This window comes from Pantoea sp. B270, assembly GCF_018726825.1.
Lineage (GTDB): Bacteria > Pseudomonadota > Gammaproteobacteria > Enterobacterales > Enterobacteriaceae > Pantoea > Pantoea dispersa.
The window spans coordinates 346,029-402,384 of record NZ_JAHCSX010000003.1; the positions used below are offsets into that span (position 1 = coordinate 346,029).

Sequence of the window (56,356 nt, forward strand, 5' to 3'; positions counted from 1 at the left end):
TTTTTACCGGAGAAAAAAATGAGCCTGGAGTCGGTACGGCACTTCTTTGCCGAACACGCACCGGATATCGACATCATCGAGATGCCGGAAAGCACTGCCACCGTAGAACTGGCCGCACGCGTACATGGCGTGACGCCGGGGCAGATCGCCAAAACCCTGTCGCTGAAAGTGAAAGAGAGCGTGGTGCTGATTGTCACACGCGGCGACGCCCGGCTGGATAACCGCAAGCTGAAGGCAGCGCTCGGGGCAAAAGCGCGCATGCTGAGCGTGGATGAAGTGGTGAACTGGACCGGCCATCCGGTCGGCGGCGTGTGCCCGTTCGGGCTGGAAAATCCACTGACCGTCTATTGCGATGTGTCGCTGCGCAGTTTCGATGAAGTGTTACCTGCGGCCGGTTCGATTCACAGCGCGGTGCGCATTTCGCCGCAGCGCATGGCTGAGCTCACGGCGGCGAAATGGATTGACGTCTGCGAGGCGCGTTAACGCGTCTCTTTCGCCACCGCCCCGGATATTTCGATGCCGCGCGTCTCGCGGCCAAACGCCACGAACACGCAAATCAGCACCGCCACCGTGCCGGCGACAATCGCCATGCCCAGTCCGTAGTTACCGCCGTGGGCTTCGGCGATGCGGGACTGCAGCGTGGCGTTGACCGAAGCAATTAAATTCCCCAGCTGGTAAACGAAGCCCGGCAGTACCGCACGCGCATTGGCCGGCACCAGCTCGGTCAGGTAGGTCGGCACCACGCCCCATGCGCCCTGCACCATAAACTGCATCAGGAACGCGCCGATACCAATCGCCCAGGAACCGCTGGAGAACGCCCACAGCGGCAGCACCGGCAGCGCCAGAAACGACGCCAGCATGATGGCTTTTTTACGCCCGATACGCTCGGACAGCGAGCCGAACGTAATGCCGCCGAGCATCGCCGCGATGTTATAGCCGATGGCGATAATGCTCACCGTGTGGGCGTCAAACTGGTGCTGCACTTTCAGGAACGTCGGGTAGAGATCCTGCGTGCCGTGGCTGAAGAAGTTAAAACAGGCCATCAGCAGCACCATGTAAATACAGATTTTCCAGTGCTGGCGGATGATGGGCAGCAGCGCGTGATTCTCTTTACGCTCGCGCGCCGCCAGCCATACCGGCGATTCCGGCACTTTAAAATAGATAAACGGCAGCAGCAGAATCGGCAACGCGCCAATCAGGAACATGCCACGCCAGCCCACCTGTTCGAAGAACAGGCCAAACACTATCGACGCCAGCAGATAGCCGCACGGATAACCGGCCTGGAAGATGCCGGACATCAGGCCGCGCGAACGGTCGGGAATGGTTTCCATCGCCAGCGAAGACGCCACGCCCCAGATACCGCCCATCGCCACGCCGTAAATCACGCGGAAGGTCAGGAAAGCAGCAAAGTTGGGCGACCATGCCGACAGCAACTCAAACAGCGAAAACAGCACGATGTTGAGCATCAGGATCGGCCGGCGGCCATATTTTTCCGCCAGCCGGCCAAAGATCAATGCGCCCACCGGCCGTACGGCCAGCGTCAGCATAATGGCAATGGAAACATCGGAGACGCTGGTGTTGAAGTAGCGCGCAAGATCGCTGAGCACAAACACCAGAATAAAGAAGTCGAACGCATCCAGCGTCCAGCTGGCGAAACTGGCGAAAGCCACGTTGCGCTGGGTCGCAGTCCAGTTAAACATAAGGGTATCCTGTCTGATTGCTTCCGGCTCGCGGCCAGATTTTTATTGGAACGTTATCCAGCGAATGGTTGCACTGGTTATTATTGTGTTAACCATTTGTATATAGCATGTCAGAAAGGCGCCGCGCGGCGGGGAATTGTCAGCGAGTGATTCGCGATGTAAGGAAGCGTGTCGGCAGGGAAGCGGCGCGCGGTACTCCGGCCGGGAGACCTCACGCCGCAGCAAAATCTTAGCGTTTCAATCCGTTGAACGTCTGCTCAATCACTTCCAGCAGCAGCGGATTGTTTACGTTCTGCATCACATGCACCAGTGCGCCCGCGTCCGCCGGCACGCCGACGTCCAGCCGCAGCGGCGTGCGGTAGCGCCAGGTCTTGCCGCGCGTGGCACCGGGACGCAGCTCAATATCGACGTGATAATCCACGCCGTCCGCCACGCGCTGGTTGAGCAGCCAGGCAATGACCAGCGCATCGTGGATCCAGCAACCCGGCAGATGGCGGGTGCGGATGGAGTAATCAATCCACGGTCGCAGCGTTTCGCGCACAAACTGCGGCAGTGGATGATCGCAGGCGGTCAGGCGCGTGAGATCCTGATGGGTCAGCAGCGTCTGCGTGGTGGCATCCATCGGCACCAGCGTGATGGTGGCGCCGCTGTGCAGCACCTGATGCGCCGCTTCCGGATCGAGGCCAAAATTGGTGTCTTTGATGTAGTCATCCAGCGCGAACACGCCGCCCATGATGACGATCTCCGCTACGCAATCCGCCATCTGCGGATAGCGCTGCAGCGCCTGCGCCACATTGGTCAGCGGGCCGATCGCCACCAGCGTAAACTCGCCGGGATTGTCGCAAATCAGCTGGCCCATTACGCCCGCCGCATCGTTGCCGTCCGCTGCCACCGTCTGCGGCTGGCGCACGCCGCGCCACAGTTCGCCCAGCGCCGGGTCCGCGACGTTATCCAGCCGCGCGCGCCACGGCACCGGATCTTCGCGCAGCGCCTGCAGCGCGCCCTGCACTACCGGAATGTTCAGTCCGAGCCGCTGCAGCAGATCTTTAGCCACCCGCGCTCCCACCGCGCTCGGCGTGTTGCCGCTCACGGTAGTGATCAGCTCGACGGCCAGCGCGCGTGACGCCAGCGCTAAGGCCAGCGCCAGCCCGTCATCGGTGTTAGCGCCAGCAATACCATTCCCCGGATCACAATCAATAATTAGTCTTTTCATGATGTTATATATTTATTTTTTGTTGAGATAGCTGGCAGCCACAGGACTCACCGATCTCCAGATGGTGAGGAAATTCGGCCAGCTGCGCCTCGCCATGACCGTTTTTCAGCATGGCGATGGCGCTGCGTGCCATTTCGCGCAGCGGCTGGCGCACGGTGGTGAGCGTGGGCACATGAAAGGCCGACTGCTCGGTACCGTTGAAACACACCAGCGCGACATCGTGCGGCACGCGCAGACCGTGTTCGGACAGCGCGCGGATACAGCCAATCGCCTGCCCCTCGTTACTGGTAAACAGCGCGCGCGGCACCCGGCCGCTGGCAATCATGCGCTGCCCGGCGTCGTAACCGCCCTGGCGCGAATAGCCGGCCGGAAAAATCAGCGCTTCATCTACCGTCAGCCCGTGCTGCGCCATGGCGTCGCGCCAGCCCTGAATACGATCCTGCGCGTTAAGCATCTCGCGCGGACCGCTGATCATGCCGACCTGCTGATAGCCGTGGCTGAGCAGATGCGCCGTAACCTGACGCGCCGCTTCACGTTCGTTCACGCACAGCATGCTGACGCCGGGGCGCGGTTCGATGCGGTCCAGCATCACCAGCGGCGTTCCGCTCGCCTGGATGACATCAATATAGGGATGGCGATCGACGCTGGTGTAAAACAGGCCATCCACCTGGCGATTCAGCAGGCCCTGAATCAGCTCCAGCTCGCGCTGGCGATCGTCGCCGGCATCGCCCAGCAGCATTACGTGGCCGTGGTTCAGCGACTCCTGCAGCAGCACGTGCGCCATTGAGGCGACAAACGGGTTTGCGATATTTGGCACGATCAGGCCAAAGGTTTTGGTACTGCCGGAGGCCAGTGCGCGCGCCACCGCATTCGGGCGATAGCCGGTTTGCTGGATGGCGGCCAGCACGCGCTGACGCGTGGCTTCGGCCACCGGACGCGGTCCGTTGTTGATCACATAGCTGACCACCGCCACCGAGGTTCCGGCGGCTTTGGCGACGTCACTGCGTGTCACATTTCCGGTTGGGGATTTCGCCAATATTGCCTCTGCGTTAATGCCGCTGGCCGGGAGTACCGGCCAGCGTAATCAAAGAATGTTGCACGATCCTGCGCGTCAGATAGCATCCTCCGGCAGATTCAGATCGCGTCCGCGCGTTTCCGGTGCCACAAAGGTGGTGAGGAAACCGATGGTCGCCATGGCCGAGAAGTACACGGCAATCGGCCACCAGTGGCCGGTAAACGACAGCAGCGCCGCAGCCACCAGCGGTGCGGTGCCTCCTGAAAGAATAGACCCCAGCTCTTTGGCAACCGCCATTTTGGTGTAACGGTGTTTAACGCCAAACATCTCTACGCCCCATGCCGCCTGCACGCCAAAGATGCCCAGCGACGCCAGCGCCATCCCCACCACAATCACCGGAATCACGATGGCCGGCTCGCGGCTGTCCATCAGGCTAAAGGCGGGCCAGGCGTAAACCATCAGTAACAGGCAGAAGCCGCGATAGGTGATGCGTCGGCCAAAGCGGTCCGACAGCCAGCCGGCAAACGGGATGATCAGGAAACCGAGCAGCGAGGCGATGAATACCGCGGTGGTCGGCACCGATTTGTCCAGCATCAGCACTTTGGCGACGTAGCCGACGATAAAGCCCTGTGCCAGATAGGACGGGCCGTTCTCACCGATGCGCAGCCCCACCATGGTCCAGAAGGCGCGGCTGCGCTGCCAGAAGCTGCGGTTGTCGGGTTGCGTCGCGCTTTGCGCCAGCGTTTCATGGCGCTGCGCCTGCAGTTCCGCCTGCTGACGCTCAAACACCGGCGTTTCACGCAGATGACGGCGAATCCACAGCGCGACCGCAGCAATCAACACGCTGCTGAGGAACGGAATACGCCAGCCCCAGTCGAGCAGCGTGGCTTTATCCATCTGAATCACCGCCAGCCACACCAGCGACGCAATCAGCGTGCCGCTGTTGGAACCAAGCGCAATCACCGACGACACCAGGCCACGGCGCTCAACCGGCGCGTATTCACCCAGCATCACCGTGCCGCCCGAGAGCTCAGCGCCGGCGCCCAGCCCCTGTGTGAAACGCAGCAGCACCAGGCCGGCCGGCGCCCACAGACCAATCGTTGCATAGGAAGGAATCAGGCCGATCAGCGTGGTCGAAGCGCCCATCAGAATGATGGTGCTGATCATCACTACCTTGCGGCCCTTGCGATCGCCAATCCAGCCAAACAGCAGCGCCCCGATCGGGCGCGCAATAAAGCCGACCGACCAGGTGGCAAAGCTGGAGAGCAGCGCCATCGCCGGGGTGGCTTCGGGGAAGAACACATCGCCAAAAATGATGCCGGCAGCGAGGCCATACAGGGCGAAATCCGCGTATTCCATCGCGGTGCCCAGCCAGCAGGAGAAGGTGGCGCGCCAGAAATCTTTGCGCCCGGAGGTGGTTTCCAGCCGCGCATCGGCGGCGGAAGCGGGTGAACCTTGTTGCGTAACGGAGTGATGTACCGTCATAACCATTTCCCTGAAAGAGGTGAAAACAGTAAACGCCCATCCGTGGGTCGGTTCCCTGGCAACAAGCGGAACTCCCCGGTGGCGACGTTCAGTAGGCAAACCTGGATGAAAGGTCAGTAAAGAATTCCCTGGTGTTGGAATTCATCTATTTGCCTGATTTCGCCGATGTTTTTTTCATCGATCGCATTAGCACGGCAAATGTAACTGGGTCATCTCAAGGCCAACTTCGTCTCTGGCACCGTGAGTTGTCACTGTGAAGACAGTCTATCTACGCGCGTAGATAAATCAAGTGATCAACAGGAAAATAATTAACTTATCTTCACAATGGTGCAGGAGAAAAAGATAAAAACGGCGTTAATTCATGACATTACATTACAGCCAGCGTCATAAAAAAATCCACGCACGCTGCGTGATTAACGACTATTGCTTATCATTGGCAAAAACGGCGACCAAACTTTCACCGCGCCGTTTTCGCACATTTCAGTTAAGTTTTGATGACACCCGGGCATTATTCTTAAAACCGCCCGGGCCGCGCGAAATCCTGCGTGCCTGCAGTAGACTGGATGACCTTCACTCAGGAGCATTATGACCATTATCCTCATGCGACACGGCAAGCCAGACCATCCGGTAAGCGGGCGCTTTACGGCGCGGGCGCTGGCGGACTGGTGTGAAGGCTACGACCAGGCGGTGATTTGTGATGCGCCGCCGCCGCGCAGTATGGCGATTGCGCGCATGGCCAGCGTGATTGCCTGCAGTCCGTTGCCGCGCGCGCGTTCGTCGCTGGCGCGGCTTGGCCTGCAGGCGCAGGACGTGGATGAGGTGTTCAGTGAAGTGGCGATGCCGCTGCTGCCGTTTGCGCGCCTGCATCTGCCGCTGACGCTGTGGCTGGCGCTGCTGCGCCTGCTGTGGCTGTGCGGTTACGCCGGGCGCGTGGAATCAGTGCAGCATGCCCGGCAGCGCGCGCAGCGGGCGGCAGACAAACTGATTGCCCTGTCGCAACAGGGCACGGTGCTGCTGGTGGGCCACGGTATTATGAACAAACTGATTGCGCGCCAACTGCGCAAGCGCGGCTGGCAGGCAGAAAAACACGCCAGCAGCCGCCACTGGAGCAGCGCGATTTATCACCGGCCGTTTATTTGATGGCGGCCGTCGCACTCAGGACGACAGCTGAAAGTAGCTCAGGACTTCGCAGCCGGTGCCAGCCTGCGGCGTGGCGATGACCTTCATCTGCGTCAGATCGATCAGGCTAAGCGAACCGTCACCCTGATTAGCGATCAGCAGGCTGCGGTTATCGGCGCTAAAACAGCCATCCATCGGCTGATTGCCGACCGCAACGTCACCCAGCGGATTAAGCAAGTCGTCAAACAGCGTCACCACTCCTTCCCCGTCGCCAATCGCCACCAGCCGCTCACCGCTGGCACTGAAGCGCACCACCTGGCACGGCTGCTGATGGCCGGGCAGCGTGATGCGCTGGCGGATACGGTGACTCTGACGATCCACCACGTACAGCAGCGGCGCGTCTGCCGCGCTGGCCACCAGATAGGGGTGCTTTGGCGAGGCGGCAATGCCGGCAATCGGTCCCGGCAGCAGGATGTTGTCAATGATGCGCCCTTCCGCCTCGCACAGATCCACCACCGTGATGCTGGCGTCCTCTTCGTTTTCAGTAAACAGCTTGCGGCCGCTGGGCGACAGCGTCAGCCGGTGCGCGTTGTGCGACGGCAGCCGGATGGTTTTCTCCAGCGTGTCGCTGTGCGGATCGATCACCGCCACCGCGGCACTGTGTTCACAGCACAGATACACTTTGCCATCGCGCCCCAGCTGGCCGCTGTGCGGCGCCTTGAGCGGTGACAGATCGATAAAGCCGCGAATCTGCCGCCGGCGCAAATCGATAATCGCCACCTTGTGCCCCGGATGCGGATTGTCGCCGTGGACGCCATCACCGTAGATCGGCACATACGCCTTCTCCAGCGCGGGCAGCATCAGCAGCTCATGCGGTCGCGGCGGTAAGGCATTCAGCTCCTGCTCAACGGCGAAGCTGTCGGGATTGAGAAACAGCACGCGGTTGCCCTGCTTATCAACCGCCAGTAACCCACGCTTGTGTGGCTGCATAGTGCCTCCTTTTTTCGTTGCCTGCTCTAAGCGTAGCTAACCTGCCTCCGCGTTGGGCAAGCGGCGGCCAGGCCAGGGGAAAATACAGCGCGGTTAACGGACCGCCGATCGCTCATTTTTATGCCGCGCCGCGGCCTGCGCCTGCAGAGGGTTATTTTATTAGGAATAGTCTTAATCGAGCAAAAATAAAAAACGCCGTACCTCATCATTTTATTGATACCTCTTTTTAGCCATCGCGGATCCCGGCGTTTCCGGTAAATCTGAAAGCGAAAAAAATTCGTAGCCTTGCCGCTGCGGATCGATTATTAAGCAAGGGTAGTCTTTTTACACACAGCCGTCAGGACACATAAGCGCGCTCAAGCCGCCAGCATCAGGGAATCCTTGCTCCCCATAATCACAATAATCAGGTGCATCATGACAAAAAAACGTCTCCAGCCAGCCCTTACGCTCTGGCAACACTGGCAGAGAATCGCCTTTACCGGCCAGACATTACTGCAGAAAAAACAGCATACTGCGCTCTGCGCGCCGGAATATGATCCCAGCGAAGAGGACAATATCGTGTTGCTTTCGGGTGAGAAAGCGCTGCCGGAAATACCCAAAAAAATCTGGATGTACTGGGACAATGAATATTTACCGAAATCGATGGCGTTAAATATCCAGCAGCTGCGTCAGGATAATCCTGACCATCAGGTGTATGTATTAAACCGTTTAACGCTTAAAGAAGTCCTGCCGGATTTTATTTTTACCTCGACACAATTAAGTGAGCAGCAAAAAAGTGAAGTCATTCGCCTCGAATTATTATTACGCTACGGCGGTATTGCGATTGACTGCAGCACGCTGTTATTTGAAGACCTGAGCTGGGTGCACCGTGCGCATCAGGAACGCCGCATGGATGTGATTGGCTATTACCGCGAAATTGCCACCGTCAACTATCTGGCACCGGTGATTGAAAACTGGTTTCTTGCCGCTGCGCCCAACAATCCTTTTATTCGCGAGTGGCAAAAACAGTACGCGCCGATCAAGCATCTGGGGGCGCACAACTATTTTAATGAGCTGGCAAAGCGCGATGATTTTGCCCTGCTGACGCAGAAAATCGCCGAGCCGGCACAGCAGCTGGGTTCGCTGGCGCAGCAGGCGGCGATGCGCGAACATCGCCGCGTGAACCTGTATCTGCGTAAATGCGAGGCCAACGCTTATTACTATCAGCGGCTGAGCAACTGGCAAAGTGATGCCTTTGCGCACACGGTACTGTTCCATCAGCGCCCGCATACGCCGCCGCCGGTGATCAAGCTGAGCGGCATTGAGCAGCTGCATCTCGACTTCAATCTGCGTCTCGGTAACTATAACCGTCGCAGCCTGCTGGGAGCGATGATGCAGCCCACCGCACCACTCAGCGCGCCGCTGGCCTCACCCATCAACAAAGCGCGTGCGTAGCCAGTGGATAAAGGTGGTGACGGCACGCGGCACCTGCGCTGCGTAAGGCCGCACCACCCACAGGCGGTCGGCAAAGGCATCGACCGCCTGCCACTCCGGCAGCACCTGCTGCAGCATGCCGCTGGCCAGCGCCGCGCTGGCGCTGAAGTCCGGCAGCATGGCAATGCCCAGCCCCTGCAGCGCAGCGTCACGAATCGACTCGCTGTTATTAGTGGCGAAATTACCCTGAATCTTCACCTGCACCGTTTCGCTGTCATCGCTGTGCAGACGAAAGCGCCACTGCGGCGACTCCAGCCCGCGCGGATAATAGAGGCAGTTATGCTGCTGTAGCGCCTGCGGCGTATCTGGCGTACCGTGACGGGTCAGATAATCCGGCGCGGCCACCAGCAGCGTGCGCGTTTCACACAGCGGCAGCGCGACGTGCGTTTCCGGCAGCTGCTGACTGTGGCGAATGGCGAGATCGAATCCTTCGCTGCCCAGCGACACCAGCCGATCGCTGACGTTGAGCTGCAACCGCACCTGCGGGTAGTCGCGCAGAAAGTCGCCGATAATCGGCACCAGCTGCTGCCGGGCAAACGCCACCGGCGCGCTGATGCGCACCAGGCCGCGCACCGGCCCGGCTTCGTCACGCACGCTAAAGAAGCTCTGCGCAATGCGCGCAAACGGCTCGCGCAGGTCGTCCACCAGCTTTTCACCGGCCGACGTCAGCCGCACGCTGCGCGTGGTGCGCTGCACCAGCGCCACGCCCGCCATCTGCTCCAGTTCTTTGATTTTCTGGCTCATCGCCGCTTTACTGACATCCAGGCGTTCAGCCGCGCGGGTAAAACTGCCCTGTTCCGCCAGCACCGTCAGCCAGTGCAAATGCACCCAGAGTGCATCGGTTTTAATTTCTTTCATCAGGATTGTTCAAAATAATAAATAATCATTTTAATCAGCGCGCTTTTTCTTTCCGGCAGCAAGCGGCAGCATAGCCTTTCATCCTACTCTTTCCGCGTGGGCAAAAACGAGGATTTATTGATGCCGTTACTGACTTTTGATGTTATTCAGGGCCGTTCTGAAGCAGAGATTCGCACCTTACTCGACGCCGCGCATCGCGCAGTACTCACGGCATTTAAGGTTCCGGCGCGCGATCGTTACCAGATTGTTCATGAAAACAAGCGTTATCAGATGGTCTTTCAGGATACCGGGCTGGGCTTTGCGCGCAGCGACAATCTGGTGATGGTACGCGTGTACACCAGCCCAAGAAGTGAAGAACAGAAAACGCACTTCATGGCAGAGTTAGCGCGCGAGTTGCGGGAGAATTGTGGCGTGCAGGGCAACGATCTGATGATCAGTTTTATCACCAACAGCAAAGGTGACTGGAGCTTTGCCGACGGCGAAGCGCAGTATCTCACCGGTAAGTTGTAACGCCCGCGCGCGCCCTGGCTGGCAGCAGCGCGCCGGTTGCTGCCAGACTAAATCAGACTCCGCCTAAACCCGCCTTAAACGATTCGCAATGCATCGCACAAATCTGGTTGGATGTGTTGCAGCCCTGTGACAGCCAATATAGATTGACGCAAAACCCCCGCAGAGGGCCGCAGACGCAGGTAACGCGTTCTTTTTACTTAATGTGAGGATCTGCCGTTGGAGTTGCTTTCAATAGTGCTCTTTTTGGCTGCGATCGCAGTCTATTCGTTTAAAGCCGGGCGAAATAAATTCTGGTTTATCCTGATCTTGCTGCTGCTCACCCTGTTCATCGTGCTCAACGCCACGCTGTATGCCAGTAACTATTTTACCGGCGATGGCATCAACGATGCGGTGCTCTACACCCTGACCAACAGCCTGACCGGCGCGGGCGTGAGCAAATATGTGGTACCGGCGCTTGGCTTGATCATCGGCCTGTTTTTACTGTTTTGTTTTCTCTCCTGGGTGCTGCGCCGGCATAAACGTCCGCATCATCTCGGCTGGAGCCTGCTGGCGATCGCCTGTGCTGCCGGCTCGGTGCAAACCACGCCGGCGTTTCGCCAGGTGAAAGAGCTGATTGCCTCCCACGCGCGTCAGGCCGACTCGGATTTCGAAACCTATTACAAAACGCCGAACAAGCAGATTAACGCGCCGAAGCTCAACCTGGTGTATATCTACGGTGAAAGCCTTGAGCGCACCTACTTCGATCAGCAGGCTTTTCCTGGCCTGGCACCGGAGCTGAGCCGCGAAAAAGATCACAGCATTGACTTCAGCAACACCGAACAACTGCCCGGCACCGATTACACCATCGCTGGCATGGTGGCGTCGCAGTGCGGTATTCCGCTGTTTGCGCCGTTCGACGGCAACGCCTCGGCTTCGCTTTCCAGCTTCTATCCGCAAAATATCTGCCTCGGCGATATCCTCAAACACTCCGGCTATGAGAACTGGTTTATTCAGGGCGCAGACCTGCGCTTTGCCGGTAAAGACACCTTTTTGCTGTCACACGGTTTTGATGCCGCCAACATGTACGGCTCGCAGGAGCTGAAGAGCCGCGTCGCCGACCCCAGCTACCGTAATAACTGGGGCTTTTACGACGATACGGTGATGGATGAAGTGTTTGAAAAGTATGAGGAGCTGTCGCGTCAGCAGAAACGCTTTGCGCTGTTTACGCTCACCGTGGACACCCATCATCCGGACGGCTTTATTTCGCGCAGCTGTCAGCGCAAAAGTTACAGCTATGACGGCAAACCCAATCAGTCGTTTAGCGCGGTGGCCTGTTCCCAGGAGCACGTGGCGCGCCTGATTGCCCGCATCAAAGCCTCGCCGTGGTTTAAAAACACCGTGATTGTGGTGAGTTCCGATCATCTGGCGATGAATAACACGGCGCATCAGTATCTGATCAAGCAGCCGCGCCGCGATCTGTTTATGGTGATCCGTGGCGATCAGCCGCAGGCCGAGGTGCTGGACGGCAAGCGCAGCACGCTGGATAACGGCGCCACGGTGCTGGATATTCTCGGCGGTGATAACGCGATTGGCCTTGGCCGCAGCGGGCTGTCTTCGGCCTCGCTCTCCAGCCAGTTCGATGACATGGCGAAGAAGGTCACGGCGTGGAAAGCCGATATCATTCAGCTGTGGAATTTCCCCAGCCAGATGAAGACGTTCACCATCGACCAGCCCAAAAATACCTTTAGCTTCTCGGGCGCGACGTTCAGGCTGCCGATCCTGTTCCGCGTATCCGATCATCAGGTAGAGCCGCTGCCGGAAGGCGAATACGCCGCGCCGCTGCGCTTCCAGCTGGCCGATTTTGCCGCCAGCGATAAGTTTGTCTGGGTCGATCGCTGCTTCAAAATGGGCCGGCTGTGGCAGCCGGCGCTGGCGCTGTCGACCGATCTCTGTCTGGCGATGGGCCAGACCGGCGGACAACCCACGGTGACGCGCATCGACCAGCCGGTGTGGCAGGGCAAAGCGCAGTTCCCGCAGGTGAAAGTCAGCGCGGTGACCTATCAGCTCAACGAACAGCAAATGCGCATCGAGGATAATGCCATTCGCTACCAGGCGGACAGCTTCCTTCTGACCGTGCCGGGCGCGCCGGCCAGCGTGAAGCGCTTTAGCGGTATTTCACGGCCGGAAAGCTGGGGACGCTGGTCAAACGCCAACCTCGCGCCGGAGGTGAACATTGAATATGTCGATCCGCTGCCGGCGCGTTTTGACGTGGTGATCACCGCACGCGCCTATGGGGCTAACGCCCATCGACCGATTCCGGTGCGCGTCGGCGAGCAAGTGCAGCAGCTCAATCTGGGTGACGCGTTCTCCACGCAGACGCTGCATTTCACCAACCCCGGCGCCAGCCGCAACCTGATCATCACACCGCCAGAACCGCAGCTGTCTAATCTCGGCAACATTACCGGTCAGGATCCACGCAAACTCGGTATCGGCATGGCGGAGATAAAAATAATTCCGCAGCCCGAAAAGTGATAAAAATGCGTGCCAGACCAGGGCCTGCCAGCGTGCAGGCCCTTTTTATTGCCGCTTAGCGTTACTCTTTGTACGAATTGATATTTTTCGAGACGTCGCGCAAAATTCACATCATCACATGGTGCAACTATCACCACCTGGATAACCTTACTGGCAACAGGAAAGGCGACCAGGAGCAACAGGGATGATACCGACGATGATGAACACCCATAAGGCATTCAAAGCGCTGCAGCAGGCGGGCGTGGCCGATCACCAGGCCGAAGTGATGGTCGACATTTTTGCCGAAATGCAGCAGGAAAACAGCCTGACCAAAACGCACCTTTCGCAGGCCATGGAAGGCGTGATGCGGGCAAATCACGCCACCGCGCAACGTGTCGATAAACTGGCACAGAGCCTCAGGAATTTTGAAAATGAGGTCCGCCATACGTTTAAAGCCATTGAGCTGCGGTTTGATAACGTCGATGAGCAATTCCGGAAAATTGATCAACGCTTTGAACAAATCGATCAACGCTTCGAAAAGATGGATGCGCAATTCAAGCAAATCGATAAACGCTTAGAAAAAGTGGATGCGCAATTCAGGACAATCGATCAGCGTTTTGAACAAATCGATGAACAATTCAGGAAAATTGATCAACGCTTTGAAAAGATGGATGAGCAATTCAGGAAAATCGATCAACGCTTTGAAAAGATGGATGAGCAATTCAGGAAAATCGATCAACGTTTTGAACAAATCGATGAACAATTCAGGAAAATCGATCAGCATTTTGAACAAATCGATGAGCGATTCAGGCAAATTGATAAACGCTTTGAAAAAGTGGATGAGCGCCTGCTGGATCTCGACCATCGCATGCAGCTCGGTTTCAATGAGCTCAAACGCGATAATCTCTGGCATCGGCGGCTGATGATGGCGATGGCCAGTGCCTTTGTGTTGTCAGCCGCCAAATATATTTTTGCCGGTTAGCCGGGCAGCCAGCGCGGGGGGCGCGTCAGGCCTGACGTAATGTCTCCAGCCTGGCGCGTTGCTGCCCACGGGCGTCGAAATTGTCTGCCGCCAGCCAGCGCTCAAAGCCCAGCTTCACCTGCGGCCATTCGCTGTCGATGATAGAGAACCAGGCGGTATCCCGGCTGCGATTTTTATACACCACCACCTGACGAAACGTGCCTTCATAACGGAAGCCCAGCCGCAGGGCGGCGTTGTACGACGGCTGGTTACAGCTATCGCATTTCCACTCGTAGCGACGATAGCCGAGTTGTTCGAAGGCGTAACGCATCAGCAGATAATGGGCTTCGGTGGCCATTCGGGTTTGCTTCAGCAGCGGAGAGAACACCACAAAGCCGACCTCCATCACACCGTGCTGCGGTTCAATGCGCATCAGCGCCAGCGAGCCGACCGCCTGCCCGCTTTGCCGGTCAATAACCGCGAAGTGCAGGTAATCCGGACTCTGCTGGCACTGCTGCGCAAACGCCAGATAAGACGCTTCATCGTCAAAGCGCCCGACCGGCAGCCAGGTCCAGTCGCGGTCATCTTCCGCCAGCGCATAAGCCGCATACAGCTCGCGACCGTGACGTGCGGCATCCAGCGGCTCCAGCCGGCAATACTGGCCGGTGAAAATCTGCCCCTGCGGCAACGGGCGCGGCTGCCACGCCTCCAGCGCCGGGCCGATGGGTTGTCCATAACGATTGGTCTGCGGTGACATACGGCGATTCCTTCTGTGTGAGAGTGACAGCGTGCAGCGTGCCACTTTGCTGGTTCAGGAAAAAGCGCCACAATGTGACAAATCGATAGATCCACGGAGGCGCCGATGCGCGCATTAAACCGGCATTCGCTGCTGCTGGCACCGTTAGAGGCCGACGGCAGCCTGACGCTGCAACAGCAGCTGTATCAACGGCTGCGCCAGGCGATACTGAATGGTCAGCTGGCGGCGGGCATGCGCCTGCCGGCGACCCGCCAGCTGGCGGCTGAACTGCAGGTGTCGCGCAATACGGTGATCGCCGTCTGGTCACAGCTGCAGGCGGAAGGATTTATCCTCAGCGACCGCCAGGGAAGCCGCGTCAGCCGGCTGGCGCACACGCCGCTGCCCGCGCAGGCGTCCGACGACAGCACCGACTGGCCGGTTTCCGCGCGCGCTGCCCGGTTGCATTCGCTGCATCGCCTCTCCAGCCAGGAGCTGGCGCTGCGCCCGAGCACGCCGGCGCTGGCGCATTTCCCGCTGGCGCAGTGGCGTCGCGCGCTCAATCAAACCGCGCAGCAGGCACAGCTGCTGGGCTACGGCGATCCGCTGGGTGAGCTGGCGCTGCGTGAGGCATTGGCGCAGCATCTGGCGCTGGCGCGCGGCGTGCGCTGCGCGCCGCAGCAGATTGTGATTACCGAAGGCGCGCAGCAGGCGCTGACGCTGTGCGTCGCGCTGCTCACCAATCGTGGTGACACCGGCTGGGTGGAAGAGCCGGGCTATCGCGGCGCCAAAGCGGCGATGCGCCTGGGCGATCTGCAGATCGAGCCGATTGCGGTGGATGCGCAGGGACTGGCACCGACAGCGCAGGACTGGCAGCAGCGCCCGCCGCGGCTGATTTACACCACGCCGACGCATCAATATCCCACCGGCGCGATCATGAGCGCCGCGCGCCGGCTGGCACTGCTGGCGGCGGCACAGCGGCATCAGGCGTGGATTATCGAAGATGATTACGACAGCGATTTTCGCTACAGCGGCGAGCCCATCGCCGCGATGCAGGGCATGGCGCAGCCGACGCCGGTGATTTACATCGGCTCCTTCAGCAAAACCCTGTTTCCGGCGCTGCGCATCGGCTACATGGTGCTGCCTGCCCCGCTACTGCCGCGACTGCGGCCGGCCTTGCATGAGCTGTTACGCGGCGGTAACCGACCGGAACAGCAGGCGCTGGCGCTGTTTTTACGCAGCGGGGATTTCAATCGCCACCTGAGCAAAATGCGCCGTCTGTATCGTCAGCGGCAGGCCACGCTGCGGGCTGCACTACAGGAGACGTTTGGTGCTCAGGTGCCGCTGCTGGGCGGTGAGTGCGGTATGCATCTGGTGTTGCCGCTGGCGGATACGGTGGATGATGTGGCGCTGACGGCGCAGTTGTTTCGCCATGGCTATGCGCCTGGCGCGCTGTCCGGCTTTTGTCTGGGCGGGCAAAAACAGCAGGGACTGGTGCTGGGATACGGTAATACCAGCACCAGTCAGATAATGGCAGGCGTGGCGCAGTTAGCGCGCCTGCTGCCGGGCATTAACCCTTGAAGAAAATGTCGCCGGATTTGCCCATCACGATCTTGCCGCTGTCGTCGGTGATCAGGATGTAGTTAGCGTTGATGTAAGCCCAGTGCGTGCCTTCCTGCGGTGCAGGCAGGTGGCGCGGCTGCCACTCAACGATGGTGTACTGCTTTTTACGGTACTCATCCGGCACGACGTCACCGACTTTATACTCTTTGTAATCGATGATGATAGTGTGCAGATCGTAATTATTGGCGGCGGATGGCGCTTCACCCGGACCGTTTTGTGACGGACGAATCGGCGCGACATCGCCACTGGATTCTGCCGGTTCACTGCTGGCGGGCGCATCGCTGGTGGCCGCTGGCGCTGAGGCGTCCGGTGCGGTTTGCTGCACCTGCGGCGGCATCGGTACGCTATCGGTTTGCTCACCTTCTGCCAGTGCTGCTGGCGTCAGGCTTAAAGCGCCCAGAAAAATTCCTGCTGAAAGAAGGGTGACGTGTGTCCTGCGCATTGGTGATTTCCACTCTGGTTAATTATTTAACTGTCCCATTTACTGACAAGCGCCACGTGCGGAAGGTTCCCGCGCCGCGCTTAGCGCGTCAAATTTCGCTCCACAGCATACCTCAGGCGGCGCGCTTTGCTGAGCAGCAAAATTGCAAGCAACCGTGTTCATATCCCGGCGATCTTTACGCGCCAAATCACGCAGCAGCGCAATGCCGAGATAGTTGCTCCAGTTGAAGGCATTCTGCAGCACCACGATGGCATTGCCGTGGGCGCGATCGTAGCCAATAAAGCTGGCATAACCGCCAATATACCCCACCTGATAAGTGATCTGCTGCTGACCATAGGTATCGGTTACCCAGGCGATATTCTGCGCCTGATTGCCATGCTGCTCATAAGGATAATTGACCTGCGCCAGCGCCTGACCGAGCGCGCCCTGTGCATCGCTGTGCAGATGCGCATCGAGGTAGCGAATCAGATCGCGCGCGTTGCTGTACAGGCTGGCGGCCGCCACCATATTGCCGCGAAAGGCCCAGTCCGGCGTCAGCTGACCACGCGCGATCAGTTTCGGCTGATCGCCGGCGTGGCCCAGCGCGCGCCACGGATAGTCGCGCAGGGTTTGCGGATGGAAGCTGCTGCTGGTCATGCCGAGCGGACCAAACAGCTGATGCTGCGCCAGCGTTTCAATGTCCTGATGCAGACGATGCTGCAGAATGTAGCCCAGCAGCGCATAGCCGAGATTGGAGTACTGCGCCGCCGGGTGAGCGGGGGCGCTGAAATCGGCCAGATAACTCAGCACGGCATCGCTATCCAGATTGCCGTAAAAATTTTCGCCGCTGCGCAGGTAAGCCATAAATTTCAGGAACATCGGCAGATCCATATCCTGGCGCGGCAGCCCCGAGGTGTGCGTGACCAGCTGCAGCAGCGTGATACGTTTTGCATCCTCACTCAACGGCACGCCGCGCGGCAGCAGCGTGGCCAGCGTGTCGTTCCAGTGCAGCTCGCCGCGATCCACCAGCCCGATAATGACCTCCGCGGTAACGCCTTTGCTCAGCGATCCCAGCGCAAACAGCGTATCCGGCGTGATGGGATAACGCTGACGCGCATCGGTGACGCCATAGCTGTAAAACTGCGGCGCGCCGCGCTGATGAATAATGGCGATGCTGATGCCGGTCACCTGCTTTTGCTGCATGTAGTGGCGCACAATGTCATCGACGTTTTCATGGAAGGAGGCGTGGGAAAGATAGACGCGATCGCCCACCGGTGCGGACGTTTGCGACAGCGTTCCGCAGCCGCTGAGCAGCAGACACAGGGCTGACAGCCGCAGGTGCAACCATGCGCGAGAAAGCGTCAGCCGCTGAAGCCTGACGAAGCGGGAAGTAGCCATCAATTGATAAGTTATTTTTTATGTTATGCAGCAGGTGCCACTGGTGTTGGTGGCGAAATATACCACAGAACAGCGGGTGCGCCACCTGTCAGCCGCAGGTGGCGCCGGGCATTATTGATTAACCGGGATAACCGATCCTTTGTAGTGCTGGTTGATAAATTCAGCAGTTTGCTTTGATTCGAGATCTTTCGCTAACGCGAGAATGCGCGGGTCGCTGGCCAGCTTTGGCGTAGTGACCAGCACGTTGGCATACGGATTATCCTTTGCCTGTTCCAGCGCCAGCGCGTCTTTTGACGGCACCAGCCCGGCCTGCAGGGCATAGTTACCGTTAATAATCGCCAGCTGCGCATCATCCAGCGCGCGCGGCAGCTGCGGCGCTTCAACTTCAATGATCTTCAGATGGTGCGGGTTGTCACTGATGTCCGCCGTGGTCACCAGCGTACTGGCGCTGCGGCTTTTCAGCGTAATCAGGCCGTTGGCCTGCAGCAGATAGAGCGCACGGCTCAGGTTAGTGACGTTGTTGGGCACCGCCACCTGCGCGCCATCCGGCAGATCTTTCAGAGATTTCACTTTGTGCGAATAAATCCCGAGTGGCTCAATATGCACGGTCGCCACCACGGCAAATTTTTCGCCCAGCGCTTTTTCCTGATCGCGCAGATAAGGCACATGCTGGAAATAGTTGGCATCGACATCGCCACGCGCCAGCAGCTCGTTGGCATTTAAATTGCCGTTAAGCTCGATGACCTGCAGGTCGAGCTGTTTGCCGGTTTGTTTGATGTAGTTGAGGATCTCACTGTGCGGCACCGGATCGGCGGCCACGCGCAGTGCCGCGGCGGACGCCACGCTGCTGAACAGGGCCACCAGGGCCAGTGACGCTATCATCGTTTTCTGCATGGGCTTTCCTTACGTTTCTTATGATTTCACTGTGCTTAATGCATCAGCGTAATAGCGCTGCGCCACATCGCGATGGGAACGCAGACGCCCTTTGAGGTAGTTCCAGCCCACTTCGCGCAGCAGCGGATTGTCAGGATCGCTGGTCGGACCGTGGGCTTCTGCCGCCAGCTGCGGCGGCAACTGATACAGCGGTACTTCGGCATCCAGCTGCGCGCCGAGGAAAAAAGCGATCGACAAGCGTTCACGATTAGCCGGCGGCGACACCACGCGGTGTACGGTGGCGCGCAGATACCCATTGCTGGCAATCTCCAGCAGTTCGCCGATGTTGACCACGAACGCGCCCGGCTTGGGCAGCGCATCCACCCAGTGACCGGGTGACACTTCCACCTGTAAACCGGGCTGATCGTCCTGCAGCAAAAAGGTGAGAAAGCCGGAGTCTTTGTGCGCGCCGACGCCCTGCTGGCTGGCTTCTGCCGCCTGACCGGGATAACGAATCAGCTTGATGTGCTCATTGGGCTGGGTGCCATACAGCGCGTCGAACGCATCCGGCGGCAGCGCCAGCGCTTTAGCAAAGGCCCGCAGCAGGCGCAGCGCGATGGCGGTCATCGCCTGCTGCCAGGCGTGCATCACCGGACGCAATTGCGGTAACGCCTCCGGCCATAAGTTAGGCCCCTGCAGCCGTTTCCACGCCGGATCGCCCGGCTGCAGCGTCAGCGCCGCGCGTTCGGCACCGATATCAAACTGTTCACGCTGATCGCGCTGGTCGCGGGTGTATTCCACGCCGGCGTGGTTGTAGCCGCGAAAATGCGGCGAGTGGATCATCGCCACGCGCTGCTTCTCCGCCTGCGGCAGGGCAAAAAACGCCCGCGTGATACTCTGCACGTTGTGCAGCAGTTGCGGGTTGATGCCGTGATTAACCAGATAGAAGAAACCGACGTCACGCGCGGTCTCTCGCAGCTGCGCCAGGTAAGCTGCCTGCTCTGCGTCCGGTAATTCCAGCAGGGCCAGATCCAGTACTGGCAGGGTATCCGCCATGATGTTGTCTCCTCGCTATCGGTAAATCCTGCGTTTACGCTGACATTCGCCGCCGTTTCCCGCCAATACTGTTGCGCGATAAGTTATGGCGATTCCTTTTTAGGCGCACTTCGGCTATCGATATGCAAAAAGCGGTAAATCAGGCGCGCTGCCGCTATAATCGCGCCCAGCAATTTTTGCCCACCAATGCACACCGCAGGAGACGCCGGATGAATCAGGGTCCGTTAACCGAAAAAGAGCTGAACTGGCTTGATGACATGCTGGAAAAATATGGCAACGAACACTCCGTGGTGGACACCGCCGAACTGGACGGCATGCTGACCGCCCTGCTCTCCGGCCCGAACGATATCGAACCGAGCGAATGGCTGGTGGCGATCTGGGGCGGTGAGAAGAAGATTCCTCAGTGGGCGAACGCGCGCGAAATGGACCGCTTCATGGCGCTGACCTTCCAGCACTTTAACGACATCGCCGAGCGACTGGCGGAGTACCCGGAGCAGTTCGATCCGCTGTTCGGCGAGCAGGAGATGGAAGGCCAGCTGTTTACCGTGGTGGAAGACTGGTGCTACGGCTACATGCGCGGCGTGGCGCTGGATGCAGACTGGGCGCAGCTGCCGGCGGCACAGCAACCGGCGCTGCAGGCGATTGCGCTGCACGGCAGTGAAGAGCAGCTGGCGCAGCGTGAAGCCTTCACCCCGGACGCGTTTGAGGCCAGCATCGAGGCAATTCGCCCGGCGGCGCTGGAACTGCACGAATACTGGCAGGAACAGCGCATGGCGCAGCCCGATCCGGCTCCGCAGCTGCCGCATTTTGCCGGTGAAAAAACCGGCCGCAACGATCCCTGCCCGTGCGGCAGCGGCAAAAAGTTTAAGCAGTGCTGCCTGAATAAAACCTGAGACGCTCACCTCAACGCAGGCCAGCGCTAAAACTGGCCTGCGCACCGCGTTATTTCCCGGACGCGAGAAACGCCATCACCGCCGCATTCAGCGGCGCGGGGCACTCTTCAGGTAACCAGTGACCGCAGCCAGGTAACACTTTGCCGGTGACCTGCGAAGCGTAGCGGCTGACCACCTGCTGCTCATAGGCACCCAGTCCGCCGTGACCGCCACCGCCAATCGCCAGCATCGGCACAGCAATTTTCTCGCGGGAGAGCTCTTTATTGTCCGCCACTCCCTGATTCAGCACCCGGTAATATTCAAAGGCGGCGTTCAGGCTGTGCGGTTTTGCATAGGATTTGCTGTAAAGATCGAGCAGCGCCGGGGTGAACACCGCTTTGTTGGCGGCATGTTCTTTGATGAAATGCTCAAAGAACAGGCGCTCTTTACCGGCGATCAGCTGCTCAGCGAGCTGTCCCTGCGCCGCAAAGAAGCTGAAGTGCCACACCAGGGATTCGCCTTCAGGCGTAAAGGCCGGGAACTGATAAATGCTTTCGTCCGGGATCGGTGCTTCCATAAAGATGGCGCGGCGGATGCTGTCCTGATGTTTCACCAGCAGCGGATAGGTATTCCAGATACCAATATCGTGCGCCACCAGGTCGAATTTTTTGCCGCCGGCGAACTGTTGTGCCAGCTGATAAAGCAGCGGTGCGACATCGGTGGCGCGATACGAATGCGGCACGTCAGACTGCCCCAGCCCCGGCAGATCCACCGCCACGACGGTGTGGTTTTTTGCCAGTTCCGGCATCAGCTGGTGCCACTCGTACCACGTCTGCCCGAAACCGTGCACCAGATATACCAGCGGTCCGCTGCCGCCCTTCACATAATGCAGGCGCACGCCGTCCACAGTTTGATAGCTGCTGGTAAAACCGGCGGGCAGCGGGAATTCATCCGCGGCGGTGCCGGCGGCGGAAAACAGCGCGGCCGAGGCGAGCAGCAGGGTTAACAGTAATTTTTTGAACACGTGATTGATCTCCATTTTGTGATAATGCCATTTAAAACAGTGAATTAAATTTTCATGTGCGCACGGCTAGTCAGTGACCTTGTACGCGCTGGTGCCGCGCGCCGGCCTGGAAACCGTGCTGACGTGCCTGCAGTGCGATGAGGAAGCCAATCGCCAGCAGCAACAGTAGCGCCAGCGGGAAAGACGCCACGCCCCAGTGAGTAAGCAACACGCCACCGGCCAGACCGCCGCCGGCAATCGCGCTGTTCCACACCACCACGTTCATCGACAGCGCCACATCCGCGCCCTCGCCCGCTGCATCCGCCAGTGCCGTTTGCAGCAGCGTGGCCGCCCCGCCAAACGTCAGCCCCCACAGCGCCACGCCGACATAAACCAGCAGCGGCATGCGCGCCAGCCAGATGAACAGCAGCGAGACCAGCGTAAACAGCGCCAGACTGCCGAGCACGGCGACGCGCAGGTGGTGATCGACGAGGCGACCGGCCAGGCCGATAGCCGCCAGCGCCGCGATGCCAAACACCAGCAGCACACTGTCCACCTGCCCGGCGAGGCCCGCCTGGCTAACGAACGGCGCGATGTAGGTGTAGAGAATGTTGTGCGCCGTCATCCACGCCAGCACCACGCCCAGCACCGGACGCACGCCTGGCGTCATGAACACCGTGCGCAGCGGCAGACGCTGATCGCTGCTTTGTCCCGGATAGTCAGGTACCCGCAGCAGCACCCAGCCGATCAGCAGTAGCGTCAGCGCTGACATGATGCCGAACGCCGTGCGCCAGCCCACCGCCGTGCCCAGCCAGGTGCCGACGGGAACGCCCAGCGCCAGCGCAATCGGTGTGCCGACCATCGCCACGGCGAGCGCTTTGCCCTGCTGGTGGACCGGCACCATGCGCCGCGCATAGCCGGCCAGCAGGCTCCAGGCGAGTCCCGCCGCTGCGCCAGCGAAAAAGCGCGCCACCAGCGTCAGTGCGAAGTGGGTCGAGAACGTGGTGATGGAGTTAAAAATCAGGAAACCGACGATAGCCAGCAACAGCACGTTACGGCGGCGCCAGCCCTGGGTGGCGATGGTCAGCGGAATCGCCGCCAGCAGCGAGCCGAGCGCATAAACGGTTACGGTCTGCCCGGCCAGCGCGGTGGAAACGCCGAGGCCCGCCGCCATCTGCGGCAGCAGTCCGGCCGGTAAGGTTTCGGTGATGATGCAGATAAAACCGGTCATGGCCAGCGCCAGCAGCGCGCCCAGCGGTAGCGGCCGGGTTTTATCCGCGGCGGTATTCAAAGTCGTCACAATCAGCGTTCCCGATGTCATCAGCGTGCAGATAAGGCGCGCGCCGCTCGTTGAAATTATATGTACCGATCAGTATATAAATTGGCGAAGTGCGATAACCTGTTACGGCTTAAGAACACACTACCGCGGATACGCTATCCGCCGCCCGCAGGCACAAATATATACTGATCGATACATTAGTTGACGTGCGAGACCATTGTCAACGACTTATGTATCGATTAGTATTTAAGCATTGAGATTAATGGAGCACTGAGATGGCCACTATGGGACGGCCGCGTACGTTCGATCGTGATGCGGCCATTGAACAGGCGATGAAGATTTTCTGGCAGCACGGCTATGAGTCGACATCGTTAACGCAGCTGAAGGCGGGAATTGCCGGCGGTATTTCCGCACCGAGCTTTTACGCGGCCTTTGGCTCGAAGCAGGCGCTGTTCCAGGAGTGTGTGCAGCGCTATCTGTCGACTTACGCGCAGGTGGTGGAGCCGTTGTGGGATAACAGCCTGCCGCCCCGTACCGCAATGGAGACCGCGCTGCGGCGCTCGGCCAGCATGCAGTGTGAGGCCGGCCATCCGCTGGGTTGTATGGTCGGCCTGGGCGTGATGAGTGCGCCTTCCGCCGAACACGCGGATGTCACGCAGCCGCTGGCGCGCTCACGTGCCCGCACGCTGGCAGGCATGACGGCCTGCGTGCAGCGCGGCATCGACAGCGGCGAGCTGCGCGCCGACACCGATGCCGCCGCCATCGCCATCGCCCTCGACGCTTTTCTGCTGGGCGTGTCGGTGCTGGTGCGCGATGGCATCAACGGCGCGCAGATCGACACCGCCATCGCCCACGTCATGGCCGTGTGGGATGCGGCAAAATCCGTGACGGATTAAGTGACCCAGCCGCCTGGCGACGCACGCTGAACATTACCCCGCCGGTTTGACTTCGGTGACCAGCGTTGGCAGCTGCCATGCGCCGCCGGCGCGGATGGCACGACACATGCCGGTGGTGGCCTCGCTGCTCTGCACAAACTGGCGGCCGTCCCACACCCATGCAGCGGTACTCCAGCAGTCGCCAATGCCGCGCCCTTTCTGCGCTTCGCTGATCATGCCGTCGTGATAATCAGATCCGGAATCGGTGATCAGCTGCGGCGTGCCCTGCAGCGCGTTATCCAGCAGCCAGAAACCGTAGCCTTCGTTGTAAGCTCCGCGCCAGCACAGCGCGGCGATCAGCACGTGCTGCGCATCCACCGGCGTCAGCGTAGGCGGTTCTGCGCCCTCTTCCGGCTGATCGTCGGACGGCGCGAGATTGTCACAGCTGTCATCATCGGTCAGCGAGGCAATCAGCTTTGGCTTGACCTGTGCCAGTTCATCTGGCGTCAGCGGGCGCGGCGCGGCTTTCAGCACATGGACCTGCTGGATCACCGGCATCGCCACTGCCGCCGGTACGCTGGCTTCCGGCTGATTACCCTTGCGCACCAGCGCGCCCGGCGTGTTCAGCCGTCCCTGCGCCTCATCCATTTTTAACAGCGTGGCAAAGGCCCCGTTGCCGGAGAGCTCAAACGGCTCGGCCGCACCGCGAAACTCCACTCTGGCGCTGCCTTTGATGGCGGCGATCAGCGCCTGGGTCTGCGCGTCGCTTAGCGTCCACTCATCGTTCTCCGCTTTGCTGACCTCGCCCAGCGCGCGATCGTCAATCCACAGTGCCAGCGCATTCACCTGCTGCGCATCATCGTCGCCGGTATCGGCCAGCACCACGCGCCCGTGCGTCAGGCTGTCTGGCCCGCCGGCGCGCGTCAGCAGCACCGATCCGCCCGCGCCCTCTTCGGCGCTGTAGCCGGCGGCGCGGCAGGTCAGCGTATTATCACAAGCCAGCTCCCAGTCTTTATGGCTAAACGAGACGCCTTCGTCGGCCCACAACGGCGTGCTCAGGCTGGCGAACAGCGTCAGCGCCAGCAGCAATCGGCTTTTCATGCCATCTCTCCCTAATGGTAAAGGTGGCTAGTGTGATGATTTTTGCGGCGCGGGAGAAGTGAATTTTTTGCGGCGGGTCTTATTCCATCGCTGCCTGTGGTTGTGGCTGACGCGCCATCAGGCTCAGCGCCACCAGCATCGCCAGCGCCACGGCAATTGCGCCAGCGAGATACACCGAAGCCACGCCGCGGTGGGCGGCCAGCGCGCCCGCCAGCGGACTGGTGATCGCCAGCGCGATATCAAGAAACGCCACGTAAGCCCCCATCGCCAGGCTGCGGGTGTGCGGCGGTGCACGGCGTACCGCTTCCACGCCGAACGCCGGAAAGGCCAGCGAATAGCCAAAACCGGTCAGCGCCGCGCCGAGATAAACCAGCGTCGCGTCATCAGCGCCCCAAATCAGCAGCTGACCGCAGGCTTCAATCAGCACGCATACCAGCGCGACACGCGCGCCGCCCAGCTTATCCGGCAGATGGGCAAAGAACAGGCGCGCCGCGATAAACGCCACGCCAAACGCGGTGAACGCCAGCGACGCGTTGCTCCAGGCCCTGGCCGCAAACAGCAGCGCGATGAACGCGGTGATCATGCCAAAGCCGACGCTGGCGAGCGCCAGACCCAGTCCCGGCCGCCACACCGCGCCCATGACTTTGTAGAACGGCGTGCGTTTGGTCGAGGTCGGCGCGACGGCGCGCACCTGCGTGATAAACATCAGCGGCAGCAGCGGTACCACGATGATCGCCATGGCGATGCCGGTGAAGTGCCAGCCGTGATAAATCGCCACGCCCAGCGGCGCACCCAGCGCCCAGGCGCCGTAAATCGCGATACCGATCCACGCCATCACTTTACCGGCATTGGCCGGCCCTACCAGCCCAAGCCCCCAGCCGAGCGCGCCGGTGGCCAGCAGGCTCTCGCCCAGCGCCAGCACCACACGCCCCAGCAGCAGGATGGCCACCGAGCTGGCAGGCCGATCAACGAACAGCAGCGAAATCAGGTAGATCACGCCGGAACTTGCCACTACCAACAGCCCGGCCAGCACCGCACGTTTCGCGCCGCGCATATCGGCGAAGTTGCCCGCCCACGAACGCGTCAGCAGTGACGCGATAAACTGTGCGCCGATGACCGTGCCGATCGCCAGCGTATCCATACCGAGATTCTGCTGCAGATGCAGCGGCAGCACCGGCAGCTGCATCCCCATGGTGAGAAAAGCGATAAACACCGCCAGCGTCACCGGCAGCAAGGTGATAAATACATTATTTTTCATCGATATAATCCAGAAAAACTGCCGCACGCAGCGGCAGCGTGATATCAGAGATGGGTGTAATAGGCAGGCGTATCGAGCTCGCTCAGCAGGTCCGGGCGGGTTGCAGACCAGTCCAGCAGCGTGCGCGTGCGCTGGCTGGAGACCGCCATGTTGCCCGCCGCCATGTTGGCGAACCAGCCAAAGTGCGCCCGGTCGCGCTCGCCGCTGGGTAATCCGAGCTGGCGTCCTATCGTCTCCGCGATAGCGCGGAACGGCACCGCCTCATCGGCCACCGCGTGATAAACGCGCTCGGTGACGCCCTGCTCCAGCGCCAGCCGATAGACGCGCGCCGCATCGCGACGGTGCACGCCGGACCAGCAGTTCTCACCGCTGCCGCACCAGGCGGAAATCCCGCTCTCACGCGCCAGCCGCACCAGAATCGGCACAAAACCGTGGTCGCCGAGGCCATGCACTGACGGTGCCAGCCGCACTGTCGCCACGTGCACGCCGCGCTGCGACAGCGCCTGCGCCGCCGCTTCCGACTGACGCGGTGACACCGGCTGCGGCTGATCCAGCTCCGTCGCCCCGCGCGCCATACCGGACAGGCCGGACGTCACCAGCAGCATGCGATCCGATCCGGCAATCGCCTCGCCGAGCAGTTCGATCACCTGGCGGTCCTGCTCGCAGTTCTGCACGAAGCGCGAGAAATCATGGTTAAACGCGGTATGAATAATGGCGTCCGCAGAACGCGCGGCGTCACGCAGCACATCAGCATCCTCCAGCGAACCGCGAATAACCTGTGCGCCAGTGACGGCCAGCGCCACGGCTTTTTCCGCCGAACGCGCTAACCCCGTAACCTGATGGCCCGCCGCGATCAACTCTTCCACCACCGCTGAACCTACCCAGCCGGTGGCCCCGGTGACAAATATCTGCATGGTCTTTTCTCCTGCACGTTAAAACGCGAGTGTTTCGTCGTGTTGATATGATGCGTGCTGTGGAGCGGTGGCGCTAATCGCATCAGCAATGCAGGATCAAGCCTTGACGGACAAGGCCTGAGGGCATGAAGACCGCGACTTATTCGGCGAGAGTTCAGGTTTACAGCGCCGCCACAATCTGCTGGCGCAGCCATTGCTGGGCGGGATCGCGATGCAGGCGCTCGTGCCACAGCATCAGGATGTCAAACCCTTCAATCTCCAGCGGCGGTGCAAGCACGCGGAGCTGCGGCGCGTTTCGCACCAGGCGCTCCGGCAGCACGGCGACCAAATCACTGTTGGCCAGCGTGTCGAGCATAAACAGGAAATGCGGCACCGAGAGCGCGACGCGGCGCGTGCGGCCGAGCCTGGCCAGCGCGCGATCGGTGGCTGCACTGAAGCCGCCGCCATCCGGCGAAACCATCACAAACTCCAGCTGACAAAAACGGTCCAGCGTCAGGGGCTGCTGCAGTTGCGGATGATTGCGCCGGCCGGCCAGCACGTAGCGCTCGCTGAACAAGCGGCGCTGATGCAGCGTCGGCGGTGCGTTGTCGCCGGTGTGAAACACCATATCCAGCTCGCCCTTCTCCAGTTGCTGCGCCACCTGCGGCGGATTGAGTGCAAACACCGCCATGCGGCTGCGCGGTGCCGCTTCACGAATGAGTTTTAGCGCCGGCAGGATCAGTGCCGATGACATGTAATCGGTGGCGGCAATACGCCAGGTGAGCTCCGCGCGCGCCGGATCGAACGCTGCCGGCGGTGCCACCGCGCGCTCCAGCGCTTCCAGCGCCAGACGCAGCGGTTCGCGCAGGGCCTCGGCGCGGGCGGTGGGCAGCATGCCGCGCGGACCAGGCAACAGCAACGGATCGTCAAACAGCACCCGCAGGCGCGCCAGCTGAGCGCTTACCGACGGCTGCGACAGATTGAGGCGCTGCGCCGCGCGCGTCACGTTCTGCTCCACCAGCAGCACGTCTAAGGTTTGCAGCAGATTCAAATCCAGCGAGTGCATATTCATGTCATCTATACCTGAGATATCAGTAATTTATTTCTACTATAGCCAGAGCTGGCTTAACCTGCAGCGGTTTTCATCTCACAGGATACCGCCATGAATGTTTTGATTGTGTATGCCCATCCGGAACCGCGCTCGCTGAACGGATCGCTGAAAGACTTTGCCGTGAATCATCTGCAGCAGGCGGGCCATCAGGTGCAGGTGTCAGACCTGTACGCCATGCAGTGGAAAGCACAGCTGGATGCCGCCGACACGCTGGCACCTCCGGTGGGCGCACATTTTGATGCCACGCTGGATTCGCGTTTCGCCTACGACAACCAGTTGCAGGCAGCGGACATTGCAGCCGAGCAGGAGAAGTTGCGCTGGGCCGACACGGTGATTTTTCAGTTTCCGCTGTGGTGGTTTTCGATGCCGGCTATCATGAAAGGCTGGTTTGACCGTGTGTATGCCAACGGTTTTGCCTATGGCGTCGGCGAGCACAACGATCACCACTGGGGCGATCGCTACGGCGAAGGCACGCTCGCCGGCAAGCGCGCCATGCTGGTGGTGACCACCGGCGGCTGGGAGTCGCACTACGCGCCGCGCGGCATCAACGGCCCGATTGAGGATCTGCTGTTCCCGATCCAGCACGGCATGCTGTTCTATCCCGGCTTCAGCGTGTTGCCACCGCTGGTGTTGTATCGCGTGCAGAAGTCGGCGCAGGAACGCTATGCTGGCTGGTGCACCGCGCTGGCGCAACGGCTGGATCGCTTAGCGCAGGATCAACCGATTGCCTTCCGTCGCCAGAACGGCGGTGAATATGCGATTCCGGCGCTGACGCTGCGCGAGGATCTTGCGGAAGGTGAGCGCGGATTTGGTGTTCACGTGGCACGCTGAGCCGCTGACCGCCAAACCGCAGCGGGGCGCTGCCGAATTATTCAAACAGCCAGCGCCCCGCCTGCGCCGAAGCAATTAGCATGCCCAGCGTGAAATCCGGTACCACCGGCACTTCACGCTTGTTGAACGGGTTGAGGATTTGCGCCAGCGACGGTTCGTCCGGGTAGTAGGTTTCAATAGCGAAATTCGCGCGATCGACCGCGAACTCGCTGAAAAACTCCTCCATCAGCGCGGCGGCTTCGTCGCGCTCAAAGTTGAGATCGCTGTCGATATCAATCTGCGGCGTGAGCGTTTTCTGCTTGAACAGATACACGCCGTCATAGCGCCGGACCAGTTCATAGATACGCTGTTCGAGTTGCTCTGTCATCGTCGCCTCTTCGCCTGTGCTGATTGGATCGCAGGGCATTTTGCCATGCCTTGCCGCGAGGCAGGAGGAAAAAAATGTCAGCCGTGAATACGTATCGCAATCCTGCATAAAAATCCCGATAGCCATTGCTACCGGGACCCTTATCACTTAAGCGGCAGATAGATATCCGTCAGCAATTCGTGTTCCGCCACTTCATGCACGAAGTTGTGATAGTGAAAGAACAGCGGGAAATCGCGCAGCTCTTCACCGCTGGCCGGCAACCATTCGCTATAGAGCGAACGCGCCAACTCGGTCAGCGCACTGTGCGAGCCGTGATGACGCAGCACCGCGCAGCGTCCGCCGGGAATGGTGCTGTTAACGACGCCAAAGGCGTTGTCTTCGTTAACCGGCGCCGTCACCGAACCGCAAAGGTGATACTGAAAATCCCCGGCTGGCGTGCTGGCCGGATCGTGCGGCGCGACGCCGAACGTCTGGCTGCTGCGCACCGGCGACGCGCCGCTGCTTTTGCGCCAGGCAATAAACTGCGCCGCCGTTTCGTTGATGCGCTGCGGATCGCCGTGATGCGTGAGCATCGCCACCGGCGTGGTGGGAAACATTTTAATCTCAACTGACATACTCTCTCTCCGTTTAACGGGTGGCTGAGGCATGCGCTGATGCCAGGTCATCCACACCGGCTGCTGACGAAATTCACTCGGCGTCACGTCAAATACCTGCTTAAAGGCGCGACTGAATGATTCGGCATGCTGAAAACCGGCATCGAGCGCAATCTCAATGATTTTCTCGTGCGGATTGAATGCCAGCCGGTACGACGCCCGTTTGAGCCGCATCAGCTGGATGTAACGCCCCGGCGGCATGCCGCACCAGGCGCTGAACTGGCGGTGAAAGTGGTACGGCGAAAAGTGTGCCACTTCACTCAGTTGCTCCAGCAGCAGCGCTTCATCAAGATGGCGTTCGATATAGTCGAACACCTTGTCGAAGCGCTTGCGGTAGGTCTCGCGGTGATCATTTTTGTTTACTGGCATAGCATCCTCTCTGGGGAATGAGTATGCCCGTGTGGCGGAGAGTGGGCCTGATGGATCTTGCGGAATTTTGAGGGAAAGTCTTTATTTTTTGTTGACGATGCTCAAGTTGCGATCAACACCGTACATTGACTTTTTACTCGCAGGGCGGTTTACTTTTTTAATCATAGTCACACCATTAGTGAATATATGACCTCAAAAATAAACTGGCTGTTGCAGAACACCGCTCCAGGAAGCCTGGTTTTACAAAACTGGCTAACCCGAAACAACATATCGCCTTCACTGGCATTTAAATACGCGCAAAATGGCTGGCTGAAAAAACTGCGTGCTGGTGTTTATGTCCGCGCTGGCCGGGAACCTGACTGGAGCGATGCGCTATGGTGTCTGCAGAACCAGCTTGAAGCATCGGTCTATCTGGCTGGAATGAGTAGCCTCTCCTGGCAGGGACGATCCCATTACCTACAGCTTAAACAGAGCCAATGCTGGATTAGCGTTGAAAGTAAAACCATATTGCCCAAATGGTTTAAAGAATTTCCCCATGTTGAGTGGCTTACGTTATCGGCCTTAAAACTTCCTCAACTGGATGAGAAGTACCGAACCCAGCTTGAGATCAAAGGGAAAAAAATAACTGCCAGCGTGCCAGAACTGGCCGCCTACGAGCTATTAAGCGCGGTGCCTAAGGAAATCTCATTTGAGCACGCTACCGAGCTTTTTCAGGGGCTGGTCAATCTCAACCCACGTAAAGTGGAGAACCTTCTCACGCTCAGCAAGTCTGTGCGAACCAAGCGCCTGTATCTGTTTTTCGCCAGCTTCTATGAACATGCATGGTTCAAACGTGTGGATACCAGCAAAATCGACCTGGGATCGGGCAACCGACAAATCGTTGTTAATGGCAAACTGGACACGCAATACCTGATTACTGTGCCCGAAAGTTTTACTAAGAAGGGAATAAGCCATGGATAAAACCTCACCTTACTACCGCCAGGTCGCGCTGCTGGTGCGGGCATTACCCTATGTCGCTAACGAGACCTGTTTTGCGCTGAAAGGTGGAACTGCGATCAATTTATTCATCCGTGATTTTCCCCGATTATCCGTTGATATCGATCTGGCTTATATCCCACTGGAAAGCAGAGAGGTTGCGTTACCCAACGTGCGGGAAGCGCTTGCCCGCATCGCTGCCGAACTGGAAGCGCAAGCCGGGATCAGCGCAGTGCTGCAAACCAATAACCCCGATGAGATGCGCATTATTGTCACCACGAATGACGCGCAAATTAAAATTGAAGTTTCACCCGTTGCCCGTGGAACATTGTATCCACCGCAAGAACGCGATGTCGTGGAAGCGGTGGAGGAAGAATTTGGTTTTGCCGCGATCCCGGTTACCTCACTGCCTGACTTATACGGTGGCAAGCTATGTGCTGCGTTAGATCGCCAGCATCCCAGAGATTTTTACGACGTTAAAATGCTTCTTGATACCCAGGGAATCGACCGGGCGATTTTCAATGGCTTTATTACTTATTTGCTTAGCCATAAGCGTCCATTGTCCGAAGTGCTTAGCCCGCGCTGGAAGGATATTACCGCGCCCTTTCAAAATGAATTCAGCGGCATGACCTTTGAGAATGTCTCACTGGAAGCGCTGAGAGAGGTTCCGGAAAGCATGCTCAGTGAGCTGAAGGCGCATTTTACTCAGCAGGACTTCGATTTCCTGATGTCATTCAAACGCGGCGAACCTGACTGGCATTTAGCACCAGAAATCCACATTCAAAATTTGCCAGCCGTTCAATGGAAGCTCAGCAACATCGTAAAAATGTCGGAGGAAAAGCGCACGCAATCACTGGATAAACTGGAAAAGATCATGACTGAATGGCTAAGTTAGTTTATTAAAATTGGTATAGTGACACTGAAAGTGAAACTATATGATTTCTTATAAACCAGAGAAGCTCTTTCGGGGCCAAATACCTTCTTGAAATTAAAATATAAAATCGGTGTTGGCCTCACTAGAGATCAGGCTTGTTGAAACCTGCGTGCCGCGGACTCCAGACTTCCATTCAAATTAATCATGCTATCTCGCTGCTTTTTAGTTGGTGAATCGCCACGGATAATCCAGACACTTCTGAGCCGTTGATAATATAGGTTTTCATATTCAGCCGGTGGCATCTGCTCGCTCGAACTATGGCGACGCTTACTGTTATAAAACATTTTGATATAATCAAAAATATCGCTTCTGGCTTCGTCTCTCGTTCCGTAGATCCTTTTCTTAATTCGTTCGCATTTCAGTAACTGGAAAAAGCTTTCCGCAACCGCGTTGTCATGGCAGTTACCGCGACGACTCATGCTGCCTTTCAGACCGTGTAATTTCAGGAACGACTGCCACTCATGGCTCGTATACTGACTGCCCTGATCAGAGTGAACCAGTACCTGCTTTTGAGGATTACGCCTCCACACCGCCATAAGTAATGCGTTCAGGACAATCTCTTTTGTCATGCGGAGTTTCATTGACCAGCCGTTAACTTTTCGGGAGAACAGGTCAACCACCACGGCCAGATACAGCCAGCCTTCGTGGGTTCGGATGTAGGTTATGTCCGTCACCCAACGCTCATACGGTGAGTCCGGATTGAACTGCCGCTGGAGCCTGTTGGGTGTCACGATGCTGGCTTCGCCTTTACATGCCCGTGGGCTACGGTACCCAACCTGAGCTTTTATTCCGGCACGCTTCATCAGCCGCCAGACCCGGTTCACTCCGCACTGCTGTCCGGTATCACGCAGATCGGGAGGGATCTTGCGATAACCATAAGCGCAGCCAGACTCAAGCCAGAACTGTTTGATCTGCCCGGTCAGCATCTGGTCTGTCTGGTGACGCTGTGAAGGTGGCTGCTGAAGCCAGAAATAAAATCCACTCGGATGGACATCCAGAACCCGACAGAGCAAACGAACAGGCCAGCAACGGCGGTTGTCGCGGATAAAGGCGTACCTCAGTCGGACAGCTTTGCGAAGTACGCCGCGGCTTTTTTTAATATGTCCCGCTCGTCTGTAACACGCTTCAACTCTTTCTGAAGACGGCGGATCCCGGCCTGAGCATCTGACTGTTCATTACTGGTGGAAGAATCCGGACCGTACTTCTTGATCCAGGCGTAAAGACTGTGAGTGTTGATATCAAGACGTGTTGCAACACTGGAAACAGAATGACCACGATCAACAACCTGTTTGACTGCTTCAATTTTAAACTCTTCAGGATAACGCTTACCGCTCATGGGCACCTTTCTTTAAGTCATCTTAAATGACTCTGAGGTGTCTGTTAAACCTGTGGCGATTCACTTCTGCACTAGCAAACATGTTCACGTCTTTAGAGATGTTAAGCACAACTCGATGACATTTTAGCCCAAAATATCATAAATATTATTTATTAGATGAGATTATCGCCATTTGCTCAAACATTAGTCTAACCACTTTTTATCTCGTAAAAAAACCATAAACTATTAAAAAAAATAATATATGGGGTTAGCCATGATTCAGGAAATTGTTACACAGCAAGAAATTAGTTGTTTAGTGCACTTCACACGCGTGGAGAACTTAGAAAGCATTATGACTCATGGAATAGTACCTATCGCTACAGCAAGAGAAGAACTTCAAAACGTATATTCAAACGATGAATATCGTTGGGATGGGCACTCAGATGCATCCTGCCTTTCAATCTCATTCCCTAACTCCAGGATGTTTTATAAATGCCGACAAGCTGATGTTAATACTGATTGGGTAGTTTTAGGTGTACACCCTTCAATTCTGTGGCTAAAGGACTGCGCGTTTTGTAAACAAAATGCTGCAAAAAGAGAGATTAGCAGTCAACCACTCGATTTGTTGAAGCAGCCACAATCTTTGTTAAGTATGTTTCAGGAAGTTGAGGGATTTGTTTCACGTAAAGAAATGGGGTTGAAGCCCTTTCAAACTACAGATGTCCAAGCTGAAGTGTTAGTATTCGATGTTATTGAACCACAATATATCATCGGCGCAGTATTTAACAAATCTGAAGTTAAATCGGCTTACGAAAGATTTCTGGTTGGTAAGCAATCACTGTTACATGGCATTAACAGCGGTTATTTTAACCGTCGCTAAAGGCTGAATGCATGGCAAAAAGACCTGTTTATATCCCCACGGGAGAAAAGTCACTCTTCGTGAAAACTGAGTTCATCGACTTCACCTGGTTTCCAGGCATGTCTGTATCACAAAAGCAGAAGTCGATTGATTCACTGCACCTGGCAGCTAAAAGTAACTTGCCCAAGGTGGCGGAAATATTAGAAATTTCAAGCAAATCTCGAGACAGCTTAGGCGTAGCATTGAGCGCGTTCAATCTTTCATTTACTACGCTGAAACAACAACGAACACTTACCATTGAGTGTGCCTTTCAGGGTAGCAAGGTTTTTCAACGGGGCGGACCATTTACAGATATGTTCGAAATGACTCCCCGTGAAGCAAAGAAGGATAAGCGGCTCTTAACTTCTGGACGATTAACAGGCTTTAAGTTTTTTGGCACTGAGTGGGAGCTTGAACCCCAGACTGCTTTCTACGATTGGCTTTACATCAGTGCACTGAGAAAACAGAAGGAACTAGCAGATCAGGTAGTCGCTTACTCTGCCTTTACTGACATAGAGTTTAACCCCGAACGCTCAATCAACTGCCAAGCATATTCTGCCGCATTATATGTGTCCTTACATAACCTGGGGATACTTGATGATACTATCTCGTCGAAGGAACGTTTCCTACAAACAATTGCGAGTGCGAAGATCAGCAACGCCCGTCAAGACGATTCCGGGCAGCCGGGTTTTGGATTTTGATACAGCGTATAGTAAAAAAACCGGGCGGTTCCCGTCCGGCTTTAGGTGTTCAGCTTCTTCATTCGCTTTACGATGGCTGCTTCTCGAAGCGCTGTTTCAAGTCCTTTAGCCTGGATATGGTCAAACAGCGTTGTTCGTTTCATATCGTGCCAGCGCCGAAAGGTTGATGATCGAATCATCATCATCTTTGAGCGGCACGGTCAGAACTGGCACAGAGCCAACTCCAAGTACTTGTAATCTCATTTATTAATCTCCTTTCCTTTGCCTCGCCACCTCAATGGCAGAGCTTACGCACAGCATCAGCAGCGGGGGCAAGTCATGCCCCCAATTACTGCAATATGGTGTCCGCTTTCGCGTCTGTCTTATGCTGCCTGGTTCGTCAGCTTATTAACGAAGTCAGGACGATAAATCACTGGCAGGATGCTCGATTCCGCGAACAGTTCAACGTTGCGGAGCTTGTCCTGATGGCTGTAGATGCGGGAATCTACGGGTTCAGCGAACGCCAGATCCAGATTGCGACTGGTTGCGGTGGCTACGTAACCAAACGGCAGCGCGATTTCTGAGGAAAGCGGCTTGCTGAACTTAGGCACTAAGAACGCCTGATCACTTCCAACGCCGTAAAGCGGGTCGGTCACTTCAACCACGCGGACATTATCCAGCAGGAAGGTAGAGAAGCCCGGCAAAATTTCCTTGTTGAACAGCGCGTCACGATCCAACACGCCGTATTGGATGCTCTGGCGAACATCTGGGTAGAATTTAATCGAGCGATAAGTATTACTACCAGCGAACAGGATGAAGCCATCCAATTGACCAGCCCAGCCGCCCATGCGGAGCTTTGTAGCGCTCACGGCGTCATCAATGGAGCGTAGCGGGTCTAACGCGATCCCCGTCTCGATGGTTCCCGTTGCCTGCTCGTAGCCAAATTCCTCTGTCCAGTCGATCTGCGGCTGTTGAGTAAACTCTGCTTCAACAGTGTTATGGAACAAGGCTCTGGCGAATTGGAATTCACGGGTTCTCATGTACTTGTCATACATCGCCGGGCTTGAAGCTGTCACCGCGTCCAGAATGGACATTTGCAGGTTAGAGCCTAGTTTGTGATATGGCTACACGTCCGCTGCGGTGATGCGATCAGACTAAGCATGAAGTGGTGCTTTGATTAGATGGTTGGAGCTTTTACGCTTCGCTGTGGTAGTCCATTCGGAGCCATAGCGACGACATACAGCGCAACCGATCATCGAAATGACCAGCAGCCGAACCGCGAACTGTAGATCACTGTGTTGATGACTTCATGCAGCCGCTGCCGAAAGGTGAAGTTATGGAAATGTGCCGCCTGACGCCTGGAAACAACCAACTTACTTAAACCCGATATTCAGTGCAATGCGCCGGAAGTCGTGCAAAATTACTGAACAGGTTTTCTTGCCAGCAAAGTAGGGGTATGAATGGCGATCATGTGTAGAAACAAGCATCATCGTGTCGCCGCGCCATAGGAGACTCGCACAGAAAAAAACCATATAAATATCGTGGTTACGGTAACATCTATTATGTTTAATCCCCGCCGAAAGAGCACGATTAACCGTGTGGTTGAATAACTTTTCATGCTACTGGGGTCGCACTGCTAAGGCGCTGTGTTGGTGCTCTGCTGATGCTCTCTGCTCTCATTACATGCTGATATGCTGCCGTGCCGTTTTGCGCTTAGTGTGGGTATTATTCACCGCTAGCGTGTCCAACTTTTAGCGACCCGGAACCCGGGAGAAACTTGAAAGGTAAGTCACTGATATTTTAGCAAAAGCCTTGACTTTCCCCAAGGGCTGGGGCAGTCCGTCAGGCAGATCCCCAATAGAGACAGCGACATTTGCCAGCCCTTCTATATATAGATACACCCCGAATTGTGATTTCCGCGCCGGGGGCGGCTGGTGTATTGATAAAAGCATCATTAGTAACTTGAGCACTACGCACCAGCCTGATTGAATAAATGACGATCGGCCATCCGCAGTGTTAACGTATTTTGGGTGATTTTCGGCAACAAGTTATTACCTGTTAATTTAACCCCTGTTTTTTTAGACATGCGAATTAAACGGCTTTAAACGCGTTGTAATCGATTGTCGTTGTTAAGCTAGCTATACATCAAAAACTGTTAGAAAAGCCCTGAGAATCGATCTGGCGAACGATGCAGACAGAAAATGTGCATAATTGGATGAATTTAGATGTGCATAACGAAGGGGACGTGGTAGCATTGGAATTCTGGTGATCATAGATCCCAGAAACGAAAAAGCAGCTATCAGGTAAATGGCCTAGGAACCGACACCCGATAGCTGCTCATGCTCCAGTATAGAGACTGAATCGGTCCAACCAGATTTTGCACATCTGGTTAAGCCGTTGCGGAAGATTACGGCTAATTGACGTAGATTTCCAGAAGATTTTGCATTCATGCAAATCTTGATGACATCTCTGATCTGGGTTGATCCGTATTATATCGGAGTAACTCTTTATGACAGATAAAGATTTTAATCAGCGCAAAGTAACCGACGACTACGCACCTGAACAAGCCCGAGTCACGTTAGCTTCATTCTTCGAAGGTCATTCGTCAGCCCTAGAAGCCGTTCAAAGGCTCAACCGTACTCAAGCATGTGTTCTCGCTGCATTGCTTGATAGCAAGTCGATAACCACATCTGGATATTCAATCCCAGCAGATTATGGTGTTAAGCGCGCTTCAGCTGTCATTCACGCCTTGGAGAAGGAATACTCCTTCCCTATTTCAAGCCGTCGAGTTGAAACTGAATCAGATGTTGGTAATCGCACAAAACAATCGTTGTTCTACATCAGCCATGAAGATCAGGCTAGATTGAAAGCTGAGCCGGAAGTGGTGTTCAAAGAACGTCATGACAGTGCCTGCCGTAAAAAGGAAAGCCAAGCTCAGAAAGATATCAGACGCTTGGTGAAAGAATACGGTGAGGATGGTGTTCAAGAACTTCTCAGAAGAGCGGCAAACGACGAAGCTGGCCCGGATTCTAACGCAGGTTGATAGCGTAAACTTTAATCTTGGTTGGGGCTTCGGCCTCAACCATTTCAAACTATTGATCAACACGGAAAACGTATTAGTAAGGTGCTCAGCTTGATGAATATGAGAGTCGATGGACTCACGGTGATTTAAAGTGCTGTAGAGAATCCGCATCAAATGTGTCGCAATCCCACTCCTGCTGGCGCAGGTTTCGAAGCCTCTTCCTGCTTAATTTAACACTAAGCGTGTTACGTTTAGCCTCGTGTGCAAGCTATCGACCTTCAACTACCTTTTGTACCTTCTTCTTACGCATACATCACAAGAGTTCAAATTCGACTCTAGTTTAGTGCGCCACCTGTTTCAGGACAATAGCAGCCATAAAGCCCCGTTGGTGGTAAGACAACAAGCGGAGCGTAGCGAAATCATCAGGGTTATGTCAGTCAGTGAAAATTTATCATGATAACCGTGTACCCTTGCGGGAGCGTGGCTGAAACGCTGGCAGAGCTTACATTTGGTGTGTAAATACCGAGACCACCATAAACCTGTTTATCCTCTGCACTGTCATCACGATAGGTAGCACTAAGAGGGCATTGGGCTGAAATGCGATTCACTGAAAGTTTTTCGGGAAAGTTTAAGACGCTGGCAGCGTCATTAGCTTCAAGTTGGATGCTGAACGGTTCGACTGTTGACGCTTGTACGTGTTTGAGCCTGGAACTACACGCCGATGTAGGTTAACATCCCGATTCGCCACTACTAACCACAGCGGCAATTTCAAGTGCAGCGAAGATAGCAATTTTCCCGTGCAGAAAAGACAGATATTTTTGCCTAACCTATTCATTTTACAGAAAAATTAATAGATGGTGCCGAAGGCCGGACTCGAACCGGCACGTATTTCTACGGTTGATTTTGAATCAACTGCGTCTACCGATTTCGCCACTTCGGCACTGAAGAGGATGCGGAAAACGTGGGCGATTATACCGTTACGCGCTTGCGGCGCAACCGGAATCGATGGGGATGTGCGCTAAGCGTCGAAAAAAGCAGCGCTGCCAAAAACGCTGCGCAAAACCCCGGCAGTCGCCTCCGGAACACTCCCAAACTCGCGCGCGGCGGCCACTTCTCCGGAACTTTCTGCCGCCACATGCCTCTTAACCACAACTGACGCAGTCAGACGTATAAGCACAACGAGGTTGAGATGAAAAAAGCAACACAACGGTTAGTTTGGGGATGGGGTATCGCGGCGGCACTGGTGGCCGGTAGCGCATCGGCGGCGAGCTGGCAGGATCAGCTGAGCAGCGCCGCATCGCAGCTGTCGCAGCAGAACAGCGGCAACACCGCCACCAGCAACACGCAGAACGGCGGACTGTCGCTCTCTTCGCTCAGTGGCCTGCTGAACGGCGGCGATAAAGCGGTGAGCGCCAACAGCATGACCAACGCCGCCGGCGTGATGGAATATTGCGTGCAACACAACGTGGTGGATAACAACGTGAAGTCGGTGAAAGATCAGGTGCTGAGCAAGCTGGGCCTGAGCAGCACCACCGCGCAGCAGCAGAAAACCGATTACCAGCAGGGGCTGCAGGGCCTGCTGAACACCGGCAACGGTCAGCAGCTGAATCTGCAGAGCCTGAGCAACTCGCCGATGGGTGAGAAGCTGAAAACCAAAGCCTGCGATGTAGTGCTGAAGCAGGGCAAAAAATACATCGGCATGTGATTCCTTCGCGCGGGTTCAGGGGCCGCCTTCCTGCCCTCTGAATCGCCGCTCACCTTATGCCAGCCGGCGCGGGCTGTCCCCCGCGCCCTCTTCTCTCTCCTCGTTGCCGCTATACCGCCAGCAACGTCCGTGTCGCATCCGCCACGCGCGCCAGCAGCGCCCTCGCCTGTTCAAACGACTGAATATTGGTGTAGCCAATCACCAGGCCATAGCGCTTTTGCGTCTGCGCGTACCAGCCCGATAGCGGCCGTACGTATAGCGCCTGCTGCGCCCACAGCGTCGCCAGCGCCACATCCTGCGTGCCGCGCCGCAGAAACGCCACGATGTGCATACCGCCGTCGGTCAACTCAAAGGTAAACAGCCCCGGAAAGCTGGCTTCGATGGCCTCCAGCATCATGCGGCGGCGCTGCTGATACAGGATGCGCATCTTTTTGATATGACGATAGAAATGCCCTTCGCTGAGAAACTGCGCGAGGATCTTCTGCGGCAGCAGCGGCAGGCCGGTTTCCAGAATCTCGCCCAGCTCGCCGAACTGCGCCAGCGTGTGCTGCGGCATCACCAGATAGCCGATGCGCATCGCCGGCATCATGGTTTTGCTGAAGGTGCCGGTGTAGATCACCCGGTCGTGCACATCCAGGCTTTTCAGCGCCGGAATCACTTTACGCGTGTAGTGAAATTCGCCGTCGTAATCATCCTCAATAATCCAGCTGTCATGCTGCTGCGCCCACGCCAGCAGCTGATGCTTGCGCGGCAGCGACAGGCTGACCGCCAGCGGGCTCTGGTGCGTTGGCGTCACTACCGCAAAGCGCGCGTCGGCGTGATAGCGCAGCAGATACTCCACGTCGACGCCCTGCCCATCCACCGGCACATAGTGCAGGTTGGGTGCGATGCGCTTCAGCAACTGCTGGCCAAAGAAGTAGCCGGGATCTTCGAACAGCACTTTGTCGCCCGGCTGCGCCAGCACCGCCAGAATCAGCCGCAGGTTGGCGCGGTAGCCGCTGGTGATAAAGATCTGCTCCGGCTGGCAGTTGAGGCCGCGCGAAATGTTCAGGTAACTGGCGATGGCCGCCTGCAGCGGCGCATATCCCATCACCGGCGGTATCATCATCTCGTCCGCCCGCAGGCTGCGCGCCGCTTTCGCCGACATCAGCCGCCACTTTTTATGCGGAAACTCGTCCAGCGCCGGGATGCCCAGCCGCAGCTCGCCTTTGCCCTCGGTCACCGGCAGCAGCGCGGGCGTCGTCGCCGGTGCGCGCGTTGGCGTGGCTGCGCTCGCCAGCTTCAGCTGCGGATTGACGCGCGTGCCCTTCGCGCCCTGGCTGACAAAATAGCCTTCGCCGATGAGGATCTCATAGGCGGCCTCCACCGTTTTGCGCGCTACCTGCAGCTCGCCCGCCAGCACGCGGATCGCCGGTACGCGGTCGCCCGGCCGGAGCTGTCCGGCAAGAATCTGCTGCCGAAAGCGCTGGTAAATCTCTTTGTAACCCACGCGTCACTCCTTCCTCAGCCACTGCGCTATGTCCTACCTCTTTTCACGCGTAATGGCCCTGTTCGATCAGACATAGCAGTTTAAGATGCAGGCATTCCCCCCGCAATACGGATGACAGCCATGAAGATTGTGCATTACGCCACCGCAGAACAACTCGCGCGCTGCTACCCGCTGATGCGTGCGCTGCGCGGGCGGCTGGCGGATGAGGCGCAGTTTATCGCCCAGGCGCAGCGTCAGCAGGCGCAGGGTTATCGCCTAGCCGGTATCGAACATCAGGGACAGCCAGCGGTGCTGGCCGGTTATCGCCTGCTGGAGAATTTTATCCACGGCAGCTTCTGCTACGTCGATGACCTGGTGAGCGATCCCGCGCTGCGCGGTCAGGGCTTCGGCGCCGCGCTGCTCGACGGCTTAGCGGTGCTGTCGCGTGAGTACGGCTGCAGCCGCATGGTGCTGGATACCGCAATCAGTAATACCCGGGCGCAGGCGTTTTATCAGCGCTGCGGCTATCAGGCGCTTGGCCTGCATTTTTATCGCTCTATCGTATGAGGAACCACTGCATGAATGTGCTGCACATTAAAGTCAGCCCGGATCTGGCGGGATCGGCGTCGCGCATCGCCTCGGCGCGTCTGATCGAAAAGCTGCGCAGCCGCCATCACGATCTGCACGAGACGGTGCTGGATCTGGCGCAACAGCCGCTGCCGCATCTCGATGCTTTCACCATCAGGGCTTTTTTTACCCCACCGGAGGTGCGTGATGAAGCGCAGCGTGACGCCATTCGCACCTCGGAACAGCTGGTGGATCAGCTGTTTGCCTGCGACACCCTGGTTATCTCATCACCGATGTGGAACCTCGGGCTGCCGTCGGTGCTGAAAGCCTGGTTCGACCATATTACCCGCGCCGGCCGCACCTTCGCCTTTACGCCCGAAGGCACCAAAGTCAGGCTGGTGAGTGGCAAAAAAGTTTACTGCGTAATGGCCAGCGGCAGCGTGTTTGCCCACGGGCCCTTTATGCAGGATGACCAGTTCACGCCATATGTGCGCGCAGCGCTGGCGTACATCGGCATCAGCGATGTGCAGTTTATCCGCGTCGACGGCACGCACGACCCGCTAAGCCGTGCCCGCGCGTTACCCGAAGCACTCGAAACCATTGAACGTCTGTTCTGACGGAGGAAAATCATGACTCAACGTGTTAACCATTTCAAAACCACCCCGGCGCTGGCCAAAGCGATGTCGGATCTGTCAAACAGCGTCGCCAGCGCGTCACTGGAGAAGTCGCTCAGGCATCTGGTGGATATCCGCGCCTCGCAGCTCAACCACTGCGCGTTCTGCCTCGATATGCACATCAAGCAGGCGGCGATTGACGGCGAGCACGAGCTGCGGCTGCACCATGTGGCGATCTGGCGTGAATCGCCGCTGTTCAGCGCGCGGGAGAAAACCGCCTTTGCCCTGACTGAAGCGCTGACGCGCATTGGCGAGCACGGCGTTGACGAGGCGCTGTATGGCGAGCTGCGCGCGCACTTCTCCGAGGTGGAGATCAGCGAGCTGACCTTTAAGATCGCGGTGATCAATACCTGGAACCGGCTGATGATCCTGTCGCAGATGGCACCCGGCGCGCTCGACAGCGCTTACGGGCTGGATCGTGCTGATTTGCGGTAATTTTTATCGCCAGTGGCTGCGGCTGCTGGCGATAGCATGTTTTTCTGCGCGCCCTGACGCTATAGTGAAGTTTTGCACCACACAGGACACCGCGCATGAAAGGCATCAACATTGCGATTTACTTCGATCCCGACCTGATTCGCATCTGCGTTCACCAGCCGGATGACAGCTACCTCAGCCAGACGTTTCATTACGCCGACAGCGTGATTGAGGAGATTTATCAGTGGCTGGAGCAGTTCACGCCGGGTCGCACCCACATTTGCCTGATTGAGCACGACACCGCCGATATCCTCGCCGATGAGCTGGTGGACAACGGTTATCACGTGCATCAGGTGAGCCAGCATGCGCTGCTCAGCTGGTTCGCCAGTGAACCGCCCGCCACGCCGGACGGCTCGCCGGTGCGCGCGCTGCTGCGCTATCTGGAGAACGAGAAGCCGGCAGAGTATCAGTCACGCACGCCGCAGATTGAAGCGCTGATGGAGTTGCTGGATGAGCTGGACGATCTGGAAGGCGTAGAGAGCGAGGAAGATGAGGATAACCTGCCGGATAACGTGCTGCGCCTGATGAAGCAGAAGAAAATCAGCGCCAGCGACGCCGCCCAGCGCCTGCTGCCAGACGTGAATGAACGCATTCGCGAGCATCTGATTCATTATCCCGAGCTGATGACGCCGGATCTGCTGGAAGATTTTTTCCCCGAGCTGCTGGAAGCGATGGAAACGCCGAAGCATTGATGCTGTCCAGGTGCGCATAAATGCGCACCCTACATGATTTTCATTGCGTTACTCAGTCATGGCGGTGCGCATGAATGCGCACCCTACGAAAAATTGGTGTACAGGATACTGTAGGGTCGCCATTCATGGCGACCGTTGCGCTGGCAGCTGCGCGCATAAATGCGCACCCTACGAAAAAATCGGTGCACAGGATACTGTAGGGTCGCCATTCATGGCGACCGTTGCGCTGGCAGCTGCGCGCCTGATATTAACCAGGGAATAAATCATGCTGGAACTTTTCAAAGCCATCGGGCTCGGCCTGGTGGTGATTTTGCCGCTTGCTAACCCGTTAACCACCGTGGCGCTGTTTCTCGGCCTCGCGGGTGACATGAACTTTCAGGAACGCAATCGCCAGGCGCTGCAGGCGTCGGTCTACGTGTTCCTGATTATGATGGTCGCCTGGTATGCCGGGAACGCGGTGCTGCACACCTTTGGTATCTCCATTCCCGGGCTGCGCATGGCCGGTGGACTGATTGTCGCCTTTATCGGCTTTCGCATGCTGTTTCCCGCCAAACCGGTCGGGCATTCGGTGGAGGCCAAACACAAGCTGGATGAACTCGACGCCAGCGACGACCCGCGCGAAACGGTGAATATCGCCTTTGTGCCGCTGGCAATGCCGAGCACCGCCGGACCGGGCACCATCGCGATGATCATCAGTTCGGCCTCGACGGTGAAAGCCGGCGTCGATTTCCCCGCGTGGGTGGTGGCCATCGCGCCGGTGCTGACGTTCCTGGCGGTGGCGGTGATTTTATGGATTTCGCTGCGCAGCTCCGGCGCCATCATGAAGCTGGTCGGCAAAGGCGGCATCGAAGCGATTTCGCGCCTGATGGGGTTCTTACTGGTGTGTATGGGCGTGCAATTTGTCATCAACGGCGTGCTGGAAGTGGCGCACACCTTTCATTAAACAAGAAAAAATCGCACCGTACGATAGCGGTGCGATTCATCGCGCAATGCCCGCCATCACGCGACGCCGGGCATTGCCATCAGGACAGCGCGCCAGGTCGCGCCGCTACGTTTTAGTGCAGCGTTTTCCGCACATCCGCCACCTGTTCTTTCGTCACTGCCGGCGCGTGGTTGCTCCAGCCCTGACGAATAAAGGTGGCCAGCTGCGCCACTTCATCATCGGTCAGACGATACGCAAACGGCGGCATCGCCAGCGTTGACGGTGCTTTCTCCGTTGAGGGCTGCTGCGCACCGGCCAGAATGGTGTGAATCAAGCCGCTGGGATCCTGCGCATTGACGATAGTGGCCTGATCCAGCTCCGGGAAGATCCCCGGTGCGCCTTTGCCGGTGACAAAGTGACAGGCACCGCAGTTGTCGAGATACAAACGCTCGCCTTCGCTCAGATTCTTCGCCGCCGTCAGCTTCGCCTCGGTCTTCTGCTGCGCCTGCACGTCGTACGCCTGCAGCGGCGGATTGCCGCCGAGGAACTTCAGGTAAGCGGCAATCGCTTGCAGATCGGCATCCGTCATGTGCGAGCTGGAGTGCTCCACCACGGACGTCATCTCGCCGCCCACCGCGGCTTTATCGTTACGTCCGGTTTGCAGATAATCGACAATCTCCTGCTCGCTCCAGCGTGGCACACCGCGCAGCGACGGCACCTCCCAGTTATTCAGGCTGCCGCCGGCGAGGAAGCGATCGTCGCTGCTGTCCAGCGCCTTCTCGTTCATGCCGAGGCCGCGCGGCGTGTGGCAGCTACCGCAGTGGCCGAGGCTTTCCACGATGTAAGCACCGCGATTAACCTGCGCTGACGCGCCGCCAATCGGCTGGAACGGTTTGTCAGAGGTAAACGCCCAGTTCCAGAAACGCATGCCCCAGCGCTGGCTGAACGGGAAGCTCAGCTTTGTTTCCGGCGGCTGTTCGCTGTCCGGCTTAACGCCCTGCATGAAGTAGACGTACAGCGCGTGCAGGTCTTCATCGCTGATTTTGGCGTAATCCGGGTACGGCATCGCCGGGTAGAGGCGCGAGCCGTCCGGCAGCACGCCTTTACGCACCGCATCCGAGAACTGCTGCTCGCTGTAGTTGCCGATGCCGTGCTGTTTATCCGGCGTGATGTTGGTGGAGTAAATGGTGCCGAGGTTCGACTCAATCGCCAGCCCGCCGGCGTAATCCGCTTTGCCCGCCACGGTATGGCATGCCATACAGTCGCCAAGGCGCGCCAGGTACTCGCCCTTTTTAATCAATGATGCGTCATTTGCTGCCTGCGCCTGCACCGCACAGCTTCCCAGCAGCACCGCGTGAGCGATTAACAATGATTTTAATTTCATGTGCTTATGCCTGTACCAGTGGGCCGGGATTCTGCAAATAGTGCTCTTTGATAGCCTGCGCCGCCATCAGGGTAATCGCGCCGATGGTGTCGGTCGGGTTTGCCTGGAAGTTCTGCGGGAAAGCGTTACCGCCCGGCACAAACACGTTGTGCACATCCCAGCTTTGCAGGTACTTGTTCAGCGCCGAGGTTTTCGGGTTGTCGCCCATCACCGCGCCGCCCACGTTGTGGGTAGAGACGTATTTGGTCAGGTCAAAGTCAGCGCCCATCGGCAGGAAGCTCATGCTCATGCTGTCCGGATTCAGCTCTTTGGCGATGTCGCCAACGATGCCTTTCAGGTGTTGCTGCAGCTTGAGCTCGTTCTGTTTCCAGTTAAAGGTCATGCGCAGCAGCGGCTGACCGCGATGGTCGGTGTAGTGCGGATCCAGATCCAGATAGATATCGCGGTAAGACTGGCAGGTGGTGGTAATACTGATCTTCATCGAATGGTTGTACCACTGCTCCAGCCCCTCTTTGTACCCCATGCCCCAGCTTGGTGTGCCTTTCGGCAGCGCGGTGCCAATCGGCGTACCGGTTGCCTGCGAACTGTGGATTTTGGCACCACCCAGGAAGCCGAGTCCCGGACCGTCGAAGTTGCCGGGCGAGATATCATTAAACATCTGACCTGTCGCGCCAGCAGTGGCGAAGGCGTTGAAGTTTTTGTCTTTGAAGAACAGCGTGGCGCCGCCGTTGGAGAGAAACGCATAGTTACGCCCGACGACGCCCTCTTCGGTGATTGGGTTGTAGGGCTTGCCGATGCCGGACAGCAGCATCAGGCGCACGTTGTACAGCTGGAAGCTGGAGAGCACCACAATCTTCGCCGGCTGGAACACTTCGTTGCCGTCAGCGTCAAAATAGAGCACGCCCTTCGCGGTTTTGCCGTCGTCATGCAGCACCACTTTGTACACTTCCGCGTGCACTTCATACGAGAAGTTCGGCATGCGCTTCAGCGCGTCCATTACCGCCGTCTGCGGTGAGGCTTTTGAGTAGTTCAGGCACGGATATTTCGAGCAGTAGCCGCAGTAGTTGCAGGGAGCGATCTGGTTGCCGTACGGGTTTTTCCACGCGCGCGAGACGCAGGCTGACGGGTTCGGGAACGGGTGATAGCCCAGCTTCTTCGCCGCCTCTTTGAACATCACATTATTCAGCGTATCGTCCAGCGCCGGCAGCGGATACGGCTCAGAACGCGGGCCTTCAAACGGATCGCCGCCTTCCAGAATCTGCCCGCGCAGGTTGCCGGTGGTGCCCGACTGGCCGCAAATCAGCTCAAACTTGTAGAAATACGGCTCGATCTCATCCCAGGTGAACGGGAAGTCCATCACGCGCATGTCATCCTGCAGGATGCCGGGCTTATAGGCCTGATCAACGTAGGTTTTCAGTTTGATATCGGTGGGCGTGGGGCGAATCAGTACCGCCGTCCAGTGCATGCCCGCGCCGCCGACGCCGGTACCTGGAGCAAATGCGCCCCATTTGCGGGTTGGCAGCGCCGTCTGGTCCATGTTGTAACGCACGGTGACCGCCACTTCTTTTGGCGTGGCGAACACTTTGTTGCGCACGTTATAGGCGTACTCATCGGCCGGTTTCGGGTAAGCGAAATCCGGGTAGTCGCGCTCGCCGCCGCGCTCAAGGGCGCGCACGTCCAGTCCGGCCATTGCCAGCTCGATGCTCATCAGCGAGCCGGCCCAGCCGAGGCCGCACACCACGACGTCGACTTCTTTCTTTGTAATCTGTGCCATGTTTTTCTGTCTCACATACCAAATACGGGGATTCAGGCGCGTTCGCCCATCAGGCTGACCGGTCCGAGCGGATACGGCACATTGTGCTGCTTCACCCACTCGGTGAAGCTGGCGCGTGCCCCCGGGAAGCCGATGGCGATCCAGGCTTTCATGCCTTTGTTGCCGCCGTACATCGGGTCAGCGAGGTAGCCGTGTTTGGTATCGGAAAGCAGCTGGCTGAAGAACTGCGAGGCTTTCAGGTTCGGTTCGCCCAGCGCGGCGAAGTCGATACCGTCGTTTTTATTCACTTTGGTCAGCACCGCATCTTTCTCTGCCAGCGTCAGCTGCGAGAATGCTTTGTGGTAAGTGCTCTGCGTCCACTGCTCCACCAGTTTGATGCCGGTGCGATACATCTGCTGTGGCGTGAACGGGATCTGATAGCCCATGGTGGCGGGCGCGTGCACGTCAAACGGTCCCTGCAGGTAGATCTCTGCGCCAAACTCAGGGCTGTGCAGCTGCTGGTCAATGAAGATCGGCACGTTGGTTTCCAGCGCACCCGGCGCTTTGCCGTTGCCACCGGCAGGGATCAGGCGATCGGTCGCGGCCAGAATAAATTGCCACTCCTCAGCGCTAAAAAAGATCGGTTTATAGTCGGCAAGGTCCGGTGCTGCCATTTCCGCAGCCTGGGCTGCAGTCAGTCCTTTTAAAACCAGGTCGCTTAATGGCAAAGCCAGCAACGACCCAAGTAAAAACTTACGTCTGGTGGTCGGTTTTTCTAAAAGCATGGCGCGACGACTCTCACTTGCTAAGAAAGGAAATTATTTTTGTTAATAGATTTATAAATCGGCAAACAAGCTGGCAATCTTATGGATACAGATATTTCAAGATGTAAGCATTAAATTAGAAATGTGTTTTGATGAGAAACCATCAACCTGACGAAAAGTCGCCATGCGCTGTGGACGCGCTTTCGCAGCGGGAATTGCGCTTTTAACCGTACAAATGCCAGGAGATTAGCGCCAGAGACTGGGCAAATGACTGAAACAAATCGGCGTGAGAAATAGTCGCTCAGCTTAATTAATCAGAAAAAATCATACTTCCATACCAGAGCTTATTCTTATCAATAACCGCTTATTGGCTCAATGCGCAACGTCTGAGCGGTTTATTTCCTGAATATGGCAGCGCGCGCACAAAATAACCGATTAGTTAATTGCCGGTATTAATTGTTATTTCCGGCACAGCTCAGAACAAACCGGCATTTAGCCAGCAGCGCGACAGCGATAAAGTCGTCGCATCAATTACTCAGGATAATCATGATGCGAGCACTCTTATTGTTCTTCACCTTATTCAGCAGCGCCTTTGCCCTGCAGGCCGCCACGCCAAAAGACACGCTGGTGGTGGCCGTGCCGCTCGACGGCATTATCAGCTTCGATCCGGCAGAAAGTTTTGAGACGGTCAGCAACAGCGTGCAGCGCAACATTTATCAAACGCTGGTAGAGGCCGATCGCGATGCGCCACAAAAACTCGCGCCGCTGCTCGCCACCTCATGGCAGCCCGGTAGCACGCCGCACAGCCTGGTGTTCAATCTGAAACCGGATGCGCATTTCGTCAGCGGTAACCCGGTGACCGCGCAGGACGTAGTGTTTTCGCTGACGCGCGCGGTGCAGCTCAACAAAGCCCCGTCGTTTATTCTCGCTGAGTTTGGCTGGACGGCGGACAACATCGCCAGCCAGTTGCGGGTTGTGAACGATCATCAGCTGGAGATTCAGTGGCCGGCGCAAATTGGTCAGGATCTGGCGCTGCGCCTGCTGACCGCGCCGGTGGCCTCGGTGGTGGACAGCAAAACCGTGCAGCAGCACATCACCGCCAACGACAGCGGCAACGGCTGGCTGCACACTCACTCCGCGGGCAGCGGCGCATTCAGCATCCAGCAATACGTGCCGCAACAGGCGCTGGTGCTGAGCGCAAATCCGCACGCCAGCCCGCAGCCGCAGCTGAAACGCATCCTGCTGAAAGGCGTGGCCGATGCCGGTGCGCGCCGCCTGCTGATTCAGCAGGGCGATGTCGATGTGGCTTACCAGCTGGGCCCGGACCAGATCGATGCGCTGAAAAACGACCAGCAGTTGCGCATCGAGGCCTTCCCGTCGAGCCTGGTCTATTACCTGGCATTTAATACGCAAAACAAAGCGCAGCCGGCGCTGGGTAACCCGGCGCTGTGGCAGGCGGCGCGCTGGCTGGTGGATTACAACGCCATTTCACGCGATCTGCTGAAAGGCCAGTACCGTATTCACCAGAGCTTCCTGCCGCAGGGCTTTGATGGCGCGCTGGAGAATCAGCCGTTCCATTACGATGTAGCCAAAGCCAAAGCGATTCTGGCGCAGGGCGGTATCAGGCCCGGCAGCAAGTTCTCGCTGACGGTGATCAACCAGCCGCCGTACATCGACGTGGCGCAGGCGCTGCAGGCCAGCTTTGCCAAAGCCGACGTGCAGATTGAGCTGCAGCCGGTGGCGGAATCGGAACTGTGGGGCAAAATGCGCGGACGTGATTTCCAGTCGATCTTTATTTACTGGGGCGCCGACTATGTGGATCCGAATACCAACGCCAGCGCCTTTGCCTATAACGTGCCGGGCGGCTCGAAAACGCTGGCGTGGCGCGTTGGCTGGGAGATTCCCGAACTGAGCGCGCAGACGCGCACCGCAGCCGGTGAGAGCGACGCCAGCCAGCGCCGCGCGCTGTATACCGCGCTGCAACAGCGCGTACAGCAGGATTCGCCGTTCGTGGTGATGCTGCAGGGCGCGCAGCAGGTGGCGGTGCGCAATAATGTCAGCCACGTGCAGCAGGGCATCGGCGTGAGCCTGCTGTTTTTCGATGCGGTAGAGAAGAGGTAGGTCGGTGCGCGCTGCCCCTCATCCCAGCCTTCTCCCGCCCGCGGGAGAAGGGCCGATCGCGCGGGCAGCAACCGGAACTCCCCTTATTTTTCACCCAAATATCCCTCTCTCTCCCGCGCACCGCTTGCTATTCTTTGAGTCATTACGCAATGCCGGAGAGCGCAAACATCATGACTACCCCACTGCTGATCGCCCAGACGCCTGACCTTCAACTGCATCTGCTGCCCGCCATGGCTAACCGTCACGGACTGATAACCGGTGCGACCGGCACCGGTAAAACCGTGACGCTGCAAAAGCTGGCAGAATCCTTCTCCGCCATCGGCGTGCCGGTGTTTATGGCCGATGTCAAAGGCGATCTTTCCGGCATTGCGGCCGCGGGCGACGGCTCGGAAAAGCTGCTGGCGCGGCTGGCGAAGATTGGTGTCACAGACTGGCAGGCGCAGAAAAATCCGGTGATGCTGTGGGATATCTTCGGCCAGCAGGGCCATCCGGTGCGCGCAACGGTGTCCGATCTCGGCCCGCTGCTGCTGGCGCGACTGCTCAGCCTCAATGAGGTGCAGTCCGGCGTGCTGCAAATTATCTTCCGTATCGCCGACGATCAGGGCCTGCTGCTGCTGGATTTCAAAGATTTGCGCGCCATGACGCAATACATCGGTGATAACGCCAAAGCGTTTCAGACGCAGTACGGCAATATCAGCAGCGCCTCGGTGGGCGCCATTCAGCGCGGCCTGCTGGCGCTGGAGCAGCAAGGTGCCGAACACTTCTTTGGTGAACCGATGCTGGATATCCGTGACTGGATGCGCTGCGACGCTGACGGCAAAGGCTTCATCAATATCCTGGCAGCGGAAAAGCTTTATCAGCAGCCGAAACTCTACGCCACCAGCCTGCTGTGGCTGCTGGCGGAACTGTATGAACAGCTGCCGGAAGCCGGCGATCTGGAAAAACCAAAGATGGTGTTCTTCTTTGACGAAGCGCATCTGCTGTTTAACGACGCGCCGCCGGTGCTGCTGGAGAAAGTGGAACAGGTGATTCGCCTGATTCGCTCGAAAGGCGTTGGCGTGTACTTTGTTACGCAGAATCCGGCGGACATTCCGGATAATGTGCTCGGTCAGTTGGGTAACCGCGTGCAGCATGCGCTGCGTGCCTTCACGCCGAAAGACCAGAAAGCGGTGAAAAGCGCCGCCGACACGATGCGCGCCAACCCGGCGTTTAATACCGTGGAGGCGATTCAGGCGCTGGGCACCGGCGAGGCGCTGATCTCTTTCCTCGATGAGAAAGGCAGCCCGTCGATGGTGCAGCGCGCCATGGTGATCGCGCCGGGCTCGCGCATGGGGCCGGCCACTCCTGATGAACGCAACAGCCTGATCAACCATTCGCCGCTGTACGGCAAATACGACAGTGCCGTTGATCGCGAATCGGCGTTCGAAATGTTACAGCAAGGCGTGCAGGCCGCGCCGCAGCAGGCCGATGCGCCGCCCGGCAAAGGCAATAGCGTGGCGGTGGATGACGGCATTCTGGGTGGGCTGAAAGAGATTCTGTTCGGCAGCACCGGGCCGCGCGGCGGCAAGCGCGACGGCGTGGTACAGAGCGTGGCGAAAAGCGCGGCGCGCCAGGTGACTAATCAGATCATCCGCGGCGTGCTGGGCAGTCTGCTCGGTGGACGCCGCCGTTAATCGCCCTCTGCTATGATCGTGGTATGGATAAATATCAACAATTAAAACGGAGCAAGCGTCTGGCCCTGTCGCTGCTGCTGATTGCCGCCGCGACCTTTGTCGTGACGCTGTTTCTGCCGCCCACGTTCTGGGTGCTGGGGCTGAAGGCGATTGCCGAAGCGGCGATGGTCGGCGCGCTGGCCGACTGGTTTGCGGTGGTGGCGCTGTTTCGTCGCGTGCCGGTGCCGTTCATCTCGCGCCATACGGCAATCATTCCACGCAACAAAGATCGCATCGGCGAGAATCTTGGCCGCTTCGTGCAGGAGAAGTTTCTCGATACCGATTCGCTGCTGGCACTGATTCGCCGCCACGATCCGTCACAGCTGCTGGCGCAGTGGCTCAATACGCCGGGCAACGCCGATCGCATTGGCCGCCATCTGCTGCAGGTGATGCGCGGTTTCCTCGATCTTACTGACGATCAGCGTATTCAGCGCTTTTTGCGCCGCGCGGTGCATCGCGCACTGGATAAGGTCGATCTGACCCAGTCCAGCGCGCTGCTGCTGGACAGCCTGACCAAAAACAATCGCCATCAGGAGCTGCTGGACGCTGCGGTGCAACAGCTGCTGCGTCTGCTGCACAAACCCGGCACGCGCGAGTTTATCGCGCTGCAGATTGTTCGCTGGCTGAAACGCGAACATCCGATCAAAGCCAAAGTATTGCCGACCGAATGGCTGGGCGAACACAGCGCCGAGCTGGTCGCCAACGCGGTGGATTCGATTCTCGATGAAGTGGCGCGCGACCAGGGCCACGAATTTCGCCTCGGTTTTAACCGCGCGGTACAGCGCCTGATAGAGCGACTGAAAAGCGATCCGGAGATGGCCGAACGCGCTGAGACCATCAAACACTGGCTGAAAGAGGATGAGTCGTTTAACCGTTACATTGGCGAGCTGTGGCAGGACCTGCGCCGCTGGCTGAAGAGCGACCTCAACAGTGATGATTCGCGCGTGCAGGAGCGGGTGCGGCTGGCGGCGCTGTGGCTGGGCGAAACGCTCGCCGCCGATGAAGCACTGCGTACTTCAATGAATCAGCATCTGGAAGACGCTGCGCGCAGTGTCGCGCCGGAGTTTGCGGCGTTTCTCACCCGTCACATCAGCGATACGGTGAAGAGCTGGGATGCGCGCGAGATGTCGCAACAGATTGAGCTGAACATTGGCCGTGATTTGCAGTTTATCCGCATCAACGGCACGCTGGTGGGCGGTACCATTGGCCTGGTGCTGTTTTTGCTGTCGCAGCTGCCGGGCTGGGTGCAGACGTTGCGTTAACGGTGCGGGCATTGACCTGGCTGGCATGAATAAAAAAGGTCGCCATGAATGGCGACCCTACGGTAACGGTGCGGGAATGACAGGGGCGCCCTGAATCGCGCCCCTGCAACCATCACTACCGCCGCTTTAGCAACAGGTACAAACTGATGGCGAAGAACGCGCCGCTTGGCAGAATCGCGCCCAGCACCGGCGGTAAACCGTACACCAGACTCAGTGGCCCAAAGATCTGATCCAGCACGTAGAACAGGAAGCCAAAGCTAATGCCGGTGACCACGCGCACGCCCATCGATACGCTTCGCAGCGGACCAAAGATAAACGACAGCGCCATCAACATCATCACCGCCACCGACAGCGGCTGGAAGATTTTGCCCCACATATTCAGCAGGTAGCGCCCGGATTCCTGGCCGCTCTGTTTGAGATATTTGCTGTAGTTATACAGACCGCTGATCGACAGCGCGTCCGGGTCCAGCGCCACCACGCCCAGCTTGTCTGGCGTAAGATTGGTTTTCCATTCGCCGCTCAGGCTCTGTGAACCGGTAATCTGCTTCGGATCTTTCAGGTCCGACTCATCCACCTGCGACAGCTCCCACAGTTTGCGATCTTTATTCCAGACCGCGGTGGCAGCATAGCGCACGCTCAGCAGACGCCGCTCGTCGGTAAAGCGATAGATACTGACGCCGTCGATCTCGTTGTCGCCTTTAATGCGCTCAATGTAGATAAAGTCGTTGCCGTCTTTCGCCCACAGGCCGTTTTGCGTCGATACCAGCGAGCCGCCGTACAGCTGCTGCGCCCGGTAGTTACGCGCCATCTGCTCGCCCTGCGGGGCGACAAATTCGCCCACCGCCATGGTCAGCAGCACCAGCGGAATCGCGGTTTTCATTACCGCCAGCGCCACCTGCAGACGGGTAAAGCCGGAGGCCTGCATCACCACCAGTTCGCTGCGCTGCGCCAGCGTGCCCAGCCCCAGCAGCGCGCCCAGCAGTGCCGCCATCGGGAAGAAGATCTCGATATCTTTCGGCACGCTGAGCAGCGTGTAGTAACCGGCATCCAGCGCGGTATACGCGCCCTGCCCGGTTTTACGCAGCTGATCGACGAACTTAATGATGCCCGACAGCGACACCAGCATGAACAGCGTCATCATGATGGTGTTGAAGATGGTTTTGCCGATATAGCGGTCAAGGACCTTAAACATCACACGGATCCTCCACGGCTAAAGCGCGCGCGGAAACGGCGCATCGGCACGGTATCCCATACGTTAAGCGCCACCGCCAGCGCCAGATACGCCAGGTTGACCACCCACATCCAGATCGCCGGATCAAACCGGCCTTTCGCCGCGTTGGAGCGCAGCGAGCTCTGCAGCAGGAAGAAGATCAGGTAGAGTAACATTGCCGGCAGCATCGACAGCACGCGGCCCTGACGCGGGTTAACCACGCTGAGCGGCACCACCATCAGCGCCATCACCAGCACAGCGAACACCAGCGTCAGACGCCAGTGCAGCTCCGCCTGGAACTGCGGCGTTTTGGTTTTTATCAGCGTGCTGATATCGGCCTGATCGGCATCGTTAGGATCGAGCACCGCCTCTTTGTACCCCACCAGCGCCTGATAATTGACGAAGTCGGTAATACGGAAGTCACGCAGCAGCGCCGTGCCTTCAAAGCGTGTGCCTTTGTCCAGCGTCACGGTCTGCGAGCCATCTTTGTGCTGCTCCATGTGACCGCTGTCGGCCAGCACCACCGATGGCCGTGCATTGCCCTTCGGTCGCAGCTGCGCCAGGAACACGCTGCCGAACTTGTTGCCTTTCACGTCTTCGACGAACAGCACGGTATTGCCGTCGCTGGAGGTCTGGAACTGCCCCGCCGCCAGCGCAGCCGCTCCCGGGTTGGCTTTGGCATTTTGTGTCACTTCATCCTGATAGCGCGAGGACCACGGGCCAAGCCAGATCACGTTGACCGCCGCCACCAGCGAGGTGAACAGCATCAGGATCATCGCCGCTTTAATCAGGACACCTTTACCCAGCCCGCAGGCGTGCATCACCGTAATTTCACTTTCGGTGTACAGCCGCCCAAGGGTCATTAAAATCGCCAGAAACAAGCTTAGAGGCAGGATAAGTTGTGCCATTTCAGGCACGCCAAGTCCTAACAATGTCAGAACCAGATTTGTTGGGATTTCGCCATCCACCGCCGCACCCAAAATCCTGACTAACTTCTGGCAAAAGAAGATAAGTAGCAGGATGAACAGGATAGCCAGCTGGCTTTTGAGCGTTTCCCGAACCAGATATCTAATGATGATCACGCTTAGTACGCCTGTGAAAACTTGTCTTTTTGCAGGAAAATCGCTAGTTTCAACGCTTATCAGCCATTTTTCTTCATCAATGGCCGTCTTGGTAGCTAAAATAGTATGACGAACGCGTTAGGGTGGTGAAAAAACAACACATTGTCACCCCACTCATTATGGCCGCCGGCGTTAAATTGTCATGGCGTCGCAACAAATTAATGGGTTACGAA

At 57.7% G+C, this 56,356-nt stretch carries 51 protein-coding genes, 1 tRNA gene and 1 pseudogene; 24 read left to right on the forward strand and 29 right to left on the reverse strand.

The features are described from left to right. Positions 1–18: 18 nt before the first annotated feature. Complete coding sequence (locus KOL70_RS21075) at positions 19–483, forward strand: YbaK/EbsC family protein (RefSeq protein ID WP_058757173.1); 465 nt, start codon at positions 19–21, stop codon at positions 481–483. Here KOL70_RS21075 and KOL70_RS21080 read toward each other — a convergent pair. From KOL70_RS21080 to KOL70_RS21095, 4 genes are all read right to left on the reverse strand, one after another. Then, positions 480–1,700: an MFS transporter gene (locus KOL70_RS21080; protein WP_021506769.1), complete on the reverse strand. Its 1,221-nt coding sequence runs from the start codon at positions 1,698–1,700 to the stop codon at positions 480–482. The two genes, KOL70_RS21075 and KOL70_RS21080, sit on opposite strands and share 4 nt — an antisense overlap. A 229-nt stretch (positions 1,701–1,929) precedes the next feature. Next, entirely contained in the window at positions 1,930–2,913 is a 984-nt protein-coding gene (locus KOL70_RS21085) for a nucleoside hydrolase (protein WP_215481528.1), read from the reverse strand. A gap of 4 nt (positions 2,914–2,917) precedes the next feature. Further along, positions 2,918–3,949: a LacI family DNA-binding transcriptional regulator gene (locus tag KOL70_RS21090; protein WP_215481529.1), complete on the reverse strand. Its 1,032-nt coding sequence runs from the start codon at positions 3,947–3,949 to the stop codon at positions 2,918–2,920. A 75-nt stretch (positions 3,950–4,024) separates the two neighbouring features. Beyond that, on the reverse strand, positions 4,025–5,413 hold the full coding sequence (locus tag KOL70_RS21095; RefSeq protein ID WP_215481530.1) for an MFS transporter: 1,389 nt from the start codon (positions 5,411–5,413) through the stop codon (positions 4,025–4,027). A 585-nt stretch (positions 5,414–5,998) separates the two neighbouring features. On the opposite strand from KOL70_RS21095, the gene KOL70_RS21100 reads away from it, so the two are divergent. Continuing rightward, positions 5,999–6,553: a histidine phosphatase family protein gene (locus tag KOL70_RS21100; protein ID WP_021506764.1), complete on the forward strand. Its 555-nt coding sequence runs from the start codon at positions 5,999–6,001 to the stop codon at positions 6,551–6,553. A 15-nt stretch (positions 6,554–6,568) separates the two neighbouring features. Here the strand turns inward: KOL70_RS21100 and KOL70_RS21105 are convergent, their stop codons facing one another. Further along, a complete protein-coding gene (locus KOL70_RS21105) occupies positions 6,569–7,522 on the reverse strand; it encodes a YncE family protein (RefSeq protein WP_021506763.1) in 954 nt (317 codons plus the stop codon). Positions 7,523–7,936: 414 nt separating this feature from the next. Between KOL70_RS21105 and KOL70_RS21110 the strand changes: the two genes are divergently transcribed. Continuing rightward, positions 7,937–8,956, forward strand: a complete 1,020-nt coding sequence (locus tag KOL70_RS21110) for a glycosyltransferase family 32 protein (RefSeq protein ID WP_021506762.1) — start codon at positions 7,937–7,939, stop codon at positions 8,954–8,956. Here KOL70_RS21110 and KOL70_RS21115 read toward each other — a convergent pair. Next, positions 8,930–9,853: a LysR family transcriptional regulator gene (locus KOL70_RS21115; RefSeq protein WP_215481531.1), complete on the reverse strand. Its 924-nt coding sequence runs from the start codon at positions 9,851–9,853 to the stop codon at positions 8,930–8,932. The two genes, KOL70_RS21110 and KOL70_RS21115, sit on opposite strands and share 27 nt — an antisense overlap. A gap of 120 nt (positions 9,854–9,973) precedes the next feature. On the opposite strand from KOL70_RS21115, the gene KOL70_RS21120 reads away from it, so the two are divergent. The 3 genes from KOL70_RS21120 to KOL70_RS21130 all read left to right on the forward strand — a co-directional run bounded on the left by KOL70_RS21120 (position 9,974) and on the right by KOL70_RS21130 (position 13,835). Next, positions 9,974–10,363 carry a tautomerase family protein gene (locus tag KOL70_RS21120; RefSeq protein WP_021506760.1) on the forward strand — a complete coding sequence of 130 codons (390 nt, stop codon included), beginning with the start codon at positions 9,974–9,976 and terminating at the stop codon, positions 10,361–10,363. A 210-nt stretch (positions 10,364–10,573) separates the two neighbouring features. After that, entirely contained in the window at positions 10,574–12,874 is a 2,301-nt protein-coding gene (opgB, locus tag KOL70_RS21125; RefSeq protein ID WP_215481624.1) for a phosphatidylglycerol--membrane-oligosaccharide glycerophosphotransferase, read from the forward strand. Positions 12,875–13,070: 196 nt separating this feature from the next. After that, on the forward strand, positions 13,071–13,835 hold the full coding sequence (locus KOL70_RS21130) for a hypothetical protein (protein WP_215481532.1): 765 nt from the start codon (positions 13,071–13,073) through the stop codon (positions 13,833–13,835). A gap of 25 nt (positions 13,836–13,860) precedes the next feature. Here KOL70_RS21130 and KOL70_RS21135 read toward each other — a convergent pair whose 3' ends face one another. Further along, positions 13,861–14,571 (reverse strand): GNAT family N-acetyltransferase, encoded by a 711-nt coding sequence (locus tag KOL70_RS21135; RefSeq protein WP_088516717.1) that lies wholly within the window; start codon positions 14,569–14,571, stop codon positions 13,861–13,863. Positions 14,572–14,676: 105 nt separating this feature from the next. On the opposite strand from KOL70_RS21135, the gene KOL70_RS21140 reads away from it, so the two are divergent. Next, complete coding sequence (locus KOL70_RS21140; protein ID WP_215481533.1) at positions 14,677–16,128, forward strand: PLP-dependent aminotransferase family protein; 1,452 nt, start codon at positions 14,677–14,679, stop codon at positions 16,126–16,128. Here the strand turns inward: KOL70_RS21140 and KOL70_RS21145 are convergent. The 4 genes from KOL70_RS21145 to KOL70_RS21160 form a co-directional block, all read right to left on the reverse strand. Further along, positions 16,118–16,612 (reverse strand): RcnB family protein, encoded by a 495-nt coding sequence (locus KOL70_RS21145; protein WP_031279558.1) that lies wholly within the window; start codon positions 16,610–16,612, stop codon positions 16,118–16,120. The two genes, KOL70_RS21140 and KOL70_RS21145, sit on opposite strands and share 11 nt — an antisense overlap. 39 nt (positions 16,613–16,651) lie before the next feature. Continuing rightward, the gene (locus tag KOL70_RS21150) at positions 16,652–17,989 is read right to left on the reverse strand and encodes a serine hydrolase (RefSeq protein WP_254185901.1); all 1,338 of its coding nucleotides are present in this window, start codon (positions 17,987–17,989) and stop codon (positions 16,652–16,654) included. Positions 17,990–18,100: 111 nt separating this feature from the next. Continuing rightward, on the reverse strand, positions 18,101–18,883 hold the full coding sequence (locus tag KOL70_RS21155) for a MetQ/NlpA family ABC transporter substrate-binding protein (protein WP_215481534.1): 783 nt from the start codon (positions 18,881–18,883) through the stop codon (positions 18,101–18,103). A gap of 18 nt (positions 18,884–18,901) precedes the next feature. Beyond that, a complete protein-coding gene (locus tag KOL70_RS21160) occupies positions 18,902–19,921 on the reverse strand; it encodes an isopenicillin N synthase family dioxygenase (protein ID WP_371824681.1) in 1,020 nt (339 codons plus the stop codon). 206 nt (positions 19,922–20,127) lie between these two features. On the opposite strand from KOL70_RS21160, the gene KOL70_RS21165 reads away from it, so the two are divergent. After that, positions 20,128–20,811, forward strand: coding sequence for a YecA family protein (locus KOL70_RS21165; RefSeq protein ID WP_058776430.1), 684 nt, complete (start codon positions 20,128–20,130; stop codon positions 20,809–20,811). Positions 20,812–20,860: 49 nt separating this feature from the next. Here the strand turns inward: KOL70_RS21165 and KOL70_RS21170 are convergent, their stop codons facing one another. Together KOL70_RS21170 and KOL70_RS21175 are read right to left on the reverse strand one after the other, a co-directional pair. After that, a complete protein-coding gene (locus tag KOL70_RS21170; RefSeq protein WP_215481536.1) occupies positions 20,861–21,814 on the reverse strand; it encodes an alpha/beta fold hydrolase in 954 nt (317 codons plus the stop codon). Positions 21,815–21,884: 70 nt separating this feature from the next. Then, positions 21,885–23,114, reverse strand: coding sequence for an MFS transporter (locus tag KOL70_RS21175; RefSeq protein WP_215481537.1), 1,230 nt, complete (start codon positions 23,112–23,114; stop codon positions 21,885–21,887). A gap of 233 nt (positions 23,115–23,347) precedes the next feature. On the opposite strand from KOL70_RS21175, the gene KOL70_RS21180 reads away from it, so the two are divergent. After that, on the forward strand, positions 23,348–23,968 hold the full coding sequence (locus tag KOL70_RS21180; RefSeq protein ID WP_132464371.1) for a TetR/AcrR family transcriptional regulator: 621 nt from the start codon (positions 23,348–23,350) through the stop codon (positions 23,966–23,968). 33 nt (positions 23,969–24,001) lie between these two features. On the opposite strand, the gene KOL70_RS21185 is transcribed toward KOL70_RS21180, so the two are convergent. The 4 genes from KOL70_RS21185 to KOL70_RS21200 form a co-directional block, all read right to left on the reverse strand. Then, entirely contained in the window at positions 24,002–25,048 is a 1,047-nt protein-coding gene (locus KOL70_RS21185) for a DUF1176 domain-containing protein (RefSeq protein ID WP_132464367.1), read from the reverse strand. Between the two features lie 79 nt (positions 25,049–25,127). Continuing rightward, entirely contained in the window at positions 25,128–26,306 is a 1,179-nt protein-coding gene (locus KOL70_RS21190; protein ID WP_215481538.1) for an arabinose transporter, read from the reverse strand. 44 nt (positions 26,307–26,350) lie between these two features. Beyond that, positions 26,351–27,220, reverse strand: a complete 870-nt coding sequence (locus tag KOL70_RS21195; RefSeq protein ID WP_021506745.1) for an SDR family oxidoreductase — start codon at positions 27,218–27,220, stop codon at positions 26,351–26,353. A gap of 160 nt (positions 27,221–27,380) precedes the next feature. Continuing rightward, entirely contained in the window at positions 27,381–28,271 is an 891-nt protein-coding gene (locus KOL70_RS21200) for a LysR family transcriptional regulator (RefSeq protein WP_215481539.1), read from the reverse strand. A 90-nt stretch (positions 28,272–28,361) separates the two neighbouring features. On the opposite strand from KOL70_RS21200, the gene KOL70_RS21205 reads away from it, so the two are divergent. Further along, positions 28,362–29,141 (forward strand): NAD(P)H-dependent oxidoreductase, encoded by a 780-nt coding sequence (locus KOL70_RS21205; RefSeq protein ID WP_215481540.1) that lies wholly within the window; start codon positions 28,362–28,364, stop codon positions 29,139–29,141. 37 nt (positions 29,142–29,178) lie between these two features. Here the strand turns inward: KOL70_RS21205 and KOL70_RS21210 are convergent, their stop codons facing one another. Together KOL70_RS21210 and KOL70_RS21215 are read right to left on the reverse strand one after the other, a co-directional pair. Beyond that, positions 29,179–29,508, reverse strand: a complete 330-nt coding sequence (locus KOL70_RS21210; RefSeq protein WP_058757234.1) for a DUF1493 family protein — start codon at positions 29,506–29,508, stop codon at positions 29,179–29,181. 143 nt (positions 29,509–29,651) lie between these two features. After that, complete coding sequence (locus tag KOL70_RS21215) at positions 29,652–30,530, reverse strand: GyrI-like domain-containing protein (protein ID WP_215481541.1); 879 nt, start codon at positions 30,528–30,530, stop codon at positions 29,652–29,654. Positions 30,531–30,716: 186 nt separating this feature from the next. On the opposite strand from KOL70_RS21215, the gene KOL70_RS21220 reads away from it, so the two are divergent. Further along, complete coding sequence (locus KOL70_RS21220; RefSeq protein ID WP_215481542.1) at positions 30,717–31,490, forward strand: type IV toxin-antitoxin system AbiEi family antitoxin; 774 nt, start codon at positions 30,717–30,719, stop codon at positions 31,488–31,490. Continuing rightward, positions 31,483–32,400 carry a nucleotidyl transferase AbiEii/AbiGii toxin family protein gene (locus KOL70_RS21225; protein ID WP_215481543.1) on the forward strand — a complete coding sequence of 306 codons (918 nt, stop codon included), beginning with the start codon at positions 31,483–31,485 and terminating at the stop codon, positions 32,398–32,400. The genes KOL70_RS21220 and KOL70_RS21225 overlap by 8 nt, the downstream gene beginning before the upstream one ends. Positions 32,401–32,630: 230 nt before the next feature. Here KOL70_RS21225 and KOL70_RS21230 read toward each other — a convergent pair. Beyond that, positions 32,631–33,775 (reverse strand): annotated as a pseudogene (locus KOL70_RS21230) (IS3 family transposase); the annotation flags it as partial. A gap of 253 nt (positions 33,776–34,028) precedes the next feature. On the opposite strand from KOL70_RS21230, the gene KOL70_RS21235 reads away from it, so the two are divergent. Then, positions 34,029–34,634: a DarT ssDNA thymidine ADP-ribosyltransferase family protein gene (locus KOL70_RS21235; protein WP_215481544.1), complete on the forward strand. Its 606-nt coding sequence runs from the start codon at positions 34,029–34,031 to the stop codon at positions 34,632–34,634. Positions 34,635–34,645: 11 nt separating this feature from the next. Next, positions 34,646–35,353, forward strand: a complete 708-nt coding sequence (locus KOL70_RS21240) for a hypothetical protein (protein WP_215481545.1) — start codon at positions 34,646–34,648, stop codon at positions 35,351–35,353. A gap of 120 nt (positions 35,354–35,473) precedes the next feature. Here the strand turns inward: KOL70_RS21240 and KOL70_RS23770 are convergent, their stop codons facing one another. Together KOL70_RS23770 and KOL70_RS21245 are read right to left on the reverse strand one after the other, a co-directional pair. Further along, positions 35,474–35,596: a hypothetical protein gene (locus KOL70_RS23770; protein WP_256445346.1), complete on the reverse strand. Its 123-nt coding sequence runs from the start codon at positions 35,594–35,596 to the stop codon at positions 35,474–35,476. Positions 35,597–35,715: 119 nt separating this feature from the next. Beyond that, complete coding sequence (locus tag KOL70_RS21245; protein ID WP_254185902.1) at positions 35,716–36,426, reverse strand: hypothetical protein; 711 nt, start codon at positions 36,424–36,426, stop codon at positions 35,716–35,718. 1,415 nt (positions 36,427–37,841) lie between these two features. Here KOL70_RS21245 and KOL70_RS21250 point away from each other — a divergent pair. Next, positions 37,842–38,375 (forward strand): hypothetical protein, encoded by a 534-nt coding sequence (locus KOL70_RS21250; RefSeq protein WP_215481546.1) that lies wholly within the window; start codon positions 37,842–37,844, stop codon positions 38,373–38,375. Between the two features lie 834 nt (positions 38,376–39,209). Here KOL70_RS21250 and KOL70_RS21255 read toward each other — a convergent pair. Next, positions 39,210–39,294 (reverse strand) — tRNA-Leu (locus tag KOL70_RS21255). A 249-nt stretch (positions 39,295–39,543) separates the two neighbouring features. Between KOL70_RS21255 and KOL70_RS21260 the strand changes: the two genes are divergently transcribed. Beyond that, positions 39,544–40,059 (forward strand): DUF2501 domain-containing protein, encoded by a 516-nt coding sequence (locus KOL70_RS21260; RefSeq protein WP_021506733.1) that lies wholly within the window; start codon positions 39,544–39,546, stop codon positions 40,057–40,059. Positions 40,060–40,168: 109 nt separating this feature from the next. Here KOL70_RS21260 and KOL70_RS21265 read toward each other — a convergent pair whose 3' ends face one another. Then, entirely contained in the window at positions 40,169–41,548 is a 1,380-nt protein-coding gene (locus tag KOL70_RS21265; RefSeq protein ID WP_215481547.1) for an aminotransferase class I/II-fold pyridoxal phosphate-dependent enzyme, read from the reverse strand. Between the two features lie 120 nt (positions 41,549–41,668). Here KOL70_RS21265 and KOL70_RS21270 point away from each other — a divergent pair, with 120 nt between their 5' ends. From KOL70_RS21270 to KOL70_RS21290, 5 genes are all read left to right on the forward strand, one after another. Then, on the forward strand, positions 41,669–42,094 hold the full coding sequence (locus KOL70_RS21270) for a GNAT family N-acetyltransferase (protein WP_215481548.1): 426 nt from the start codon (positions 41,669–41,671) through the stop codon (positions 42,092–42,094). A gap of 11 nt (positions 42,095–42,105) precedes the next feature. Then, positions 42,106–42,711 (forward strand): FMN-dependent NADH-azoreductase, encoded by a 606-nt coding sequence (locus KOL70_RS21275; RefSeq protein WP_215481549.1) that lies wholly within the window; start codon positions 42,106–42,108, stop codon positions 42,709–42,711. A gap of 12 nt (positions 42,712–42,723) precedes the next feature. Continuing rightward, positions 42,724–43,203 (forward strand): carboxymuconolactone decarboxylase family protein, encoded by a 480-nt coding sequence (locus tag KOL70_RS21280; RefSeq protein ID WP_021506730.1) that lies wholly within the window; start codon positions 42,724–42,726, stop codon positions 43,201–43,203. Positions 43,204–43,298: 95 nt separating this feature from the next. Further along, the gene (locus KOL70_RS21285) at positions 43,299–43,934 is read left to right on the forward strand and encodes a hypothetical protein (protein ID WP_021506729.1); all 636 of its coding nucleotides are present in this window, start codon (positions 43,299–43,301) and stop codon (positions 43,932–43,934) included. 265 nt (positions 43,935–44,199) lie between these two features. Beyond that, positions 44,200–44,877, forward strand: a complete 678-nt coding sequence (locus KOL70_RS21290; RefSeq protein ID WP_166711151.1) for a MarC family NAAT transporter — start codon at positions 44,200–44,202, stop codon at positions 44,875–44,877. A 112-nt stretch (positions 44,878–44,989) separates the two neighbouring features. Here KOL70_RS21290 and KOL70_RS21295 read toward each other — a convergent pair whose 3' ends face one another. The 3 genes from KOL70_RS21295 to KOL70_RS21305 are packed head-to-tail and all read right to left on the reverse strand — an operon-like array spanning position 44,990 to position 48,778. Then, a complete protein-coding gene (locus KOL70_RS21295; RefSeq protein ID WP_215481550.1) occupies positions 44,990–46,240 on the reverse strand; it encodes a cytochrome c in 1,251 nt (416 codons plus the stop codon). Positions 46,241–46,244: 4 nt separating this feature from the next. Next, a complete protein-coding gene (locus KOL70_RS21300; protein ID WP_021506726.1) occupies positions 46,245–48,014 on the reverse strand; it encodes a GMC family oxidoreductase in 1,770 nt (589 codons plus the stop codon). A gap of 32 nt (positions 48,015–48,046) precedes the next feature. After that, positions 48,047–48,778, reverse strand: coding sequence for a gluconate 2-dehydrogenase subunit 3 family protein (locus KOL70_RS21305; RefSeq protein ID WP_031279537.1), 732 nt, complete (start codon positions 48,776–48,778; stop codon positions 48,047–48,049). A 525-nt stretch (positions 48,779–49,303) separates the two neighbouring features. Between KOL70_RS21305 and KOL70_RS21310 the strand changes: the two genes are divergently transcribed. From KOL70_RS21310 to KOL70_RS21320, 3 genes are all read left to right on the forward strand, one after another. Then, on the forward strand, positions 49,304–50,878 hold the full coding sequence (locus KOL70_RS21310; RefSeq protein WP_371824677.1) for an ABC transporter substrate-binding protein: 1,575 nt from the start codon (positions 49,304–49,306) through the stop codon (positions 50,876–50,878). Positions 50,879–51,048: 170 nt separating this feature from the next. Further along, positions 51,049–52,551 carry a helicase HerA-like C-terminal domain-containing protein gene (locus KOL70_RS21315; RefSeq protein WP_215481551.1) on the forward strand — a complete coding sequence of 501 codons (1,503 nt, stop codon included), beginning with the start codon at positions 51,049–51,051 and terminating at the stop codon, positions 52,549–52,551. A gap of 23 nt (positions 52,552–52,574) precedes the next feature. Further along, entirely contained in the window at positions 52,575–53,852 is a 1,278-nt protein-coding gene (locus tag KOL70_RS21320) for a DUF445 domain-containing protein (RefSeq protein ID WP_058757214.1), read from the forward strand. 115 nt (positions 53,853–53,967) lie between these two features. Here the strand turns inward: KOL70_RS21320 and lptG are convergent, their stop codons facing one another. Beyond that, positions 53,968–55,044, reverse strand: a complete 1,077-nt coding sequence (gene lptG / locus KOL70_RS21325; protein WP_159377948.1) for an LPS export ABC transporter permease LptG — start codon at positions 55,042–55,044, stop codon at positions 53,968–53,970. Then, positions 55,044–56,144, reverse strand: a complete 1,101-nt coding sequence (lptF, locus tag KOL70_RS21330) for an LPS export ABC transporter permease LptF (RefSeq protein WP_031279533.1) — start codon at positions 56,142–56,144, stop codon at positions 55,044–55,046. The genes lptG and lptF overlap by 1 nt, the downstream gene beginning before the upstream one ends. Positions 56,145–56,356: the final 212 nt, after the last annotated feature.

What these genes read in the sequence shown, in the direction of transcription:
- KOL70_RS21270 (WP_215481548.1), top strand. Translation starts at nt 41,669, where the DNA reads ATGAAGATTGTGCATTACGCCACCGCAGAACAACTCGCGCGCTGCTAC.
- KOL70_RS21080 (WP_021506769.1), bottom strand. Translation starts at nt 1,700, where the DNA reads ATGTTTAACTGGACTGCGACCCAGCGCAACGTGGCTTTCGCCAGTTTC.
- KOL70_RS21180 (WP_132464371.1), top strand. Translation starts at nt 23,348, where the DNA reads ATGGCCACTATGGGACGGCCGCGTACGTTCGATCGTGATGCGGCCATT.
- KOL70_RS21220 (WP_215481542.1), top strand. Translation starts at nt 30,717, where the DNA reads ATGACCTCAAAAATAAACTGGCTGTTGCAGAACACCGCTCCAGGAAGC.
- KOL70_RS21110 (WP_021506762.1), top strand. Translation starts at nt 7,937, where the DNA reads ATGACAAAAAAACGTCTCCAGCCAGCCCTTACGCTCTGGCAACACTGG.
- KOL70_RS21300 (WP_021506726.1), bottom strand. Translation starts at nt 48,014, where the DNA reads ATGGCACAGATTACAAAGAAAGAAGTCGACGTCGTGGTGTGCGGCCTC.
- KOL70_RS21250 (WP_215481546.1), top strand. Translation starts at nt 37,842, where the DNA reads ATGACAGATAAAGATTTTAATCAGCGCAAAGTAACCGACGACTACGCA.
- KOL70_RS21295 (WP_215481550.1), bottom strand. Translation starts at nt 46,240, where the DNA reads ATGAAATTAAAATCATTGTTAATCGCTCACGCGGTGCTGCTGGGAAGC.
- KOL70_RS21115 (WP_215481531.1), bottom strand. Translation starts at nt 9,853, where the DNA reads ATGAAAGAAATTAAAACCGATGCACTCTGGGTGCATTTGCACTGGCTG.
- KOL70_RS21280 (WP_021506730.1), top strand. Translation starts at nt 42,724, where the DNA reads ATGACTCAACGTGTTAACCATTTCAAAACCACCCCGGCGCTGGCCAAA.
- KOL70_RS21190 (WP_215481538.1), bottom strand. Translation starts at nt 26,306, where the DNA reads ATGAAAAATAATGTATTTATCACCTTGCTGCCGGTGACGCTGGCGGTG.
- KOL70_RS21215 (WP_215481541.1), bottom strand. Translation starts at nt 30,530, where the DNA reads ATGCCAGTAAACAAAAATGATCACCGCGAGACCTACCGCAAGCGCTTC.
- KOL70_RS21175 (WP_215481537.1), bottom strand. Translation starts at nt 23,114, where the DNA reads ATGACATCGGGAACGCTGATTGTGACGACTTTGAATACCGCCGCGGAT.
- KOL70_RS21165 (WP_058776430.1), top strand. Translation starts at nt 20,128, where the DNA reads ATGAATCAGGGTCCGTTAACCGAAAAAGAGCTGAACTGGCTTGATGAC.
- KOL70_RS21185 (WP_132464367.1), bottom strand. Translation starts at nt 25,048, where the DNA reads ATGAAAAGCCGATTGCTGCTGGCGCTGACGCTGTTCGCCAGCCTGAGC.
- KOL70_RS21135 (WP_088516717.1), bottom strand. Translation starts at nt 14,571, where the DNA reads ATGTCACCGCAGACCAATCGTTATGGACAACCCATCGGCCCGGCGCTG.
- KOL70_RS21145 (WP_031279558.1), bottom strand. Translation starts at nt 16,612, where the DNA reads ATGCGCAGGACACACGTCACCCTTCTTTCAGCAGGAATTTTTCTGGGC.
- KOL70_RS21155 (WP_215481534.1), bottom strand. Translation starts at nt 18,883, where the DNA reads ATGCAGAAAACGATGATAGCGTCACTGGCCCTGGTGGCCCTGTTCAGC.
- KOL70_RS21290 (WP_166711151.1), top strand. Translation starts at nt 44,200, where the DNA reads ATGCTGGAACTTTTCAAAGCCATCGGGCTCGGCCTGGTGGTGATTTTG.
- lptG (WP_159377948.1), bottom strand. Translation starts at nt 55,044, where the DNA reads ATGTTTAAGGTCCTTGACCGCTATATCGGCAAAACCATCTTCAACACC.
- KOL70_RS21075 (WP_058757173.1), top strand. Translation starts at nt 19, where the DNA reads ATGAGCCTGGAGTCGGTACGGCACTTCTTTGCCGAACACGCACCGGAT.
- KOL70_RS21100 (WP_021506764.1), top strand. Translation starts at nt 5,999, where the DNA reads ATGACCATTATCCTCATGCGACACGGCAAGCCAGACCATCCGGTAAGC.
- KOL70_RS21205 (WP_215481540.1), top strand. Translation starts at nt 28,362, where the DNA reads ATGAATGTTTTGATTGTGTATGCCCATCCGGAACCGCGCTCGCTGAAC.
- KOL70_RS21315 (WP_215481551.1), top strand. Translation starts at nt 51,049, where the DNA reads ATGACTACCCCACTGCTGATCGCCCAGACGCCTGACCTTCAACTGCAT.
- KOL70_RS21140 (WP_215481533.1), top strand. Translation starts at nt 14,677, where the DNA reads ATGCGCGCATTAAACCGGCATTCGCTGCTGCTGGCACCGTTAGAGGCC.
- KOL70_RS21240 (WP_215481545.1), top strand. Translation starts at nt 34,646, where the DNA reads ATGGCAAAAAGACCTGTTTATATCCCCACGGGAGAAAAGTCACTCTTC.
- KOL70_RS21095 (WP_215481530.1), bottom strand. Translation starts at nt 5,413, where the DNA reads ATGACGGTACATCACTCCGTTACGCAACAAGGTTCACCCGCTTCCGCC.
- KOL70_RS23770 (WP_256445346.1), bottom strand. Translation starts at nt 35,596, where the DNA reads ATGAGATTACAAGTACTTGGAGTTGGCTCTGTGCCAGTTCTGACCGTG.
- KOL70_RS21195 (WP_021506745.1), bottom strand. Translation starts at nt 27,220, where the DNA reads ATGCAGATATTTGTCACCGGGGCCACCGGCTGGGTAGGTTCAGCGGTG.
- KOL70_RS21305 (WP_031279537.1), bottom strand. Translation starts at nt 48,778, where the DNA reads ATGCTTTTAGAAAAACCGACCACCAGACGTAAGTTTTTACTTGGGTCG.
- KOL70_RS21120 (WP_021506760.1), top strand. Translation starts at nt 9,974, where the DNA reads ATGCCGTTACTGACTTTTGATGTTATTCAGGGCCGTTCTGAAGCAGAG.
- KOL70_RS21260 (WP_021506733.1), top strand. Translation starts at nt 39,544, where the DNA reads ATGAAAAAAGCAACACAACGGTTAGTTTGGGGATGGGGTATCGCGGCG.
- KOL70_RS21245 (WP_254185902.1), bottom strand. Translation starts at nt 36,426, where the DNA reads ATGTCCATTCTGGACGCGGTGACAGCTTCAAGCCCGGCGATGTATGAC.
- KOL70_RS21210 (WP_058757234.1), bottom strand. Translation starts at nt 29,508, where the DNA reads ATGACAGAGCAACTCGAACAGCGTATCTATGAACTGGTCCGGCGCTAT.
- KOL70_RS21235 (WP_215481544.1), top strand. Translation starts at nt 34,029, where the DNA reads ATGATTCAGGAAATTGTTACACAGCAAGAAATTAGTTGTTTAGTGCAC.
- KOL70_RS21285 (WP_021506729.1), top strand. Translation starts at nt 43,299, where the DNA reads ATGAAAGGCATCAACATTGCGATTTACTTCGATCCCGACCTGATTCGC.
- KOL70_RS21150 (WP_254185901.1), bottom strand. Translation starts at nt 17,989, where the DNA reads ATGGCTACTTCCCGCTTCGTCAGGCTTCAGCGGCTGACGCTTTCTCGC.
- KOL70_RS21310 (WP_371824677.1), top strand. Translation starts at nt 49,304, where the DNA reads ATGATGCGAGCACTCTTATTGTTCTTCACCTTATTCAGCAGCGCCTTT.
- KOL70_RS21085 (WP_215481528.1), bottom strand. Translation starts at nt 2,913, where the DNA reads ATGAAAAGACTAATTATTGATTGTGATCCGGGGAATGGTATTGCTGGC.
- KOL70_RS21275 (WP_215481549.1), top strand. Translation starts at nt 42,106, where the DNA reads ATGAATGTGCTGCACATTAAAGTCAGCCCGGATCTGGCGGGATCGGCG.
- KOL70_RS21105 (WP_021506763.1), bottom strand. Translation starts at nt 7,522, where the DNA reads ATGCAGCCACACAAGCGTGGGTTACTGGCGGTTGATAAGCAGGGCAAC.
- KOL70_RS21130 (WP_215481532.1), top strand. Translation starts at nt 13,071, where the DNA reads ATGATGAACACCCATAAGGCATTCAAAGCGCTGCAGCAGGCGGGCGTG.
- KOL70_RS21225 (WP_215481543.1), top strand. Translation starts at nt 31,483, where the DNA reads ATGGATAAAACCTCACCTTACTACCGCCAGGTCGCGCTGCTGGTGCGG.
- KOL70_RS21320 (WP_058757214.1), top strand. Translation starts at nt 52,575, where the DNA reads ATGGATAAATATCAACAATTAAAACGGAGCAAGCGTCTGGCCCTGTCG.
- KOL70_RS21200 (WP_215481539.1), bottom strand. Translation starts at nt 28,271, where the DNA reads ATGAATATGCACTCGCTGGATTTGAATCTGCTGCAAACCTTAGACGTG.